Origin of the sequence: Pseudomonas paracarnis (genome assembly GCF_904063055.1) — a bacterium.
Taxonomy (GTDB): domain Bacteria; phylum Pseudomonadota; class Gammaproteobacteria; order Pseudomonadales; family Pseudomonadaceae; genus Aquipseudomonas; species Aquipseudomonas paracarnis.
In genome coordinates this window covers 1-57291 of record NZ_CAJFCN010000018.1, presented here as the reverse complement: position 1 = coordinate 57291, position 57291 = coordinate 1, and the positions used below count along the sequence as shown (strand labels likewise).

The following is a 57291-nucleotide window of genomic DNA, read 5'->3' as shown; positions in this document are numbered from 1 at the left end:
CTGCACTCGGTATTCGGCACCTGGTGCCTGTTGTTTTATCTTTTGGCGGCGCTGACCGGGCTGTATTGGTCCTACGACTGGTACAACCGTGGCGTGACCAAACTGCTGTCCGACGCGCCGCAGAACGAGCGCATGCGTAAGCGCGGCCCGGCTCCCGCAGGCCCGGCTCCGGTGGCCAACTATGACGCAATCTGGAGCAGCATCTACAGCAACGCCGGCCCCGACTTGAGCGCCTACAACATTCGGATGCCCGCGGTCGCCGGGCAACCGGCCACCGTGTATTACCTGCTCACTTCATCGCCCCATGACCGTGCGCTGAACCAGATCAACCTGGACCCGTCCACCGGCGAGGTCAAATCCCACGAGCGCTACGCCAGCAAAAGCCTCAAGGCGCAGTTGCTGACCAGTGTGTATGCGCTGCACACCGGCAGCTATTTCGGCCTGGTCGGGCGCATCGTCCTCACCGTCAGCTCACTGCTTATGCCGCTGTTTTTCATCACGGGCTGGCTGCTGTACCTGGACCGACGCCGCAAAAAGCGCCAGGTCCGCGATGCCCGCAAAGGTTTGACAGATAACCACAGCAATGCCCCGGCCTGGCTGATCGGCTTCGCCAGCCAGAGCGGCTTTGCCGAACAACTGGCCTGGCAAACGGCCGGGCAACTGCAGGCTGCGGGCCTGGCGGTGAAGGTGCAGCCCCTGGGCAGTGTCAGCCGCGACGACCTCAGCCAATCACAGAACGCGCTGTTTGTGGTCAGTACCTTTGGCGACGGCGAAGCCCCCGACAGCGCCCGAGGTTTCGAGCGCAGCGTGCTCGGCCATTCGCTGCCCCTCACAGGCTTGAACTACTCGGTGCTGGCCCTGGGTGACCGGCAGTACGAACATTTTTGCGGCTTTGCCCGGCGCCTGCATTTCTGGCTGACCAACCAGGGCGGCACCCCGCTGTTTGCCCCGGTGGAAGTCGACAGCGGCGACGCAGTGGCCCTGCACACCTGGCAACAGCAACTGGGCCAGCTCACCGGGCATGCGCCGGCAGCGGCCTGGCCGACGGCCCAGTACGAAAACTGGACCCTGAGCCAACGCACCCTGCTCAACCCCGACAGTGTCGGCTCGCCCGTCTACCTGCTGGGCCTCACATCCACGTCTGCACACAGCTGGCTGGCCGGCGACCTGGTGGAAGTCCTGCCGCGCAATTGCCCCTGGGCCATCGAACACTTCCTGGCCGGCCTGGGCTTGGTCGGCAGCGACGGTGTGGTGATCGACGGCGTGGCCCACACCCTTGATCAGGCCCTGGCCACGCGCCAACTGCCGGACAACCGCACGCACCTGGTCGGCCTGCACGCCCAGGCGTTGGTGGACGCGCTGGTCCCACTGGGCATGCGCGAATACTCCATCGCCTCGATTGCCAGCGACGGCGTGCTGGAGTTGATCGTGCGCCAGGAACGCCACCCCGACGGCAGCCTGGGGCTTGGCTCTGGCTGGCTGACTGAACACGCCGCCCTCGGCTCGGCCATCAGCCTGCGCCTGCGGCGCAACAGCGGCTTCCATTTGCCCGACGCGCCTGTGCCACTGATTCTGCTGGGCAACGGCACCGGCCTGGCGGGCCTGCGTAGCTTGCTCAAGGCGCGTATTGCCGGCGGCCAGCAGCGAAACTGGCTGCTGTTCGGCGAGCGCAATATCGCCCACGACTACCTGTGCCAGGACGAACTGCAAGGCTGGCTCGCCAGTGGAGACCTGGCCCTGCTGGACCTGGCATTTTCCCGCGATCAAGAGGAGAAGATCTACGTACAGGATCGCCTGCGCGAGTCAGCGGATGTGCTGCGCAAATGGCTGGCGGATGGCGCGGCGATTTATGTGTGTGGCAGCTTGCAGGGGATGGCGACGGGGGTGGATCAGGCACTGGCAGACATCTTGGGCAAGGAGGCGCTGGAGCGCCTGATCGAACAGGGCCGCTATCGTCGGGATGTCTACTGACCCCGCTAATTTGATCGTTCCCACGCTCCGCGTGGGAATGCCGCCCTGGACGCTCCGCGTCCGCTCTTAGCGGCGTGACGCGGAGCGTCACAGGATGCGTTCCCACGCAGAGCGTGGGAACGATCAGGCCGGTTGCAGTTTTTGCTCGAACACTGAAACCCCGTCCAAGTCCCGTAGCATCACCGTCAACTCCGCCGTCTGCCCATCTATCTGCACTTCACCAAAAAACTGAAAGCCCGCAAACGGCGAGGTATTCTGCGCCGGTGGCGCCTTCTGGAACACCACGTGCGGGCCAAAGGTTTTATCCAGTGGGTTGGGCCCGAAACTCCCAGCATTCAACGGCCCTGCCACAAACTCCCAGAACGGCTCGAAATCCTGGAACGTCGCACGGTCAGGGTGATAGTGATGCGCTGCACAGTAATGCACATCGGCCGTCAGCCACACGTGGTTGCGCACCTTATGCTCATGCAGGAACCCCAGCAGTTCGGCGATCTCCAGCTCACGCCCTTGCGCCGGGCCAGGGTCGCCATTGGCGATCGCTTCCCAACGCGCCACGCCGGGGCTGACTTCACCGTCGGGCACGCCCAGACCGATGGGCATGTCGGCGGCGACCACCTTCCACTGCGCTTGCGAGGCCTTGAGCCCGCGTTTGAGCCAGTCCAACTGTTCCCGCCCGAGGAAGGGTTTTTCCGCGCCCAGGTTGTCATCATTCGGCCCACGATAGCTGCGCATATCCAACACAAACACATCCAGCAGCGGCCCATAACTGAGCTTGCGATAAATGCGCCCGCCACCGTCGGCGCTCTGTCGGCGCATGGGTGAATATTCCAGCCAGGCCTGGCGGGCACGGCCCACCAAGGTATTGATGTCGCGGGTCTGGTAACGCTCATCCAACTGCTTGCTCGATGACCAGTTGTTGATCACCTCGTGATCGTCCCACTGCCAGATCTGCGGTACCTCGGCATTGAAGCGGCGCACGTTTTCATCCAGCAGGTTGTAGCGGTAATTACCGCGATATTCATCGAGGGTTTCCGCGACTTTGCTTTTGGCTTCAGTGGTAATGTTGCGCCAGATGCGCCCGCCTTCAGTGGTGAGCTGCGCGGGGACCGGGCCGTCGGCATAGATGGTGTCGCCGCTGTGGATAAAAAAGTCCGGCAGGCGCAGGCGCATGGCTTCATAGATGCGCATGCCACCGATGTCGGGGTTGATGCCGAAGCCTTGGCCGACAGTGTCGCCGCTCCACACAAAACGGATGTCACGCCGCTGTTGCGGCACGCTACGCAAGTGGCCGAACCAGGGTTCACTGGCAATGCCGGTCTGGGCGTCTTCGAAATGCACGCGATAGAAAATCGCCTGGTCGACCGGCAGCCCGGTGAGCTCGACACGGGCGGTAAAGTCGGTGCGGCTGTCGGCCAGGGGCGAGACGAATCGGCGCGGGTTGCTGAACACGCTGCGGGTATCCCACTCCACCACCATCTTCGCCGGGCGGTCACTGCGGCTCCAGATCATTGCGCGATCGCCCTGCAGGTCGCCCGATTGCACGCCGTCAGTGAGTTGGGGTCGGTCCTTCACCGAAGCGATCACCGCCGGCGCCAGGCCCGGCAACAACAGGCCAGCGCCCACGGCTTGCATCACACGGCGGCGACCGAGATCGAAGTGGCTCATGCAGGTGCCCTCTTGAGTATCAAAAGGGCCACTAAAGCATGATGGGATGAAGCGGATGTGACACCGATTAGCAGAACGGTCGAGTTCACCTGTGGGAGCTGGCTTGCCTGCGATGCAAACACCTCGGTGTATCAGGCAAACCCCGTCGAGGCTATCGCAGGCAAGCCAGCTCCCACATTTTCTGCCAGTGTCAGGCAGTCACGGCCAGTTCAGCCGCTTCCGGTCGCTTGAGCACGGCATACACCAAACCGGTCAACACACTGCCCGCCACAATCGCCAACAAGTACAACAACGCATGGTTCATCGCATTCGGAATCACCAGCACAAACAACCCGCCATGGGGCGCGGCGAGTTTGCAGCCGAAGTACATCGACAGCGCACCGGTCAACGCGCCACCGGCGATGCTGGCCGGAATGACGCGCAGCGGGTCTTTGGCGGCGAAGGGAATCGCGCCTTCAGAGATAAAGCACAGCCCCAGGATCATCGCCGCCTTGCCGGCCTCGCGCTCGGTCTGGGCGAACTTGCGCCGGGCCAGCAACGTGGCGATGCCCATGCCAATCGGCGGCACCATGCCGGCGGCCATGGTCGCGGCCATCGGCGCGCCGCTCGACGCGGCCAGCAGGCCAACCGAAAACGCATACGCCGCCTTGTTGATCGGCCCGCCCAAATCCACACACATCATGCCGCCGAGCAGAATGCCCAGCAGCACCGCGTTGGTGGTGCCCATGGTGCTGAGGAAATCCGTCAGGCCCGTGAGCAAGCGGGCGACCGGTGGGCCCACCAGGTAGATCATCACCAAGCCGGTAAACAGGCTCGCCAATAACGGGATGATCAGGATCGGCTTGAGCGCTTCCAGGCTCTGAGGCAGTTGCACCGTGCGGCTGATCAGCTTGACGCAATATCCGGCGACGAAACCGGCCAGGATGCCGCCGATAAACCCAGCCCCCAGCGTCCCCGCCAGCAGCCCGCCGATCATGCCGGGCGCAAGGCCAGGACGGTCGGCAATCGAGTAGGCGATGTAGCCCGCCAGCAGCGGCACCATCAACAGGAACGCCTGGTCACCCACGGATTTGAGCGCCGCCGCCAAGGTGCCGGGCTGCTCGAAAGCATGGATGCCGAAGACAAACGACAAGGCGATCAGCAAGCCCCCCGCCACCACCATCGGCAACATATACGACACGCCGGTGAGCAGGTGTTTGTAGACGCCGGTTTTCTCCGCCTTGGCCGGTGCACCGCCGGCCGCGCTTTCCACCGCGCCTTCGGCCAGGGCTTTGTTGAGGATGGCTTCGGATTGCTTGAGGGCAATGCCGGTGCCACAGCGGTAAATCTTCTTGCCGGCGAAACGCTCGGTGGCCACTTCGATATCCGCCGCGAGCAACACCACATCGGCATCGGCAATCGCTTGCGGGCTTAACGGCGTGCGGGCGCCTACCGAGCCTTGAGTTTCGACCTGCAGGTCATAACCCAGGCGCTGAGCAGTCTGCTGCAAGGCTTCGGCGGCCATGAACGTGTGGGCCACACCGGTGGGGCACGCGGTAATCGCGACGATACGCGGCGCAGCCTTGGCCGCCACCGGGGCGGCGTCGGCGACATACACCTGGGCTTCTTCGGCGCCCCGGCGCAGTACGCCTTCGACATCCGCCAACGCCTGGGCCGGCGTGCTCTGGAACACACGCTTGCCGACAAACCGCTGCATATCCACCGGGGTACTGCTGACCAACAGCACCCACTCGGCATCATCAATCGTCGCCTGGGACAACTGGCGCTCCGGACGCTGCACATCGACGACTTCAACACTGGTGTGCAAGCCCATGCGCTGGGCGGCGGCGTCCAACAAGCGGGCGCACAGCACACTGGTGACCATGCCGTTCGGGCAGGCGGTAACAATGGCTAACTTCATCACAAACCCTCTTATTGTTCTGTCAGCGTGCGTACTTCGACGCCGCTTTCGAGATGCGCCAACTGCGCGTCATCGCTGATGCCAAAACCGATCTGTGTCACCGCCATCGCGGCAATCGCCGTGGCCCGGCGCAGGGTGTGCTCCGGCGTGTCGCCACTGAGCAAACCGTGGAGCATCCCGGCCAGCAGCGAGTCGCCGGCACCCACGGTACTGGCCACTGCCACCTTGGGCGGCGTGGCGTGCAGCGCCGCACCCGGGCGGTACCAGGTCACACCTGCGGCCCCGTCGGAGACCACTACATGTTCGACGCCTTGCTGATGCAGGCGGCTGATGGCATCGGTGGCGTTACCCAAGGCCTCGGCCAACTCTTCGGTATTGGGTTTGACCAGCCACGGGCCAACCTCCAACCCCAGGCGCAGCGCTTCGCCGCTGGTGTCCAGGGCGATTTTCAAACCGAGGTCTTTCAACGCCTCCAGCAAACCTTTAAACCACTGCGGGCTGACGCCGCGCGGCAAGCTACCGGCCACCACGACCGCATCGAACTCCGGGCCAATGATCGCGACCATCTTGAGCAGCGCTTTTAGCGCCTCTTCAGTCACCAGCGGCCCCGGTGCATTGATGTCGGTGACACGCCCATCCTGTTCGGCAATCTTGATATTGCTCCGGGTTTCGCCGGGAACCCGGATGAAGGCATCGCCAAACCCACGGCGCTTGATCAGCGCATTGAAAGCCTGGGGGTTGGCACTGCCGAGGAACCCGCCCACGCTGACGTAATGGCCCAGGTCCGCCAGCACTTGCGCCACATTCACGCCTTTGCCGGCCGCGTGGGTGAGCATCGCTTCACTGCGATTGACCTCACCGGGTTGCAGGTGCGCCAGACGTACCGTGAGGTCCAACGCCGGGTTCAGCGTCAGGGTCAGAATATTTGCCATCTACACGGCCTCCACTAGGGCACGCACTTCGGCGGGCGAACCCACTGCCAGTGCTTGTTGCGCCAGGCCCTGGGCCTCGCTCAGACTGAATTCACGCACCCGCGCCTTCACTTCAGGAATGCTGCGGGCCGACACGCTCAACTCATCCACGCCCAGGCCGACCAGCACCGGCACCGCCAGCGGGTCCGCCGCCAACTCGCCGCACACACCTACCCATTTGCCGTGGGCATGGGCGGCGCGCACGGTGATGTCGATCAGTTGCAGGACTGCCGGATGCAAGCCATCGGCCTGGGCCGACAGGGTCGGGTGGCCGCGGTCGATGGCCAGGGTGTATTGGGTCAGGTCGTTGGTGCCGACGCTGAAGAAGTCGACTTCCTTGGCGAGGACCGGCGCCAACAACGCGGCTGAGGGCACTTCGATCATGATCCCCAGTTGCAGGTCCGCCACCGGGATCTCCAGGCGCAGGCGTTCGGTCATGTCCCGGGCGGCGCGCCACTCATCCACGCTGCCGACCATGGGGAACATGATGCGCAGCGGGCGGTTATCCGCAGCACGCAGCAGTGCCCGCAGTTGCGCTTCCATGATCTGCGGGCGTTGCAACGTCAGGCGAATGCCGCGCACACCCAGGAAGGGGTTTTCCTCTTCGGCGATCGGCCAATAGGGCAAAGGCTTGTCGCCGCCCACATCCAGGGTGCGCACCACCAACGGGCGACCATTGAGGCCGTCGAGTACGCGACGGTATTCGGCCTCCTGGGTGGCCTCGTCCGGCGCCTGGGGGTGGGCCATGAAAATCAGTTCGGTGCGCAGCAGGCCAATGCCTTCGGCGCCCTGCTCCACGGCACTGGCCACCCCGGCGCTTTCGCCAATGTTGGCGAACACTTCCACGGCGTGTCCGTCGCGGGTCAGCGCCGGTTCATGGCGTTGGGCCGAAGCGGCTTGCAAGCGCTGCTCGCGGCTGTCGCGCTCCACGGTGGCCCGTTGCAGGGTGGCGGCGTCGGGGTCCACATGCAGGCGGCCGCGCTGGCCATCGAGCAACAGCGGCGTGCCCGCGTTGAGCAATAACACCGCAGCGCCAGCGCCGACCAAGGCCGGAATGCCCAAAGCGCGGGCGACAATGGCGCTGTGAGCGGTGGCGCCGCCCCGGGCGGTGAGAATGCCGGCAACGCGGGCCGGGTCCAGGCGCGCCACGTCCGAAGGGCCGACTTCTTCCATCACCAGGATGTAGGGCTCGCTCGGTTCCTGCACGCTTTGGACGCCGCACAACTGGGCCAGCACGCGGCGGCCGATGTCGCGCAAGTCGGCAGCACGCTCGGCCAGCAAGGCATCCTGCAAGGCTTCCTGCTGTTTGGCGGCGGCTTCGATCACGCTCATCCAGGCGGCTTCGGCGCTTTCGCCTTGCTTGAGGCGGGTGTCGACCTCGTCGGTGAGTTCCGGGTCGTCGAGCATTTCCTGGTGCGTGATGAAAATCTCACGGATGGCCTTGGCCTGGCTACGCTCGATCAAGCCCTGGATATCCGTGCGCACCTCGCTCAAGGCCGTGTGCAGACGCTGGCGTTCGGCGGCGGCGGACTCACCGCGCAACGGGTAATCGAACACTTGCGGCACCTGGATATGGGCCGGGCCGATGGCGATACCCGGTGCGGCGGCAATGGCCTGGAGTTGGCTACCGCTCAGTGGCGCGCTGAGCACCGGTTCGATATCGACCTGTGCTGGCTGTGCGCTCACGGTGGGCAAGGGCTCGACCTCTTCGCCAAGGCCCTCTTGCACGGCGGCCAAGAGGGCGGGCAGTGCATCACCGGCCACCGTCGGCTCGGCCACAAACTCCAGCACCTGGCCACGACGTGCGCCGAGGCTGAGCAACTTGCTCAGGCTTTTGACCGACACGGCGCCCACCGCGCCATCGACGATGCGTACGCGGATATCGCCGTCAAAACTTTTCGCCAATTGCGCCAGGATCTTGGCCGGGCGCGCGTGCAGGCCGTGGGCGTTGGCCAGGGTAATACGGGCGCTGGGCCAGTCCGGCGGCAGTTCACCGCCCAGCACTTCCAGCACCGCGCGGCTGCTGGTGGCGCGCCCCAACTCCTGGCCGCGCCCTTCAATGAGCAAGGCACACAGGCGTTCAAGCAGGGTCTGGTGCGCTTCACCGAGGCTCGCCAGGCAGAACAGGCCGTGCAGGGGCTGGCCGAGGTAACGCATGGGTTTGTCCGGCGTCACAAAGGCCAGGCCCGGACGCTTGACCGTCTGCTCGCTGTGCAACCACCACAGGCCATCGCCCAGGGGCAGCGCGTCGACCTGCTGCAATACGGCTGCAAAGCCATTGCTCACGCAGTCGGCCTGGCGCAGCAGGCGCGCACCGCGCCACACCAACTCTTCAAAATCATCGGCCGACACGCCCAGGCTGATCATCTGCGCATCCAGCGCCAGTTCCTGGGGCGCGCCTTGCAACAGTTTCAACAGCGCTTCGGCGCTGCCGGCACGGCGCAACGCCTGGCCCAGGTCGGTTTCGCCGAGGGCACGGGTGAGCAGTTGCAACAGGCGCAGGTGTTCATCGGATTTAGCCGCGATGCCAATCGCCAGGTAAACGATCTGGCCATCGCCCCAGTCCACCCCTTCGGGGAACTGCAGCAGGCGCACACCAGTGGAAAACACCTGCTCGCGGGTTTCTGGCGTGCCGTGGGGTATAGCGATGCCTTGGCCGAGAAAGGTCGAGCCTTGGGCTTCACGGGCTTGCAGGCCACTGAGATAACCTTCGGCAACCAGGCCATCGGCCACCAGTTTGTCAGCGAGCAGGTGCAAGGCAGCAGATTTATCCACAGCCACCTGGCCCATGGATATCTGCTCTACAGTGAGCTCAAGCATGCCGTTCTCCTAGTTAGTGCGACGGGCGCACTAGGTATTGTTGTAGGTAAATAGGTTCAAAATTAACTGACTGAGCGGTCAATTGGCAGTGGTCACTCAGTGGCGAACATCGTAAAAATACGCTTGCTGAAACGTTTAATCTAGAATTTATGGCAGATTACGCGTTAATTGCGCAAGCTTGAAGGGCCACTCGGCGCTTGCTGTGGGACATTGGTCGAATGCTGGAATCGGTTACGATTGGACAAAATGTCGGGGCGAGCGCCAAAAAACAAGGAAATCCCGGTTTGAAACTCAGTGATATCGCACGTCTGGCCGGTGTGTCCGTTACCACCGCCAGCTATGTCATCAACGGCAAGGCCGAACAGCAGCGCATCAGCAACGCAACCGTTGAGCGTGTGCGTGCCGTGGTCCAAGCCCATGGCTTTACCCCCAACCCTCAAGCCGCCGGGCTGCGCAGTCGGCATACGCGAACCTTGGGGTTCATCCTGCCAGACCTGGAAAACCCCAGCTACGCACGCATCGCCAAACTGCTGGAACAAGGGGCACGGGCGCGGGGCTATCAGTTGCTGATCGCCAGCTCCGATGATGAAGCGGACAGCGAACGCCAACTGCTGCAACTGTTCCGGGCGCGGCGTTGCGATGCGTTGTTCGTCGCCAGTTGCCTGCCAGCCAGCGATGACAGCTATCGCGAGCTGCAGGCCAAGGGGCTGCCGGTGATTGCCATCGACCGGGAGATGGAGCCGAACCAGTTCTGCTCCGTGGTCAGCGACGACCACCAGGCCTGCAGGCAACTCACCAGCAGCCTGCTGCAACCGTTGCCCAAGCAGATCGCACTGATTGGCGCGCGGCCCGAGCTGAGCATCAGCCAGGCACGTACCGCCGGTTTCCGTGATGCGCTGCAAGGCTTTACGGGCGAAGTGATTATCGAACAGGGCGAAGCCTTCAGTCGTGACTGCGGCCGAGAGCTGATGGAGCAACTGCTGCAACGCCTGGGGCATTTGCCGGACGCGCTGGTAACCACCTCCTACGTACTGCTGCAAGGCGTGTTTGATGCGCTGCATGACTTCCCCCTCAAGTCACGTCCCCTGCGCCTGGGCACCTTCGGCGATACCCAGTTGCTGGATTTCCTCCCGCTGCCGGTCAACGCCATGGCCCAGCAACATCAATTGATTGCCGAGACCGCCCTGCGCCTGGCCCTGGCCGCCATTGAAGAAGAACAGTACCAACCCGGCGTGCATGCGATTGGCCGGACTTTCAAGCAGCGTATCCACGAGGCCTGAGTGTGGAGCTGATCGACACCCACACGCACCTGGACTTCGAGGACTTCGACCAGGATCGCTTGCACGTCCTTGCCCACAGCCGTGAACTCGGCGTGCGGCGCCTGGTGGTGCTGGGGGTGTACCAGAAAAATTGGCAGCGGCTGTGGGACTTGGTGCAACAGGACGAAGGCTTGTTCGCCGCCTTCGGCTTGCACCCGGTGTATCTCGATGAGCATCGCCCCGCCGACCTGCTGGAGTTGGGCGACTGGTTGACGCGCCTGCATGGCCACCGGCAACTGTGCGCCGTGGGCGAAATTGGCCTGGATTACTTTCTCGAACAGTTGGACCACCAGCGCCAGCAACAGTTATTTGAAGCCCAACTGAAACTCGCGGTGGATTTCCAACTGCCGGCCTTGCTCCACGTTCGCCGCAGCCACGCCGCCGTGATTGCCACCCTCAAGCGCATCCGCGTGCCCAGAGGCGGCATCATCCACGCGTTCGCTGGCAGCGCTGAAGAGGCGCGCGAGTACATCAAGCTGGGGTTCAAACTGGGCCTGGGTGGCGCTGCCACCTGGCCCCAGGCGCTGCGCATGCACCGGGTACTGGCGCAGTTGCCACTCGACGCCGTGGTGCTGGAAACCGATGCGCCGGATATGGCTCCGGCCATGTACCCCAACCAGCGCAATAGCCCGCAGCATCTGCCAGATATCTGCACGGCCCTGGCCGAGCGCATGGGTATCAGCCCTCTATCGCTCGCTGAGACGAGCACACGCAATGCGTGCGAGCTGTTCAACTGGTAGCGGACTGATCACCTGCAACTTCAAGATCATTGTCTGTCGATGCCGGGCATAGCGCACCACCAGCAAATGGATCAGCACGGCGACCAGCGAAACGTTCAGTTGCCCGATCACACTGAGCAGCCCCAACCATTCAGCGAACAAGGCCACCAGCAAGGTCGCGCATGTCAGCATGATCATGCTCGGCCGCACCAGCGCCCATTGGTCCAGGGCCCTGAACTGCCGCAACTGCTTGGCGCACCCCAACTGCAACCCCGAGTGGCAATACGTACAGTCAAAAGGCACATCAATGGCAATGGCATTCAGTTGCCAAGGCTTGAGTTCAAACGTCATGTCGCACTGGGCGCAATGCCCTTTGATACCGATTGCAGCGGCCATCGTCGTGTCTCCTCGTGACCGTGACGGATGAAATAAATTTTCACCTATTCACGCCGCGATAAAACACGCCCAGGCAAATCAAGACATCGGCCACAGGGTCGGTAGCTACATCCTTCAGAACCTCCCTACACCCGAAACGCACCAATCAATTGCTTCAACTCAACCACCTGGATTGCCAACTGCCGACTGGCCGCTTCCGTGTGCTGGGCGCCTTGCGCTGCATGCTCGCCAGCACGGTTGATTTCGACAATGTTCTGGTCGATGTCGTGGGCGACCGCCGTTTGCTGTTCCACGGCGGCGGCGATCTGCTGGTTCTGGTCGACGATCATCCCTACCGCTCCCAAGATATTTTCCAGGGCTTGCTGGACTTTTTCCGACTGCCCCACCGTGCCATTCGCCATCTCATGGCTGCTGCCCATGGCCTTCACCGCCGCGCCGACGCCGCTGTGCAAGCGGCTGATCATCTGCTCGATTTCCTCGGTTGAGTGCTGGGTGCGCCGAGCCAGAGTGCGCACTTCGTCGGCCACCACCGCAAACCCGCGCCCTTGGTCACCGGCGCGCGCGGCTTCGATGGCCGCGTTGAGCGCCAGCAGGTTGGTCTGCTCGGCAATGCTCTTGATCACTTCCAAAACGCTGCTGATGGACTGGCTGTCGGCTGCCAGCTGGTTGATCACCCGCACCGAATCGTCGATCTCCGCCGCCAGGCGTGCGATGCCGCCTTGCTGGGATTGCACCAGCGCACGCCCGCTGACCGTTTCATCATTGACGCTCTGGGCACTGCTGACCGCCGCCGCCGCGCTGCGCGCCACCTCTTGGGCGGTGGCGGACATCTGGTTCATCGCCGTCGCTACTTGTTCGATCTGGCTGCGCTGGCCGGACACCGCCTGGTTACTCTGTGCCGACACCGCCTGCACCTGGCCGGCCTGCAACTCCACCTGGCTGACCGTATGCCCAACGCGCTCGATCAGGTCATGAATCTTGGCCACGGTGCCATTGAACACCTGGCCCAGGTCGCCCAATTCGTCACGGCTTTGCGCAACGAAAGTGACGGTCATATCGCCCGCCGCCACTTTGTCCATCATCGCCCCCAGGCGGCGCAAGGTGGTGCGAGTGGAAACAAAGAAACCGGCATAGAGATAGAAAATCAGCGCAAACACCGTCGCCAGGGCCGTGACCAGCAACACCATGTGCAGACGGTTCTGCGCCAGGCGCTGCTGCAACTGCTGCCCGAGGAACGCCAGGGTGGCGTCATCCAATTGATAGGTCTTGGCCATTAGTTGGCTGACGCCGTCATAAAACCCCTGCCAAGGCGCGTCGAGGGTTTCGGCCATCACCACCTGTTCTTCGAAAAACTCACTGCCTTGCTTGAGGCTCGCCTGGCTGGCTTGCGCCGACACCTCGAGGGCGGCGTGCGCGGCCTTGCTGGCGCCCAGCGCGTCCTGCAGCTTCAGGCCATATTCACCATGGAGTTTTTCCAACTGCTGCAGCAGTTCGTCAAAACGGGTACTGGAGGACGAATTGATAAAGCCCTGCCCCAGGGAGTACGCGCCCATCGCACGGCCTTCACCCAAGGCCTGGGTGACCTGAGGGGTGACGGTGGTGACCAGGTCGCTGAGCTGGCGCAGATCACTTTGCGGATCACGGTTCAAGCCGGCCTGGCTGGCAATAATCTGGCTGAACATCTGGGCCTGGTTGAGTAACTTGCCGATCAACGCTGCTTTGTTGAGCAACGAGGTTTCCTGTTGCTGAGCCTTGAACGCAGCGATCAACTCATCGCGCTTACTGTCGAAGACGGCAACGTGCTCGGGCTGGGTCGCGATCGCGTGCAAGCCCTGCAAGCGCTCCACTACACTGGCTTCCAAGGCGCTGATCCTGGCCTCCAGGTCTGCCGCTTTGCCTGACTGGCCGAGGGTGGCGTTGATCTGTACCTGGTTGTTGAGGGTTTCCAACTCCCGACGCAACGCCAGGCTGCTGCCGAGCAGGTCAAGGCTTTGCAGTTCGACGCGGGTGCCCTGGTATTCGCGCCACGAGTCGCGCACCAGGTAATAGTTGGTCGCCAGCATCGGCAGCAGGAACAGCACGCTGATCAGGCTGAACTTCATGCCGAAGCTCAGGCGGTTCATCAGCGCGACGGCGGGATAAAGCAAGCTCTTCACAGGTGACCTCCCCTTCTTTTATTTTTATTGAGGCGCAGGGCGACGGCAGATAGCCACTATTTGGCGCTCTATCTGTATAGCTCAATTCGAAAGGGAGTTTTGTAACGTAAGGTTAACGGCGGGAGTGATGGATGCACCCCGCCGCTATTACTCAGGGCAACACCGTCCAGATGGCAAACCCGGCATACCACAGCACTGCCGCACGTAGCAGCAGCTCCCACAGGCGATCCAGGCTGTTGATGCCATCGGCCCCCACCACGGGGGGAGGAATTTCCGCGGCGGCCAGGCCGACTTTTTCCATCAGTTGGGCAGCGCTGATGTCCCAGCTCAGCAGTTCGTGGAGCATCACCCGGCTGACCCCGACGAAATTGCCCACCAAGGCAAAGCTGGCCGCCAGGAGGCGTACCGGCAACCAGTCAAACGCGTGGCGCAATTGCGTGGCGCGCTCGGCCACCAAGGGGTTCTGGCTGTTTTCGCTGGCCAGCGCCAACAGGCGGTACGCCAGGGCGGCCACCGGGCCCAGCAGGAAATACCAGAAAATCACCGCGAAAAAGCTTTGATACGCCTGCCACAGCAGGTAGCCCTGAACACGCTCCAGCAGTTGCTCGCCACTGTCGGCGCCAAGCTTGAGGTCGCGTTCGGCCACATGCTCGGCCGCTTGCAGGTCACCGCGCCGCCAGGCATCGCGAAACGGCCCCAGCCCGGCCAATAGATCGCCACGGCCCAGGCTGTAGATCACCACCAGCAAGTGCACCGGCAATGCCAACAGGCCATAGGCCACTGGCTCCAGGACCAGCAACAACAACGCCAGCAACGCCACCGGCAGCAGCACCAATACCAGCAGGATCAACCAGGGCCGCTTGCCCATGCGCGGGCTCGATTCCAGCTTGGCCAGCTCACGCAGCCATCCACCGTCACGCTGCAACCGCAGGCGCAAGGCCGAGAACTTCTCGATCCATACCGCCAGCACCAACACCAGGAAACTCATCGTTCGTGTCCTCCATCCTGCAGGGCGCTGCGAAAGCGCATCCAATCAAAAGCGGGGCCCGGGTCGGTCTTGCGACCCGGAGCGATGTCGCTGTGACCACAAATACGTTGATGGGTGATCGCGGGGTAAGCGGCCAACAGTTGGCGTGCCAGGTCGATCAACGCCGCATACTGGGCATCGGTGAACGGTAGGTCATCCGTACCTTCCAGCTCGATTCCCAGAGAAAAATCGTTGCAGATCTCGCGCCCCTCAAAGACGGAAATACCGGCATGCCAGGCCCGGTCACGGCACGAAACAAATTGCGTCACAGTGCCGTCACGTTCAATCAGAAAATGCGCAGACACCCGTAGGCTGGCAATCCCTTCAAAGTAGGGATGTTCTGAGATATCCAGGCGGTTCTGGAAAAACTCCTGCACCTTACCGGTGTTGAACTGCGCCGGAGGCAAACTGATGTTATGCACCACCAACAGCGAGATTTCGCCTTCAGGGCGCTCGTTGAAGTTGGGCGAAGGGCAATGACGAATGCCCTGGCACCAACCGCTGGCGGGGTCCAACTGCATACAGGCTCCTTGAATGAGACGAGGTGTGACCAGTATGCCGCGTTCCACCCTGCGGTTGCGATCACTTGCCGCGATTGAGTTGCCGCAGGTCGCCCACTACGGCGGCCAGTGCACGTTCGAACAGCGGGCCATCATTCAAGGTATGCAGGGCGCCCTGCTTGAACGCCAAGGCTAACTGGCCCGCGCTTTTCTCCAGCACCTTAAGACCCGCTCGGCTGACAAAAATATAGGTATCGGCGGGCGGCATGATTGCGGTCAATTTGCAGCGCAGGTTACCGGCTTCATTTTGCAGCAACGCTACCCAGTCACCGACTCGCAACTGCTGGGCCTTGAGCAGGTCGGGGTCATCAGGGGGCAGTGGTTCGTCGGCAGCCGGCGGGCCAGCCCACAGGGCAAAAGGCTCACGGACTTCAACCAGCGCCTCACTGTCGAGCGGCTCAACATGCATGGCCTGCAACCGCAGGAAGAACTCGCGGGTACTGAAAGGATCGAACGCCGCATCGGCCAACCCACTACGCAATGCCTTGAGCAGCCCGGGTAATTGCTCGAGCAAACGCCGGCCCGCTTCGGTGTCTTCACGCAGGCCGACGCTCCAGACCAATTCATCCAGGGTGCGCAGCGCCGTCTGCCACTGCAGCGAGTGTTCACCGTGCTTGAGAACGGCCACTAACAGCACCTGGCTCCAGGCCTGCTGTACAAATTGCAGCACCGATTGCGGCAAGGTTTCGCCCACGAGCCGTCGATTGAGCACGTGCGCCACACGCTGGCGCGCCACCTTGATATGCAGATGCTCTTGCTCGACGTCACGGGTATATCGCTCAAGGCGTTCGCTGCGCTTGCGCTCTTGGGCTATGAATTCGCTGAAGGTGGTGAGTAACTGGGAGAAAATCGTCGGGTCTTCGACGAACTCATTCAGCAAGCGCTGTACGAGTTGCTCGATACACAGGTAGAGGTTGTCCCGTGTGTGGTCATGGAGCGAACTCCAGCCGATGACGGCGCTCGCGATATCATTGAGCAAGCGCCGCGCGGGATGCTCCGCGCAACTGAACAGACTTTTGTCCAGCACCGCCACTTTCAGCAGCGGGATCTGCAAGCGAGCGATCAGCGCCTTGAAAGCGTCCGGCACACTGCTGTCATCGAGCATGAACTCGAACAGCATGGCGACCAGATTGATCACATCTTCGTCTGCTTCTTCTAACATCCGCGACTTGCCACTTTTGACACTGACCCGGGTGAGCAGCTGTTCCAGCTGGTTGCGCAGGTCGAAATCGTCCTCGCACTCCGGCTCCGGTACATATTGCTGCAGATGCGACAGCAGACGCAGCAGATCGCGGCTGACAACGGGTTGCGGTTCGGCGCTGGCTTCAAGGGTCGGGGCCACGCTGCCACGCACGGCTACCAGCAACTTCTGCAAGGCACTGAACGCTTGCTGGCCGCTTTTATCCAGCGGCGGGTCGGCCATCGCCTGGCCGGTGCAATGCTGGTGCTCCCGGGCCGCACGTCCGCCGGCTCGACGGGATGGGAGCGCCTTGAGTTCCGGCAATACGCCAGTGGCGATCAGTAATTGGTTGGCCTCGCCGTACAACAAGTCTGCGTCACTGAGCACGTATTTCTCAAATAGCTTGAGCATGACCAGCTTGACGCGGATTTCCACACCCAGGCTGCGCCCTGCTTGCAGGAAAAACTCGCACAACCGCGCCGGGCCCAATGGGTTTTCAGGATCGTCCAGGCGCCTGCCGAGCAATGCACTTACGCGCGCGTTCAACTGCCCCAGCGCCAAACCATCACGGTGATGCACACGACCGAGCATCGCCTCCAGGGCCACGGCTTTTTCCACGTCATCGGCGCCGGTGCCGGGGACCTCCTCATAAGACACCACCGGCACCAGGTGTGCCCCGCTGCACCGGGCCTGGCCAAGGTTGGCGAACGCCACGAACAGCTGCTCCATGAACACGCGCTCGAAGTTCTTGCGCTTGAGGCGCAGGTCGCGCATGGCCTCGAAAAAAATATGATGGTCGACGGTGCTACGGGCCTTTTCGGCCATTTCGAACAGGGTGTCGTCGGCGTTATCGAACAGTTCCTGCAAGCCTTGCTGCAGCTGTTGCGCAGCCTTGTCACGCACCTGCAGCAACACCACCGGCAGGCGCGCGAGCGGCGATGGCGTGGCCTGCGCCCTGTTGATAGGCACCACCTTCCCGTCATTGTGCATCCTGGCCTCCTGAAACGGCGGTTTTGAGAGGTGGAGAGACGGAGCGCAGGCCCGGCAGGCACTGCAAATACCCGATCACCACCAAGACGTCAAAGCTATGACGCCAATTGCAAGGCGCGAGATTATCTTGCAAACGAGGGCAGTTGCGCCAGCACACTCTGACTTTGTGCGGTAAATGAGTGGCGAGCCTGGGTTAGAACGCACGCTGGCCCTATAATCGAGGCACTTTGTTTGTGGAGCCTGTTATGCCGAACCTCCGTCTTGCCGACCTCACCGCCGAAATCGAAGCCAACGTGCGCCGCGCACTGCTGGAAGACATCGGCAGTGGTGACATCACCGCACAGTTGATCCCGGCCGAACGGCTGGCCAAGGCCACGATCATTACCCGTGAGGCGGCTGTTATCGCCGGCACGGCGTGGGTGGACGCAGTGTTTCGTCAACTGGACCCTCGGGTTGCCGTGCACTGGCAGGTGGCTGATGGTGAACGGGTGAGCCCCAACCAGGCGTTGTTCCACCTTGAGGGCCCTGCCCGCTCGCTGCTCAGTGGTGAACGTTGCGCGTTGAATTTTCTGCAATTGCTGTCAGGGGTTGCCACCCGTGCGCAATTTTTGGCGGACTTTGTCGCCAGCACCCAGGTCAAGCTGCTGGATACCCGCAAGACATTGCCCGGCCTGCGTTTGGCGCAGAAGTATGCGGTGACCTGCGGCGGTTGCCACAACCACCGCATCGGGCTGTATGACGCATTCCTGATCAAGGAAAACCACATCGCCGCCTGCGGTGGTATTGCCCAAGCAATCACCGCCGCCCACAAGATCGCGCCGGGCAAGCCCGTGGAAATCGAAGTGGAAAACCTGGAGGAGTTGCGTGAAGCCCTGTCGGCGGGTGCCGACATCATCATGCTGGATGAACTGAGCCTGGACGACATGCGCGAAGCCGTGCGCCTGAACGCCGGCAAGGCCAAACTGGAAGCCAGCGGCGGGATCAATGAAACCACCTTGCTGCCTATCGCTGAAACCGGCGTGGACTACATCTCCATCGGTGCGATGACCAAGGATGTGAAGGCGGTGGACCTGTCGATGCGCCTCAGTATATGAAAGATGCCGTAACTGTAGGAGCGAGCAAGCTCGCTCCTACAGGCTGCTTTTAAACTACAAGATTATTCATCTCGCAGTACTCTTCCCAATCGACACCCAGCACCTCGGCCGCCTCTTTGTGCAAGGCCAACCGCGCAGCTTCGAACTCTTGTGGTGTCGAGGTGTACTTGAGGGTCAGCTCCCAAGGCTGGTAGCCCTGACTCTCGGCCTCATCTTCGAATGCCCACTGAATCTGGTCGCGCTGATCGTCGGCACTCAGGTCCTTGATCTCTTCTTTAAGCTGCGGCGTGTCCTCAAGGTAGTGCTTGAGTGCTTGTTCGTGCCGAGCGGCCTGGGTCATTTCGGTCGTGGTCATATTGTTCTCTTAGATCGAGGAATGGGAATGCATCTGGGTCTTCAAGGTTGCGCAGTTACAAAAGAGCGGGCGCAAATGCCCGGCTCACCTGGCCTTCAGAACCATTCTGGGATCATCTGAAAACATTGCCGTTGAAACAGTGGTGCCTGTGGTGCCCGAGACAGGAATCGAACCTGCGACCTTCGCGTTACGAGTGCGCTGCTCTACCGGCTGAGCTACACGGGCGGTGGGCTAAAGCTAGCACTGCATTGGGCATGCAGCAACTTGCTCGCTCACCGCCCGGCGACTGTCACGCGCCGTTGGCGCCGCAGCCCTTGGCAGCGTACTGCGGCTCTACCGTGGTGGCACAGCTCCAGCCGGTGGTGGCGCTGCGGGTCAAGGTGATGGTCTTGCCGAGCACGGGCGCGGGCGCATCGAGGATTTCACAACGCAGGGTGCCTGCGCCCGAGGCCACATCGCCTGTCACCTCGATCGCGCAGTTGGCGGTAGGGCTGGTGCCCCCGATGAGGGAAAGGGTCGGCGTGGTGCCCTGGTTGATGACGTCCTCATAGCCGGCCTTTAACGCGCTGATTTCAGCCAACCCCGCGGTGAACTTGGCCTTGGCCTGGTGCTTGGTGTACATGGGCAGGCCAATGGTGGCCAAAATGCCGATGATTGCCACGACGATCAATAACTCGATCAAGGTAAAACCTTTTTGACGCATCTCTTTCACTCTCCAGAATAGAACCATGACAAGGCACGTCCTGCGCCCCGTAGTGTGCAACGGCGCCAGTGTACTCATCCCAACGCAGTCCATCGCCTGCAAGACGCACAATCTGACATTTTATCGCCTAGCGCCAGCCTGCCCGAATCCGCCGCCTGACTAAGCTATAAATTCTTCACGACCTGGGTGCGTCAACCTCACATGAACGACACGTCGACAATTTATGCCTGGGAAGGCATCAACCGCAAAGGGCGCCGGGTGTCCGGGCAAATCGCCGGCCATAACCTTGCGCTGATCAAGCTACAACTGCGCCAGCAAGGGATCTGCCCTGAGCGTGTGCGCAAGAAATCTTATGGTTTACACATCTTCAAGACGCGAATAACGCCTGCAGATATCGCCCTGTTCACTCGCCAGTTGGCCACCTTGCTCAAAGCCGGCATCCCGCTGCTGCAAGCCTTCGACATCATCAGCGAAGGCGTCGAAAACCCACAGCTGCGCGAACTGGTCAAGGCGTTGAAACAGCATATTGCCAGCGGCCACCCGTTGGCCGCTGCCCTGCGTCAATATCCCCGCCATTTCGATGAGCTGTACTGCAATCTGGTGGCGGCTGGCGAAATGGCCGGCGCCCTGGAAACCCTGCTGGAGCGTGTGGCGATTCATTTGGAAAAAAGCCAACGGCTCAAAACCAGGATCAAGAAAGCCATGACCTACCCTATCGCGGTACTGGTAATTGCCACAGGGGTGAGCACAGTGCTGTTGATCCATGTGGTGCCGCAATTCCAGAACTTGTTCGCCGGGGTCAACGGCCAATTGCCGGGGTTTACCCTGGGGGTCATCGCGCTGTCGGAACTGCTGCAACAGGCGTGGTGGATGCTGGGGCTGGGTGTGGGCGCGGCGCTGGTTGTGGGGCGCCACGCCTACCGTACTTACCCGGGGTTTCGCCATTGGTGGGCAGCAGGTTTGTTGAAAGTGCCCATGGCAGGCAAACTGCTGCACAAATCTGCGGTCGCCCGCTACGCTCGTACACTTTCCACCACCTTTGCGGCGGGCGTCCCTCTGGTACAGGCATTGGGTTCGGTGGCCGGCGCCGTCGGCAATGGCCCCTTCAAACAGGCAATCGAACGTATGCGCCACGATGTATCCACAGGCATGCAGTTGAATCAATCGATGCATAACAGCGGCCTGTTCCCAGGCATGGCGATCCAGATGACCGCAATCGGGGAAGAGTCCGGCACCCTGGACCGCATGCTGGAAAAAGTCGCGAACCACTACGAGTCAGACGTGGATACCTTGGTCGACAACCTCACCAGCCTGATGGAGCCGCTGATCATGGTCGTATTGGGAGGGATTGTCGGCGCGCTGGTAGTGGCCATGTACCTGCCGGTGTTCCAATTGGGGACGGCATTTTGAGCCTGCTGCTGAGCGAACATCCCTGGGCGTTTGTTGGCCTGGCGCTGGTGTTGGGCCTGATCGTCGGTAGCTTCCTCAATGTGCTGGCGTGGCGCCTGCCCAAAATGCTCGAGCGGGAATGGCGTGCCCAGGCCCATGAGATTCTCGACTTGCCAGCCGAGCCCGGTGGGCCGGCCTATAACCTGATGCGTCCGAACTCCTGCTGCCCGCGCTGCAATCAACCGATTCGGCCTTGGGAAAATATCCCGGTGCTCAGCTACCTGTTGCTCCGGGGGCATTGTGCCCACTGCCGTGAGCCCATCGGCCTGCGTTACCCCCTCACCGAACTCGCGTGCGCGCTGATCTCAACCGCTGTCGCCTGGCACTTCGGCTTCGGCTGGCAAGCCGGCGCGGTGATGCTGTTGAGTTGGGGCTTGCTGGGCATGAGCCTGATTGATCTGGACCACCAACTGCTGCCGGATGTGCTGGTGCTGCCGCTGCTATGGCTGGGGCTGATCCTCAACAGTGCTGACCTGTTGACGCCACTGCCCGATGCAGTGTGGGGCGCGGTTATCGGCTACATGAGCTTGTGGTGCCTGTTCTGGCTGTTCAAGCTGGCCACCGGCAGAGACGGCATGGGCCATGGCGACTTCAAGTTATTGGCCTTGCTGGGAGCCTGGGGCGGCTGGCAGATTCTGCCGATGACCCTGCTGATGGCCTCGCTGCTGGGCGTGCTTGCCGGGCTGATCCTGCTGCGTTTGCGTAAGGCCCAGGTGTCAGCGCCGATGCCGTTTGGCCCCTGCCTGGCAATTGCCGGCTGGATTGCATTGCTCTGGGGTGGTCAAATAACCGACTTCTATTTGCAGTCTGTCGGTTTCAGATGACCACTTCTGTTGCAACACCCTGGATTCTTGGGCTCACGGGCGGCATTGGCAGCGGCAAAAGTGCTGCGGCCGAGCACTTTATCAAGCTGGGCATCGACCTGGTGGATGCCGATCACGCCGCGCGCTGGGTGGTCGAGCCTGGCCGCCCGGCCCTGGCACGCATCGCCGAACACTTCGGCAGCGACGTGCTGCAAGCCGACGGCCAACTGGACCGTGCCGCGCTGCGCAAACTGATCTTTGAGGTCCCGCAAGAGCGCCTGTGGCTGGAAGCCTTGCTGCACCCGCTGATCGCCGAGGAAATTCGCAGCCACCTGGCACGCGCCCAATCGCCCTACGCGATCCTGGTGTCGCCGCTGCTGATCGAGTCCGGGCAGTACAGCATGACCCAGCGCATCCTGGTGATCGACGTGCCGCAATCACTGCAGATTCAGCGTACCCTGCAGCGCGACGGCATCAGCGAACAACAGGTGCAGGCGATTCTCAAGGCCCAGTCCAGCCGCGAAGACCGCCTGAACCATGCCGATGACGTGCTGGTCAACGATAAGGACCTCGCCTGGCTGCACGGCGAGGTCGAGCGACTGCACCACTTTTACCTTACTTTGCGTGGAGGCCGATCATGAGCCAACCCCTGACCGTCGACTGCCCAACCTGCGGTGCACCCGTGGAATGGAAAGCGACCAACCTCAACCGACCGTTCTGCTCGGACCGTTGCAAGCTTATAGACCTGGGCGCCTGGGCCGCTGAAGAACACAAGATTCCCGTGGCCCCTGACGCCGAAGATGAACTGTTTTCCGAAGACCTGCTGCCACGCCACTAAGGGCGCATAAAGGCATATTCCTGCTGGTCGTCGAGGTTCTCTGCAAGGTATTGCAACTCGTCGGCCAGGTCTTCAAAACTGCGTACACCCTTGCTTTGCTGCACGACCGCACTGAGCATGGCCCGCAAGGTCAAGCCGGGGTCAAAACCGATTTCCTGCGCTGCATCCTGGCTTCTGCGCAACTCCTGCCGTGCCCACTCGTACACACTCATTGTCCGTGCTCCTGAAAATTTTGCAGAGCATGGACCCGCGCCGCGGCCTGGCATTTGACCTGGATCAACGCCGCGAATCGTCGTCCTTCCACGGCGCCGAGAGGTAGCGAGTGCGGTTGAACGTCTCCAGCCATTCCGGGCAAAACACCACCAGCGCGCTGATGACCATGCCGTTGATAAAGGCTTCGGGAAAGATGATCAGCCACAGGTAACCGACAAAATCTTCCAACCACTCAGGCATCGCAAAAAGACCGTCGAACCACAACAAGCCCAAGCCGGCCAACAGGCATAGCAATGCCGAGAGGGCGGCAGCAAAAAAGCCCGAACAGAAGATATACACAAAGGGGTTTCGCGGCTGCGCCCGCTCTACAAACAGCGCGCAGCCTTCGGTGACCAGCACCGGCAGCACGATCAGCAGCAGGCCATTGACGCCAAGCGCGGCCAGGTCCTGGCGCCCCAACAGCATCAAGCCAAGCTGGGCGGCAAAGCCACCGACGATTGCCAGCGGCCAATCCAGCAGCAAGGTCACGGCGGTCATGCCGATAAAGTGGTAGGACACGCCGGTATCGAAATCCCGTCGCACCAGCCACAGCATGAACAGCGCGAACACCGTGCCGAACAGCAAATGCTGGCGCCGACGGTCGGCAAACAACTCCACCCATGGCGAGCGCAGCATCGCCCACATCAACACGGGCGCATACACCAGCCAGCCGAGGCCGAGCGTCTGGGGTGCCAGAACCGCTGCACTGATCACGGATGCTCTGCCTTTACCAAAAACCTCATCACACACCTCGTCCCTGGGCCTGCTCCACATCAGCATTCTACACCCGCGTTTTTAAGGCAAGACTTCCTGTGGTCATCATTTGAACGCTAAGCTGCGACTATGGATGACTCAGATTATTTGCGCCTGCTCACCGTAGCAGCCGAACAAGCCAATGCGTTTCTGTCCAATGCCCGCAAGTGGGAGCGTGAGCGTTGGGTCTGCCAGCGCCTGCTGCAAGGCTTGAACGTGCCCTACCGCGTCGAAGAGTTTCACGCTGCGGGCCAGGAGCCGCCCGACGTGTTGTTTCGCGACGCCAGCTTCGAGGTCTTTTTTGTGCTGGACGAGGGCCGTCGCCTGAACGACGAGTGGCGCGATGAGTTGCTGCGCAGGCGCAGTGCTTTCTCCTTGAGCCAACTGGTACGGCGCGAAGCCAAGCCACGGCGCATTCCCGCCCATGAATTCCTGCTGCGCCTGGCCCCCACACTGCGTAAAAAAGCCCACAACTACAAAGAACGCGGCATGGACCTGGGGGAGTTGGACCTCATTGCGTTTACCAGCCTCAAACGCGAAGTGCTGGACCTCAACAGCCATTTTCCGCCGCCGACCGAATACCTGCGCCAAGGCTGGCGCTCGCTGTCACTGGTGGGGCCAACCTTTGCCAGGGTGCTGTTTGCACATCCCGACGCGCCGGACTTCTTGCGCAACAACCTGGGCCGCAGCATAGTGTTTGATGTCGGCATCAGCCTTTGATGCCCCTGGCTGTAACGTGGCGCCCCTTTGCAACGTCTACCTGACGAGGCCTTTATGACCAGCCGCCTGAAACCCGATGACCAAGAGCGTGTCGAAGAGTACCTGCGACTTACCCAGCACAGAGTCGAGCGCAAGCCTTTCCGGCCGTGGCTGCTCCTCTGCGTGGTGCTGGTCGTGGTAATCGGGCTCGGTGCGCTGAGCCGCCTATTGAGTTACCTGACGCTATGAGCCGCCTGGCGCTCGCGAGGGTAACTGCTCCGATTTCTTTTAGCCTTGCGAGATATCCCCATGACCCATCGTATTATTATCGTCGGCGGCGGTGCCGGCGGCCTGGAGTTGGCTACCCGCCTGGGTAAGACTCTGGGCAAGCGTGGCAAGGCCAGCATCACGCTGGTCGACACCAACCTGACCCACATCTGGAAGCCGTTACTGCACGAAGTGGCGGCCGGCTCACTGAACTCCTCTGAAGACGAACTCAACTATGTTGCCCAGGCGAAATGGAACCACTTCGAGTTCCAGCTAGGGCGCATGAGCGGGCTTGACCGTGAGCAGAAAAAAATCCAGCTGGCCGCAACCCTCGACGAAGAAGGCCGCGAACTGGTGCCTGCCCGCGTGCTGGGCTATGACAGCCTGGTGATTGCGGTAGGCAGCACTACCAACGACTTCGGCACTGAGGGCGCAGCGCAACATTGCCTGTTCCTCGATACCCGCAAGCAGGCCGAGCGCTTCCATCAGCAACTGCTCAACCACTACCTGCGCGCCCATGCCGGACAGACCGACGCCGTTGAACAGATCAGCGTCGCCATCGTGGGCGCCGGTGCCACCGGGGTCGAGCTGGCCGCCGAGCTGCATAACGCCGCCCATGAACTGGCTGCCTATGGCCTTGACCGTATCAAGCCAGAAAACATGCACATCACCCTGATCGAAGCCGGCCCGCGGGTATTACCTGCACTGCCGGAGCGGATCGGTGGGCCAGTGCACAAGACCCTGGAGAAACTAGGGGTGACGGTACTGACCAACTCGGCGGTCAGTGAAGTAACTGCCGACGCCTTGATCACCAGCAGCGGCCAGGTGATTCCGGCCAGCCTCAAGGTCTGGGCGGCCGGTATCCGCGCCCCCGGTTTCCTCAAGGACATCGACGGCCTGGAAACCAACCGCATCAACCAGCTGCAAGTCCTGCAAACCCTGCAAACAACCCGCGACGAAAATATCTTCGCCTTTGGTGATTGCGCCGCCTGCCCGCAGCCGGGCACCGACCGCAATGTACCGCCACGGGCCCAAGCGGCTCACCAACAGGCCTCATTGCTCGCCAAGTCGCTGAAGCTACGAATCGAAGGCAAGGAGCTGCCGACCTACACGTACACCGACTACGGCTCGCTGATCTCGCTGTCGCGCTTTTCCGCGGTGGGTAACCTGATGGGCAATCTGACGGGCAGTGTGATGCTGGAAGGCTGGCTGGCGCGGATGTTCTACGTGTCGCTGTACCGCATGCACCAGATGGCGCTATATGGGTTCTTCCGCACGGCGATGCTGATGCTGGGCAGCAAGATCGGCCGCGGCACCGAGCCACGCCTTAAATTGCACTAACAACCTGGTCTCGAAGGAGGCCTGGCAAATGTGGGAGCGGGCTTGCTCGCGAATACGGTGGTTCAGTCACAGATGTACTGACTGACACAGCGCATTCGCGAGCAAGCCCGCTCTCACTTTATTTTGCGGTGAGTTCAGAATTTACGAGCACAAAAAAAATCCCCGTATCTTTCGATACGGGGATTTTTAATATGGTCGGGGTAGGGGGATTCGAACTCCCGACATCCTGCTCCCAAAGCAGGCGCGCTACCGGACTGCGCTATACCCCGGTAATAAAAAGGCGACCTTTCAGTCGCCTTCTCCGATCAGCGCTTTTGGCCTCTGATCTTAAGATTCGATTCCAGCGTTAACTGGTCTCAAAAATGGTGGGTCGTGTGGGATTCGAACCTACGACCAATTGGTTAAAAGCCAACTGCTCTACCAACTGAGCTAACGACCCAAATATGGTCGGGGTAGGGGGATTCGAACTCCCGACATCCTGCTCCCAAAGCAGGCGCGCTACCGGACTGCGCTATACCCCGGTTTGAAATTGGCTCCGTGACCAGGACTCGAACCTGGGACCCAATGATTAACAGTCATTTGCTCTACCGACTGAGCTATCACGGAACTACATATTTCAAAGTTACTGCTGTGTTGCTTCCTCTTCGACCCTGTCCGTATCGCTACGTTAGCGTCTCTGAGGCGCGCTATTCTACAATCTTAAAAACCCCTGTCAACCCTTTAAATTGCTTTTAAGACAATGATTTGCGCTTCTTTCTGATTTCTTCTTGGGGAGAAGAAACCCGTGGGCTGACGTTGCTGCGGGGCGCACTTTACAAGCCTTTGCCTTACAGTTCAACGCCCTATCGAAAAAAAAGGCCCCGCAATGCGGGGCCTTCTCTGGTTGCGCCAAGCGCAGGCCTTAATGGAAGACGATTTCGTCGTCTTTCACCGTCGCCGTGACGCGGGTGCCAGGCATAAAGCTGCCCGACAGGATCAGCTGCGCCAGTGGGTTCTCGATCCAGCGCTGGATCGCACGTTTGAGTGGCCGTGCGCCATACACTGGGTCGTAACCGACCGCGATCAGCTTGTCCAACGCTTCGCTGCTCAACTCCAGGTCCAACTCGCGCTCAGCCAGACGGCTACGCAGGCGGCCCAACTGAATTTCGGTAATGCCCGCGATCTGATCCCGCGCCAGAGGCTCGAAGATCACCACTTCGTCGACCCGGTTGATGAATTCCGGACGGAAGTGCGTGGTCAACGCATCCATCACCGCCGCACGCTGGGCTTCACGATCACCCACCAATTCCTGGATCTGAGCCGAGCCCAGGTTGGAGGTCATCACGATCACCGTATTGCGGAAGTCCACCGTGCGCCCGTGGCTGTCCGTCAAGCGACCATCTTCCAGCACCTGCAGCAAGATGTTGAACACATCCGGGTGCGCCTTCTCGACCTCATCCAGCAGGATCACCGAGTAAGGCTTGCGCCGTACGGCTTCGGTCAGATAACCGCCCTCTTCGTACCCCACATAGCCTGGTGGCGCACCGATCAGACGAGCCACCGAGTGTTTCTCCATGAATTCGGACATATCGATCCGCACCATGGCCTCTTCAGTATCAAAGAGGAACTCGGCCAGGGCCTTGCACAACTCGGTCTTACCCACACCGGTTGGGCCGAGGAACATGAACGAGCCGCTTGGACGGTTCGGGTCGGACAAACCTGCCCGGGAACGCCGTACCGCGTTGGACACCGCCACCACTGCCTCTTCCTGGCCGATGACGCGCTGATGCAACAGGCTTTCCATCTTCAGCAACTTGTCGCGCTCGCCTTCGAGCATCTTCGACACGGGAATACCGGTCCACTTGGAGACCACTTCGGCAATTTCTTCCTCGGTCACCTTGCTGCGCAGCAACTGGTTCTCAGGCTTGCCGTGCTGGTCAACCATCTGCAGGCTGCGCTCCAGGTCCGGGATCACCCCGTACTGCAACTCGGCCATGCGGTTCAGGTCGCCTTTACGGCGCGCCGCTTCCAGTTCCTGACGGGACTGCTCGATCTTTTGCTGGATCTGCGCCGAACCCTGTACTTCGGCTTTTTCCGAGGTCCAGATTTCTTCGAGGTCCGAATACTCGCGTTCCAGGCGAACAATTTCTTCCTGGAGTTTTTCCAGACGCTTCTTGGCCGCTTCGTCTTCTTCTTTCTTCAGCGCCTGGGATTCGACTTTCAGTTGAATCAGGCGCCGATCCAGGCGATCAAGCACTTCCGGCTTGGAATCGATCTCCATACGGATGCGGCTGGCCGCTTCGTCGATCAGGTCGATAGCCTTGTCCGGCAACTGACGATCAGTGATATAGCGATGGCTCAACTTGGCCGCCGCGATGATCGCACCGTCGGTAATAGCCACCTTATGGTGGACCTCATAGCGCTCTTTCAGGCCCCGCAGGATCGCGATGGTGTCTTCTTCGCTGGGTTCTTCCACCAGAACTTTCTGGAAGCGACGCTCAAGGGCTGCGTCCTTTTCGATGTACTGACGGTATTCGTTAAGCGTAGTTGCACCGACGCAGTGCAACTCACCCCGCGCCAAGGCGGGCTTGAGCATATTGCCGGCGTCCATGGAGCCTTCGCCCTTACCGGCGCCGACCATGGTGTGCAATTCGTCGATAAACAGAATGATCTGCCCTTCCTGCTTCGACAATTCGTTAAGCAAGGATTTCAAACGCTCTTCGAACTCACCCCGGAACTTGGCTCCGGCAATCAGCGAGCCCATATCCAGAGACAGCAGGCGCTTGCCTTTGAGGCCGTCCGGCACTTCACCATTAATGATGCGCTGAGCCAGGCCCTCGGCAATCGCGGTTTTACCCACGCCAGGTTCACCGATCAACACCGGGTTGTTCTTGGTGCGACGTTGCAATACCTGAATGGTGCGACGGATTTCGTCGTCACGGCCAATCACCGGGTCCAGCTTGCCTTCTTCGGCACGCTTGGTCAGGTCGACGGTGTATTTGTCCAGGGCCTGGCGCGACTCCTCGTGGTTGGGGTCGTTCACCGCTTCGCCGCCACGCAGGTTGTTGATGGCGTTTTCCAGGGCCTTTTTGCTCACGCCCTGGCCCAGCAACAACTTGCCGAGCTTGCTGTTGTCGTCCATGGCGGCGAGCAACACCAATTCACTGGAGATGAACTGGTCACCTTTCTGCTGGGCCAGGCGGTCGGCCTGGTTGAGCAGGCGCGCCAGATCCTGGGACATATTCACGTCCCCGGTGGGATTCTGGATTTTCGGCAGTTGGTCGAGCTCTTTGCTCAACTCCTTGCGCAGGCTGTTGACGTCAAAGCCCACCTGCATCAGCAAGGGTTTGATAGAGCCACCCTGCTGTTCCAGGAGTGCCTGCATCAAGTGTGCAGGTTCGATGGCCGGGTGGTCGAGGCCCACTGCCAAAGATTGAGAGTCGGACAATGCCAACTGTAATTTGCTGGTTAAACGATCAATACGCATTAGTCACCTTCCTTTTGAGCAGGCCGGAGCTATGAACAAACACATCCTGAATGAAGAAACCTGCCAGATACCCTTATAGATGGGGTGGATTCTGGGCGTTTCAAGCGGCGGACGGTTGATACAGATCAGGACAGTCTAGCGTTCAAGCCAGATAAGGGAGGCGAATCGGCCCGTATGTGGGCTTCGGCGATAAGAAAAGAAACGCGGGTCGGTCACAGTGCACAAACCGCCACCATACACAGCGCTAACACCGCGCGCGGCCAGACGCAGGCGCGCCAGCTGGTAAATGTCGGCCATGTACTTACCAGGGTTGTGGCTGGGAACAAAGGCTTCAGCGGTGGCCGGCAGTTGCTGCATGAACACCTCACGCACTTCCGGGCCGACCTCAAAGGCTTGTGGGCCTATGGCAGGGCCGAGCCAGACCAGAACGTCTTCGGGTGCGCTATCCAGGCTTTCGAAAGCGGCCTCCAGCACGCCGGCCGCCAAACCACGCCAACCGGCATGGGCTGCGGCAACCCGGGTGCCCGCTCGATCACAGAACAGCGCAGGCAGGCAATCAGCGGTCATGGCTGTGCAGGCGATGCCAGCGGTGCTGGTCCAACTACCGTCAGCCTCGACAGTACGGCCCGGATCGGCCTCAACCACGCGAGTACCATGGACTTGACGCAACCAGGCAGGCTGGATATCGAAGGCCTCACTCAGGCGACGGCGATTCTCAAGGACGGCCTCGAGGCTGTCCTCGACATGATCGCCCAGGTTGAGGCTGTCGAACGGCGCCAGGCTGACGCCGCCCGCACGGGTGGTGACGCAGGCTTTTACCCGAGCCGGCGCGGGCCAGTCAGGTATCAGCCAGTCACTCATCCGACAAACGCCTCGCGATCTTGCTTGAGCAGCGACAGCAGCCAGACCAGATCGTCTGGCAGTGGCGATTCCCAGCTCATGCGCTTACCGCTCGTCGGATGATCCAGTTCCAGGAAGCGCGCATGCAGTGCCTGGCGCGGGAACGTCTTGAGCGACTCAACCATGGTCTGGCTGGCCGCCGGCGGAATACGGAAGCGGCCACCGTAGGCCGGGTCGCCGACCAACGGGAAGTTGATGTGCGCCATGTGCACGCGAATCTGGTGGGTACGCCCGGTTTCCAGCTTGACCCGCACATGGGTGTGGGAACGGAAACGCTCCAGCACACGGTAGTGGCTGACGGCCTGCTTGCCACCTTCCATCACCGCCATACGCTGGCGCTGCTGGCCGTGACGACCAATGGGTGCGTTGATTTTGCCACCGGCCACAACGACGCCGATCACAATGCACTCATAGATGCGGCTGACGCTCCGGCTCTGCAATTGCGTAACCAGTTGCGTCTGCGCCTGAATGGTCTTGGCCACCACCATAAGGCCGGTGGTGTCCTTGTCCAGACGGTGAACAATGCCGCAGCGCGGCACATTGATGATGTCCGGCACGTGGTGCAACAGGGCATTGAGCAAGGTGCCATCAGTGTGCCCGGCGGCCGGGTGAACCACCAGGCCTGCGGGTTTGTTGATGACCAGGATGTCGTCGTCTTCATAGACGATATCCAGCTCGATGTCCTGGGCAACCCATTCTCCCTGGGCTTCCTGCTCGGCAGTCAGCTCAAGAATCGCACCGCCATGGACTATGTCTCGCGGGCGGATAACCGCTCCATCCACAGTCAGGCGGCCGTCTTTGATCCAGGCGGAAAGGCGCGAGCGCGAGTGCTCAGCGAATAATTGTGCGGCGACTTGATCGAGGCGTTGGCCGCCCAATTCGGACGGCACCTCTGCGCGAAGTTCAATTTTATCGGACATGCTCAGACTAGGCGTGGCGTAGCCTTTGGTTTCGGCTGCGCGCTTGTGGTTAAATACGGCGTCTTTTGCCCCGAGGCTTTCAACGGGGCGCTCATCATAACAGGACGGCCCCGCCCAAGACAGCGGCCGTCATAGGGACGCAAGCCGCCATGCAAGTGAAACACCTGCTGCTGATCGCCATCCTCGCCATGACTGCTGCTTGCTCGTCAACAAAGGACGTCGTCGACGAAAACCTGAGCGAAGTCGAGCTGTACCAGCAAGCTCAGACAGACTTGGACAATAATAGCTTCACCAGCGCCACAGCGAAGCTGAAGGCATTGGAGTCGCGTTACCCGTTCGGCCGCTATGCCGACCAGGCCCAGCTTGAGCTGATCTACGCCAACTACAAGAACGCCGAGCCGGAAGCTGCCAAGTCCGCTGCCGAGCGTTTCATCCGCCTGCACCCGCAGCACCCGAACGTGGACTACGCCTACTACATGAAGGGCCTGACCTCGTTCGACCAGGATGTTGGCCTGCTGGCGCGCTTCCTGCCGCTGGACATGACCAAGCGCGACCCGGGTGCTGCGCGCGACTCCTATAACGAGTTCGCCCAGCTGACCAGCCGCTACCCCAACAGCCGCTACGCGCCGGACGCCAAGCAGCGCATGATCTACTTGCGCAACCTGCTGGCTTCGTACGAGATCCACGTGGCCCACTACTACCTGACCCGTCAGGCTTATGTGGCCGCCGCCAACCGTGGCCGCTACGTGGTGGAAAACTTCCAGGAAACCCCGTCCGTGGGTGACGGCCTGGCCGTGATGACCGAGGCTTACCAGCGTCTGCACCTGGACACACTGGCGACGACCAGCCTGGAAACCCTGAAGCTCAACTACCCCGACCACCCTAGCCTGAAAGATGGCCAGTTCGTGCCTCAGGTTGCCGAAGCGGACAACCGTTCGTGGCTGAGCAAGTACACCCTGGGCCTGATCGAGTCCCGTCCACCACTGCCGCCGGGTGAAACTCGCGCCAACCAGGACGTGATCAAGATGTACCAGGACGCCAAGGACGCTATTCCTTCGGATCTCAAGCCGCACGACGAGAACGGTGACGTGATCGAAGAAGAAGAGCCGCAAGCCCTGGGCAACAACCAGGACCGCTCGTGGTTCAGCTACATGACCTTCGGTGTGTTCGACTGATTGTTCGACGCAACGCAAAAGGGAGCTCTGAAGGAGCTCCCTTTTTTATGAGCGAGTATTTATTGCCCTGTGCGCCCGTGACCACCTTGGCTAAACTGGCGCATTCCTTGTCGAGAAACTGCCCATCATGCTTCGTCTACTGTTCTGGATTGCCGTCATTGCTGCCGCGGTATGGTTCTGGCGCAAATTCAAAAAAAATGCCTCCCATCAGCAACGGCCTGCCGAACCGGATGCGGCCCTGATGGTGCGTTGCGCCCACTGTGGCGTGCACCTGCCGCAGGACCGCGCACTGAGTTCACGCCAGGAATGGTACTGCACCCAGGCGCATCTGGAACAAGGGCCAAAGTCTATTCAGCGTTGAGGCGACCTGCGGGGGCGTAAGGCGCTGGATCGATGATCGGAGCCCGCGCCAGCAGCAAGTCGGTGAACAACTGGCAAGATGCCGGTGCGAGTACCAGACCATTGCGGTAATGCCCGCAATTGAGCCACAACCCCTTGAAGCCAGGGACCTCACCGATAAACGGTATACCTTCGGGGGAGCCAGGCCGTAAACCGGCCCAATGCCCGACCACCTCGGCGTCCGCCAAGGCGGGAATCAGTTCCAGCGCAGACGCCTTGAGGCTTTCCAGCGCGGTGTCGGTTGGCGTCTTGTCGAATCCTTCATGCTCCAACGTGCTGCCGATCAGGATGTGCCCATCCCGCCGGGGAATCGCATAACGCCCCTTGGCCAGGACCATGCTGGATAAAAAGTCGGACGCGCATTTGTACAGGATCATTTGGCCTTTGACCGGCTCCACGGGTAGCCCCAAGCCCAGCGTACCCAACAATTGTCCGCTCCAGGCGCCGGCCGCGAGCACCACCTGATCCCCCAAAACCTGGCCCGTAGCGGTATTCACACCCACCACCCTGCCGTCGCCGAGCACAAAACCCGACACATCGCATTGCTCGCAAATCGTCACGTTCGGCAACGCCAGCAGGGCCGCCTTCAGTGATTTGACCAGGCGCGGGTTGCGTACGTTGGCCACATCGGCCATGTAGATCGCCTGAGAATAGCCACCCCCCAACACCGGCACCGCGTCATGGGCCGCAGATACGTCCACCTTGCTCAACGGTCTCCCTTCACGGGCAGCCCAGGCCAGTGCTTGCGCTTCGTCATCCAGGTCGAGCCAATACAACCCCGTGGTATGTACCTCTGGATCGACGCCGGTCGCTGCAAACAGCCGTTGCGCCAGTTGCGGGTAAAAATCCTGGGACCAATGGGCCAAGGCAGTGACCGCCTGGCTATAGCGCCACGGGTACAACGGCGAGACAATCCCACCGCCCGCCCAGGAAGACTCTTGCCCAAGCCCACCGCGCTCCAGCAGCGTGACCGCCTGGCCCTCACTGGCGAGGTTGTACGCCGTCAACAGCCCGATTACTCCGCCGCCGACAATCACCACTTGCTGTTGCTTAGCCATCATTTGATCCAGCCGATAAACAGGGAAAGGCGCGCCCGGCGCCCACGCTTCAAGTACGCTCATCCTTGCCCCCAGCAGACCTTGGGCGACATTTCAGGCCCTGCTCCCGGGTTGCCGCGCATACCGGTGCTGGTCAAGCTGAATGCTGCGCATGCGTCGTTCGCCATGACCGAGTCCGCAGCGGGAGTGGCGAGCAGGTCAAAATCCTGAGGGTTGAGGACGGCACTGATTCTATAATGATCATTGCCCGCGCTGACGTCGCCTGCATCAATAAAAGTGCCATTCCTCGTATAAGAACGCTCCAGGTGCTGGGCCTGTTCGCTCAACAACGCGACGATCTGCGCCCGATACACCTTCTTCACCTGGCTGAGGTACCCGGGATACGCAATCCCGGCCAGCAACGCGATGATCGCCACGACGATCAGTAACTCAATCAGGGTAAAACCCTGGCTCTCCTTGCCCATCCGATTGCTCCTTATTGAAGTTGCCGCCATAAGACCCGTCGAAACTTGACGCGGCCGCCCTCCTCCACCCGTGCATAGACCGTCTCCAGCACCGTGCGCGTTTGCCCCGCAAGCCCGACCGAGGTGACACGAAAAAGTGTGCCTACGGTTTGGGAGGGTAAATGAGCAAGCCCTGCACCTTCCCCAAGAGATTGAATGCCATAAAACCCATCCTTCAAGGCGAGCCAGGTGACCGCCGAGACCGGGTTCGTCCCGGCCGCCGTCAAGGAAGACGCTTCAGCAGGCGGCGCACAACGGATGATCGAGTGGCAGACAGGCATCGCCTGGCCAACCTTTTGCACGGTCGACTCCCCCAATCTCAGGCCGCTTTCGGCAGATTGAAGCGATTGATTGCGATGCCACAGGCTGCTCGCGACTTTTTGCTGGGAGACCGCAGCCTGTATTGATGACAGTCCCACCTGCGACAGCACCAACAGGAACACCAGACTGATCAGCAGCACCATCCCGGTCTGCCGTACATGAATGCCGCCATGCATGATCATTGCCCCTACCCCAGCCGATTTCGCAGTGCCGCCACGACACTGTAGGTCTGGTCCTTCACCCGCCCAGCGGGGTCTTGAAGGGTCATGAGGATGCGCACGCTACGTATCAGCGACTCATCGGCGGGATGGCTGTCATAGCGCTCCACAACTGTTGATGCCGAGGTGGCTGCCATGCCGAAGCTGACGTCGAATGCCCTTACGTTATCCATCAATACCGCCCTGGCCGGCGCCGCCGGGGTACTGATCTTCAACTGGCCCGATTCGTAGGTGTAGGTAAGTTGGCGTATGCCAAAACGAAGTTGGCCGGGCTCGGCGCCGGGTGGCGTGCCTGCATAAGCCCTGGCCGCCTCCTTGCAGTCGGACAACACTGTCCAGTCAGGCCTGCCGACGCCATCGCCGACATTCGCGGTCACCAGCGTCAGTGACTTCGCACTCCCTGCCGCTTCCCAGCTTATCGGCCGATCAAAGGCAACCGGAGCATTGTCGATAGCCGCCACGGCCAAACACCCCAGCATGCCCGCCTGGCGAATATCCTGGGTGATCTTGCTCAGCACAAAGCGCGCATCATCCTGCAGCACCATGGCGGCCTGCTGGCTGGCATGGGTCAATCGCGAGCTGATCAGTATCTGGCTTGCCCCCAGTATCATGACCAACCCGATGGCGAGCGCCAGCAACACTTCCACCAGGCTGAAACCTCGCCCAAGACGCTTCATTGCGGCACTCCCTGTTCATTGCTGATGCGACTGGTCAGGGTGAAGGTTTCCCGCGCCCCAGGGCGATTTGCTGCCCGAGCATCCGCCCAACTGATGCTGATGGTGACCTCGTGCCCGTTCACCACCACTGATCCTTTGGCATCCTCGCCGGCAAAACCCATGATATTGGCTTCGAAATCGTGCAGGTCCAGGTCACGTACGCTGGCGGTGGCAGTGCTGGGTGGCCCCAGCTCCGCCCGGCCCCATGTGTAATCGGCGCCAGCATTGCTGCGAATGCGGTCGAGCATGTCGTAGGCAATAAAACTGGCTTGGCTGGTCATCCTGGCGCTGTTGGTGTACTTGAGCGCGTTGAGTTGCAGCACCGCAGCGCCCATCAGGCCGATCGCCAAAATCAACAGCGCGACCAGCACCTCGACCAGTGTCATGCCGGATTGGCGCAAGTGCGCAACGCGCAGGAATCGGTTCTGGCAGGCAGGCATTTCCGTCGTCATCCATGTCGAAGGCCGGAGAAAAAAGCAGGCAAGGCCTGCTGTGCGACCCAAGACTAGCGTCGGTTTTCGAGCGGCGCTGCTCCCGGAACAAAGGGAAATACTTTGGACATAATGGCCATCATCCAGCGCCAAGGACCAAGCGCTATACCTAGAAAACCCACTCGTGCCCATGGAGGGAACGCACATGAAACAAAAAGGATTCACCCTGATTGAAATGCTGCTGGGGCTGATCGTCACCAGTTTTCTCGCGCAACTGGCCGTACCCGGTTTCAAGGGCTTGCTTGAATCGCAACAACGACAAAACGCGGCCCAAGCACTCGCCTCCGGGCTGCGCTACGCACGCACCGAGGCCATCGCGCGCAACCGGGCGGTGGTCATTCATGCAAAGGACGAGGACTGGAGCCTGGGATGGCGCGTGATACTGGATGTGAGTGGGCGCGGCCACCTGGATGACGACAATCCAGTATTGCTGGAGCGCGAGGGCAATGGGCGCGTGTCGGTGGCCGGGAATGGCCCGGTTACGAGCCAGGTGCGCTTCAGCGGCCTGGGGGAGCCGGTGTTTGCCGGCGGGGGATTTCGTGCCGGCACCGTACATGTGTGTGACAAGGACCAGGCACAGAGCCTGTATCAGATCGTGCTGGCCCCCAGCGGGCGCATCAGCCTGCGCAGTGACAAGACCGAACAGGCATTATGCCGAGGCTATTCCAGCACCCTGGCCGTCAGAGCAGCGAGCGGACCCGCAGTTCCTTGGGCATGGAGAACGTGATGTTTTCTTCACGGCCCGCCAGCTCGTCGGCGCCGGTGGCACCCCAGGCTTGCAACTGTTGGATCACACCGCGCACCAGTACTTCCGGAGCGGAGGCGCCCGCCGTGATGCCGATACGCTCGACACCGTCGAACCAGCTGCGCTGCATATCTTCGGCGCCGTCGATCAGGTACGCCGGTGTGGCCATGCGCTCGGCCAGCTCGCGCAGGCGGTTGGAGTTGGAACTGTTAGGGCTGCCGACCACCAGCACTACATCGCATTCGTCCGCCAGTTGCTTGACCGCATCCTGGCGGTTTTGCGTGGCGTAGCAGATGTCATCCTTGCGGGGGCCGCCAATAGCAGGAAACCGCGTGCGCAGGGCGTCGATGACGCGGCTGGTATCGTCCATGGACAAGGTGGTCTGGGTGACGAAAGCCAGACGATCAGGGTTGTGTACCTGCAAGTTGGCAACGTCTTTTTCGTCTTCCACCAGGTAGATGGCGCCGCCGTTGCTGGCGTCGTACTGGCCCATGGTGCCTTCGACCTCCGGGTGACCGGCATGGCCGATCAGGATGCATTCGCGACCGTCGCGGCTATAACGGGCCACCTCGATGTGCACCTTGGTCACCAGCGGGCAGGTGGCATCGAACACTTTAAGGCCACGGCCAGCCGCTTCGGTACGCACGGCCTGGGACACGCCATGGGCACTGAAGATGACGATAACGTCGTCGGGTACCTGATCGAGTTCTTCGACAAAGATCGCACCGCGTGCGCGCAGGTCTTCGACCACGAACTTGTTATGCACGACTTCGTGGCGCACATAAATCGGCGGCCCGAAGACCTCCAGGGCGCGGTTGACGATTTCGATCGCCCGGTCCACGCCAGCGCAGAAGCCACGGGGGTTGGCGAGTTTGATTTGCATGCTGTGCCTCGTGCCTTGCAGGCCAAGAAATTGGATCAACTCAGCTCTATAGAATAAGCATCTGTGGGAGCGGGCTTGCCCGCGATGCAAACGACTCGATGTATCAGATACACCTAGGTGATGCTATCGCAGGCAAGCCAGCTCCCACACAAGCCAGCCCCACAGGAACCGGTTTCGTCAGTTAGAGCGCTTTAACGTCGATGATTTCAACATCAAACGTCAAGGTTTTACCGGCCAACGGATGGTTGAAATCGATGGTCACTTGCGCATCATCGAAGGCTTTAACCACACCGGGCAATTCGGTATTGGCCGCATCATTGAAGATCACCAGCAAACCTTCCGACAGGTCCATACCTTCGAACTGCGAACGCGGGATGATCTGCACGTTTTGCGGGTTGGGTTGGCCGAAAGCGTTTTCCGGCAGGATCTGCAGGTTGCGCTTGTCGCCCGCCTTGAACCCGAACAATGCCGCTTCAAAACCAGGCAGCAGGTTACCGTCGCCAACCTTGAAGGTCGCCGGGGCTTTGTCGAAGGTGCTGTCGACCGTGTCGCCATTTTCCAGGCGCAATGCGAAATGCAAAGTGACTTCCGTGTTCTGGCCGATGCGTTGCTCAGCCAATACCTGATCAGTCATTGACGGTTTCTCCGGTTTTCTTGCTCTTGAACATATCCAGCGCCAGCATGATTGCACCAACGGTGATGGCGCTGTCGGCAAAGTTGAACGCCGGGAAGTAGTGGCGGTTCTGCCAATGCACCAGGATGAAGTCGATCACATGGCCCAGGGCGATGCGGTCATACAGGTTACCCAGCGCGCCGCCCAAAACCAGGGCCAGCGCGATAGCCAGCCAGGTGTCGTCGCGGCCCAGGCGCTTGAGCCACACCACCAGCACGGCACTGACCACCACGGCGATCAGCGCGAACAGCCAGCGCTGCCAGCCACCGCCATCAGCGAGGAAGCTGAAGGCGGCACCCGTGTTATAGGCCAGGGTCCAGCTGAAGTAATCCGGGATCACCACGATTTGCTGGAACATTTCCAGGGAGCCCTCGAAGTGAGCCTTGCTGACCTGGTCAATGACCAGTACCAGCAGGCTCAGTACGAGCCAGCCCAGACGTCCGAAACGACTGGCTGTATTAGGCATAGTGACGAACCTCGCCTTCACCGCTGATGTTGTCGACACAACGACCACAGATTTCCGGGTGCTCAGGGTTCACGCCGACATCTTCACGGCAGTGCCAGCAACGGGCGCATTTAGGGAAGGCCGACTTCACCACCTTGAGCTTCAGGCCCGGCACCTCGGTGACCACGGCATCTGCCGGGGCCTGGGCGAAAGGTGCCAGGCTCGCGGTGGAGGTGATCAGTACGAAGCGCAGTTCGTTGCTCAGCTTGGCCAGGTCGGCAGTCAGGCCGTCCTCGGCAAACAAGGTGACTTCGGCTTGCAGGTTGCCGCCCACGGCCTTGGCCGCACGCTGAACTTCCAGCTCCTTGTTCACCGCAACCTTGACAGCCATGACGCCTTCCCAGTACTCGCGGCCCAGTTCGAAGTCGGCCGGCAGTTCGGTCAGGCCTTCGTACCAGGTGTTGAGCATGACCGACTCGTTACGCTCGCCCGGCAGGTATTCCCACAGCTCGTCGGCGGTGAACGCCAGGATCGGCGCGATCCAGCGCACCAGCGCTTCGCTGATGTGGTACAGCGCGGTCTGCGCCGAACGGCGAGCCTTGCTGTTGGCGCCGGTGGTGTACTGGCGGTCCTTGATGATATCGAGGTAGAAACCGCCCAACTCCTGCACGCAGAAGTTGTGGATCTTGGAGTAGACGTTCCAGAAGCGGTATTCGCCGTAGTGTTCCTGCAACTCGCGCTGCAACAACAGGGTACGGTCCACGGCCCAACGGTCCAGCGCGAGCATGTCTTCGGCCGGCAGCAGGTCGGTGGCCGGGTTGAAACCGGTCAGGTTCGACAGCATGAAGCGCGCGGTATTGCGGATACGACGGTAGGCGTCGGCGCTGCGGGCCAGGATCTGGTCCGACACGGCGATTTCACCCGAATAATCGGTGGAAGCCACCCACAGACGCATGATGTCGGCGCCCAACGTATCGTTGATCTTTTTCGGTTCGATCACGTTCTTCAGCGATTTGGACATCTTGCGGCCCGTCTCGTCGACGGTGAAGCCGTGGGTCAGCAGCTCGCGGTACGGCGCGTGGTTGTCGATGGCGCAACCGGTCAGCAGCGACGAGTGGAACCAGCCACGGTGCTGGTCCGAACCTTCCAGGTACAGGTCGGCACGCGGGCCGGTCTCGTGGCCCATAGGGTGCGAACCGCGCAGCACGTGCCAGTGAGTGGTGCCCGAATCGAACCACACGTCGAGGGTGTCGCTGATCTTGTCGTACAGCGGCGCTTCATCGCCCAACAGCTCGGCGGCGTCCAGCTTGAACCAGGCTTCGATGCCTTCCTGTTCAACGCGCTGGGCCACGACTTCCATCAGCTCGACGGTGCGCGGGTGCAGCTCACCGCTTTCCTTGTTCAGGAAAAACGGGATCGGCACGCCCCAGTTACGCTGGCGGGAGATGCACCAGTCAGGACGGTTGGCGATCATCGAGTGCAGGCGCGCCTGGCCCCAGGCCGGGACGAACTTGGTGTCTTCGATGGCTTTGAGCGAGCGTACACGCAGGGTGTCGCCGCTGGTCGGCTCTTTGTCCATGCCGATAAACCACTGCGCCGTAGCGCGGTAGATCAGCGGGGTCTTGTGACGCCAGCAATGCATGTAGCTGTGCTGGATGGTGGCGGTTTGCATCAACGCACCGACTTCACGCAGCTTTTCGATGATCGGCTGGTCAGCCTTGAAGATGAACTGGCCACCGAAGAACTCGAGCGAAGACACGTAGACGCCATTGCTCTGCACCGGGTTGATGATGTCATCGTTGACCATGCCGTACTTCTTGCAGATCACGAAGTCGTCCACCCCATAGGCAGGCGAGCAGTGGACAATGCCGGTACCCGAACCCAACTCGACGTAGTCAGCCAGGTACACCGGCGACAGACGGTCATAGAACGGGTGACGGAAGTTGATCAGCTCCAGCGCAGAACCAGTGGTGGTGGCGATCACCGAACCTTTTAGTTCGTAACGCGCCAGGCACGACTCGACCATTTCTTCGGCCAGCACCAACAGGCGATCACCGACGTCCACCAGGGCGTAGGTGAATTCCGGGTGCACGTTCAGCGCCTGGTTGGCCGGGATGGTCCACGGGGTAGTGGTCCAGATCACGATGGCCGCTGGCTTGCTCAGGCTTGCCAGGCCAAAGGCCTCGGCCAGCTTGGCGTCGTCGGCGATCGGGAAGGCCACGTCGATGGTCGAGGACTTCTTGTCTTCGTACTCCACTTCCGCTTCGGCCAGGGCCGAACCGCAGTCGAAGCACCAGTTCACGGGTTTGAGGCCCTTGAACACGAAACCGCCCTTGACGATTTCAGCCAAGGCGCGGATTTCACCGGCCTCGTTCTTGAAGTTCATGGTCTTGTAGGGGTTGTCCCACTCGCCCAGCACGCCCAGGCGGATGAATTCGGACTTCTGGCCTTCGATCTGCTCAGTGGCGTAGGCACGGCACAGTTCGCGGGTCTTGTCCGCGCCCAGGTTCTTGCCGTAGGTCACTTCAACTTTATGCTCGATCGGCAGGCCATGGCAGTCCCAGCCCGGAACGTAGGGCGCGTCAAAGCCCGACAGGGTTTTGGAGCGCAGGATCATGTCCTTGAGAATCTTGTTCAGCGCATGACCGATATGAATCGTGCCGTTGGCATAAGGAGGGCCGTCGTGCAGGACGAATTTCGGACGATCCTTGCCAATTTCGCGCAACTTTCCGTACAGGCCAATACTGTCCCAGCGCTGCAAGATCTGCGGTTCGCGCTGTGGCAGGCCGGCCTTCATTGGGAAGGCGGTGTCCGGAAGGTTTAGCGTGGCTTTATAGTCGGTCATTTAAGGCTCTTCGGTTAGCGATGGGCGCTAGGTGCGGCTAGTGCACGGGCGGCGGCGACATCCGCATTGATCGCCGTTTTCAACGCCTCCAGGGAGGCGAAACGCTGCTCTTCACGCAGCTTCTGGTGGAAAACCACCGTCAAACGCCGGTCGTATAAATCACCGGCAAAATCCAAAAGGTGAACTTCCAGGTGGGCCTTGCCATCACCTGCAACCGTGGGCCTGACGCCTATATTGGCGACTCCTGGCCACGATTGGCCGTCGATGTCGACGCTTACCAGGTAAACCCCGGTCAGCGGCACACGACGGCGCTTGAGTTGCACGTTGGCGGTTGGCGTGCCCAATTGGCGCGCCAGCTTCTGGCCGTGCAATACCCGTCCGGCAATGCGGAACGGGCGACCGAGCAAACGCTCGGCCAGGTCGAAGTCGGCGGCGGCCAGGGCGTTACGCACCTGGGTGCTGCTCACGCGCAGGCCGTCCAGTTCGACGGTTTGCGCGGCTTCGACAGTGAAACCCTGATTGACGCCGGCATGTTGCAGGAAATCGAAATCCCCGACCCGGTCACAACCGAAATGGAAGTCGTCGCCGACCTCCAGGTGCTGTACACCCAAGCCGTCCACCAGGATGCGGTCGACGAACTCGGCGGCGCTGAGGCTGCGCAAACGCTGGTTGAATGCCAGGCAGAGGACACGGTCCACGCCCTCCTCCGCCAACAGTTGCAGCTTGTCCCGCAAGCGCGCCAAGCGGGCCGGCGCGGTTTCGGGGGTAAAGAACTCCCGCGGTTGTGGCTCAAAAATCACCACGCAGCTGGGCACGCCCAACTCGACCGCACGCTCGCGCAGCCGAGCCAGGATAGCCTGGTGGCCACGGTGAACACCGTCAAAGTTGCCAATAGTGGCGACGCAGCCCCGATGCTCGGGGCGCAGGTTGTGGAGACCTCGAACCAGCTGCATAACGCGCTTCTTGCTCATAAAGTGGTCGATTATAACCACACCCAGCCCCGGACGACAGGCAACTGCGCAGGCCAAATGGGTCGAATCGATAAAACAACCGTTTTATCGCGGCAAAGTCTCTATCCCAACGACTTGCGATTGAAATCACGCAGGCGGAAACCCTGCAACAGCAACATCCCGAAGTACACCGCCACGCCCGCGACCACCAATACACCCAGGCGCATGAAGCGCTCCAGCATATTACCTTGGGACCAGGCCGGCATGAGGTGCATCAGGGCAAAGAGCACAACCGACATCGCGGCGACCGCCACCAGCAGCTTGAGCGCAAACACGCCCCAGCCGGGCTGTGGTTGGTACATCTGCTGTTTACGCAATTGGTAAAACAGCAGGCCTGCGTTTATACATGCCCCCGCGCTGATCGCCAAAGCCAGGCCGGCGTGGGCCAGCGGGCCGATAAACACCAGGTTGAGCAGTTGAGTAACCACCAGGGTGAAAATCGCGATTTTCACCGGGGTACGGATGTTTTGCTGAGCGTAGAAGCCGGGCGCCAGCACTTTGATCACGATAATGCCGAGCAGACCGACGGAGTAGGCGACCAGCGCATGCTGGGTCATCAAGGCGTCATGGGCGTCGAACTGCCCGTATTGAAACAGCGAGACCGTCAACGGTTCGGCGAGGATGCCCAGGGCCAGGGCGCACGGCAACACCAGCAGAAAGCATAGGCGCAGGCCCCAATCGAGTATGCGTGAGTATTCCTGGCGATCCTTGCTGGCGTAGGTACGCGCCAGGGTCGGCAGCAGGATGGTGCCCAACGCCACGCCCAGCACACCGGATGGCAATTCCATCAGGCGGTCGGCGTAGTACATCCACGACACCGAGCCGGATACCAGCAACGAGGCGAACGCGGTGTTGATGATCAGGGAAATCTGACTGACCGACACCCCGAGGATCGCCGGCAGCATGTTGCGCATCACGCGCCAGACGCCGGAATCCTTGAGGTTCAAGCGCGGCAGTACAAGCATGCCGATTTTTTTCAGGTGCGGCAGCTGGTACAGCAACTGTGCCAGGCCGCCGGCCAGGACCGCCCAGCCCAGGGCCATGACGGGCGGATCGAAATACGGCGTAAGGAACAACGCAAAAATAATCATGCTGACGTTCAGCAAGGTCGGCACAAAGGCCGGTACCGAGAAACGATTCCAGGTATTGAGGATCGCCCCGGCGAGCGAAGACAGGGAAATCAGCAATATATAAGGAAAGGTCACCCGCAGCAGATCAGTGGTCAGCGCGAACTTTTCCGGCGTATTGGCAAAACCGGGCGCCGTGGCCCAGATCACCCAGGGCGCGGCGAGCATCCCGACGATGGTTACCAGCATCAGCACCAGCGTCAGCAAACCTGAGACGTAGGCGATAAACGTACGGGTCGCCTCCTCGCCATGCTGGGTCTTGTACTCGGCCAGAATCGGCACGAACGCCTGGGAAAACGCGCCTTCGGCAAAGATCCGCCGCAACAGGTTGGGCAGTTTAAAGGCAATAAAGAACGCATCCGTGGCCATGCTGGCGCCAAAGATGCGGGCCAGCAGGGTGTCACGCACGAACCCCAACACCCTGGAAATCATCGTGATAGAGCTGACCGCAGCCAACGATTTGAGCAGATTCATTGAAAGAGTTTGCGCCTATAGATAAAGAGCAGGCGAACTACGCGCCCACTTATGCGATACTGCGCGCCTGCAACAGCACAGAGCCAAAGCTCGCGAGTTTACAGGTCAAGCGCCGGAAATAAATCACCCGCCTCTTCAGATCGACCACTCAGCAGTTCGCATCAGCCGCCCTTGACAACCCGTCAAGTCATCGGCATGATTCGCGGCCTATTTTGTTTGCTATTTCCTAAAAAGTCTTTCGAGGAGCTCGACGGTGGCCAACACACCTTCCGCCAAAAAACGTGCAAAACAGGCTGAGAAGCGTCGCAGCCACAACGCCAGCCTGCGTTCCATGGTTCGCACCTACATCAAGAATGTAGTCAAAGCCATCGACACCAAAGACGCTGAAAAAGCTCAAGCAGCTTACGTTCTGGCTGTGCCTGTTATCGACCGTATGGCCGATAAAGGCATCATCCACAAGAACAAGGCCGCTCGCCATAAGAGCCGCCTGAATGGCCACATCAAGGCTCTGAGCGTTCCTGCTGCAGCCTAAGTGGTAACAACTGCCACGTAGCCCAGGTTGCGTAACAGTTAAGAAATGCCCCGTACCGAAAGGTCCGGGGCATTTTTGTTTGCCCCCTGAAAACTGTAGGAGCGAGCTTGCTCGCGAAGATCGTTAACGATGACGCGGGAAGCCTGGCGCCCGAGGGGTTCTCAGGTTTTTCGCGAGCACGCTCGCGCCTACAGAAAGTTGACCGGGAATATTCTCAAGGCAAAAAAACGCCCCGAACCAGTCGGGGCGTTTTTGATACCGATTGATCAAACCACAATCAATGGTGATGACCGCCTTCACCGTGGACGTGGCCGTGAGCCACTTCTTCCTGGGAAGCGTCGCGGATGGCCACGATCTTCACTTGGAAGTTCAGGCGCTGGCCAGCCAGAGGGTGGTTGCCGTCAACGGTAACGTCGTCGCCGTCCAGGTCGCGGATGGTGACGATCTGCATTTGGCCGTCCGGCGCGGAAGCGTGGAACTGCATGCCCACTTCCAGCTCATCAACACCTTCGAACATGCTGCGGCTCAAGGTGCTGACCAGTTCGGCGGAGTATTCGCCGTAGGCATCTTCAGGTTCTACGGCGACGGTCAGTTCGTCACCGACGTTCTTGCCTTCCAGAGCCTTTTCCAGGCCCGGGATGATGTTACCTGCGCCTTGCAGGTAAACCAGCGGCGCGCCGCCGGCGGAGCTGTCGATGACCTCACCAGCGTCGTTGGTCAGGGTATAGTCGATGGAGACAGCCTTGTTAGCGGCGATCGTCATGGGGCGAGACCTTTTGCATAAGAATGAAGAACGGACAAGTCTAAACAAGGATTTGCCCGAAAGCGAACGGAACCCGGACGGACGGGGCCGATCAACGGTCACGATCACAGGTTTTCATCAGGACGACGATGGCCACTGGGTGGCCGAGCTGTCCTGCGGCCACACCCAGCACCTGCGCCACCAACCGCCCTGGCAGTCGCGCGCCTGGGTGCTCGACCCCGCGCAACGCCTTGAAAAAATAGGCCAGGCCTTTGCGTGCGGCTGGTGTGCGCAAGGGCACGAATAACGATAACCTTGGCGCCTGATTCGCGGTAGGCACTCACCCATAGAGCGCCACCCAAGCCATGCACCTCCAGAGAATTCGCATGCAGACTTTTTTTATCGCGCCCACCGATTTTGGTGTGGGTCTGACCTCCATCAGCCTTGGGCTGGTGCGCACCCTGGAACGGGCCGGCCTGAAAGTCGGTTTTTTCAAACCCATCGCCCAGCCACACCCTGGCGATACCGGGCCGGAACGCTCCACCGAGCTGGTGGCGCGCACCCACGGCCTGAAACCGCCGCAGCCCCTGGGCCTGGCTCACGTGGAGCGCATGCTCGGCGACGGCCAGCTCGATGAGCTGCTCGAAGAGATCATCACCCTTTACCAACAGGCAGCCGTAGGCAAAGACGTGCTGATCGTCGAAGGCATGGTGCCGACCCGCAGCGCCAGCTACGCGGCACGGGTCAACCTGCACCTGGCCAAGAGCCTGGACGCCGAAGTGATCCTGGTCTCGGCGCCAGAAAATGAAGTGCTCACCGAGCTTTCCGGCCGTGTGGAATTGCAGGCCCAACTGTTTGGCGGTCCCAAAGACCCGAAAGTGCTGGGCGTAATCCTCAACAAGGTACGCACCGACGAAAGCATGGAAGCCTTCTCGGCGCGCCTCAAAGAGCATTCGCCGCTGTTGCGCAGCGGCGATTTCCGGCTGCTCGGCTGCATCCCCTACCAACCCGAGCTGAATGCCCCGCGCACCCGCGACGTGGCCGACCTGATGGGCGCGCAGATCCTCAATGCCGGCGACTACGAAAGCCGGCGCATGACCAAGATCATCATTTGCGCACGCACCATGCGTAACACCGTCGAGCTGCTCAAACCCGGCGTGTTGGTGGTGACCCCGGGAGATCGCGATGACATCATCCTCGCCGTCAGCCTGGCCGCCATCAATGGCGTGCCGCTGGCCGGGCTGCTGCTGACCAGCGACACCCTGCCCGACCCACGCATCATGGATCTGTGCCGGGGCGCCTTCCAGGCGGGGTTGCCGGTGTTGTCGGTGAGCACCGGCTCCTATGACACCGCCAACCAGCTCAATAGCCTCAACAAGGAAATCCCTATCGATGACCGCGAGCGTGCGGAAATCATCACCGACTTCGTCGCCAGCCACCTCGATGCGCGCTGGCTGCACCAGCGTTGCGGCACGCCGCGGGAGATGCGCCTGTCGCCGGCGGTGTTCCGTTACCAGTTGATCCAACGCGCCCAGGCCGCCAACAAACGCATCGTGTTGCCCGAAGGCAGCGAGCCGCTGACCGTACAGGCCGCCGCAATCTGCCAGGCCCGCGGCATTGCCCGTTGCGTGCTGCTGGCCAAGCCTGCGGATGTGGAGGCAGTCGCCCGCGCCCAGGGTATCGACCTGCCCGAAGGCCTGGAGATTCTCGACCCCGACCTGATTCGCCAACGCTACGTGGAGCCAATGGTCGCCTTGCGCAAGAGCAAAAGCCTCAACGCGCCCATGGCCGAGCAACAACTGGAAGACACCGTGGTGATCGCCACCATGATGCTCGCTCTCGACGAAGTGGATGGCCTGGTCTCCGGCGTTATTCACTCCACCGCCAATACCATTCGCCCTGCCCTGCAACTGATCAAGACCGCGCCGGGCTGCACCTTGGTGTCGTCGGTGTTCTTTATGCTGTTCCCCGAGCAGGTACTGGTGTACGGCGACTGCGTGATGAACCCGCACCCAAGCGCTGCGGAACTGGCGGAAATCGCCCTGCAAAGCGCCGACTCGGCGGCCGCGTTCGGCATCACGCCACGGGTGGCGATGATCAGCTATTCCAGCGGTGACTCGGCCAGCGGCGAGGAGGTGGAAAAAGTCCGCGAAGCCACCCTGCTCGCCCACGAACAACAAAGCTCGCTGCTGATCGACGGCCCGTTGCAATACGACGCCGCCGCCAACGAAAACGTCGCCCGACAACTGGCGCCCAACAGCCAGGTGGCAGGCAAGGCCACCGTCTTTGTATTCCCGGACCTGAACACCGGCAACACCACCCACAAAGCCGTACAACGCAGCGCCGATTGCGTGAGCCTGGGGCCGATGCTCCAGGGCCTGCGCAAACCGGTCAATGACCTGCCACGAGGCGCCCAGGTGGACGACATCGTGTACACCATCGCCCTGACGGCGATCCAAGCCGCCAACCGACCCATGGATATCTAAATGCTGGATTTTCTACCTGCCGCCGTGCGCGGGGTGATCGCTTCGCTGTTGCTGGCGCTGAACACGATCCTGCTGTGTTCGTTCCTGTTTATCGTGGCGCTGTTCAAGGCGCTGCCGTTCGCCAAGCGCCTGAGCGAATGGCTGATGAACCACACCCATGAAGCCTGGGTCACCAACAACAAGGGTTGGATGAACCTGGTGCGCCGTACGCGCTGGCACCTGACTGGCCTTGAGGGCCTGGACTACCAGCACTCGTACCTGGTGACCAGCAACCATCAGAGCTGGGTCGACATCATGGTGTTGCAGTACGTGCTCAATCGGCGCATTCGCCCCCTGAAGTTCTTCCTCAAGCAAGAGCTGATCTGGGTACCGGTGATTGGTCTGGCGTGGTGGGCGCTGGGCTTTCCCTTCATGAAGCGCTACAGCAAGGCTTATTTGGAGAAGCACCCGGAGAAGAAAGGCAAAGACCTGGAAACCACGCGCAAGACCTGTGCGAAGTTTCGCGACAACCCCGTGGGGATTTTCAACTTTGCCGAAGGCACACGCTTTACGCCGGGCAAGCATGCGCAGCAGCAGTCACCGTTTCGCTACCTGCTTAAACCCAAGGCGGGCGGCATTGCGTTTGTACTGGACGCCATGGGCGAGCAGCTCAAATCACTGATCAATGTGACCATTCACTACCCCGCCGGGCGCCCAGGTTATTGGGATTTGCTGTGCGGTAATGTGAAGGACGTGGTGGTGCACTTTGAAGAGGTGCAGATACCGGCCGAATTCATCGGCAAGAATTATGAGCAGGATGGGGAATATCGACTGGCGTTCCAGGGCTGGATCAACCAGTTGTGGCAAGACAAGGATGCATTGTTGGAACAGCTGCACAAAGACTTTCCGGCCAGCCGCTGATCAACATGTGGATGCAATTTAATGTGGGGGCTGGCTTGCCTGCGATAGCGGTGGATCAGCTAAGGATCAATAAACTGACAGTCTGCTATCGCAGGCAAGCCAGCTCCCACATTGACCGAGTCCATATTTGAGAATATGTAAAAAGCCCGCCACCGGGTAATCGGTGGCGGGCTTTTTTGTGCGGCAATTAAAGCTTAGATCGCGCCGCGCTGACGCAACAGTTCCAGCACTTGCTTGACGCTGTCTTCCAGCGACAACGCCTGGGTGTCGATCACAAGGTCGGCATTCAGCGGCACGTCATACGGGAAGGATTCGCCAGGGATGTTATCCCCACCGGCCGCGTACAAACCTTGCGGGTCACGCTCGGCGCACACCAACGGCGATGCCTGCACGTAGACGGTCAGCAGTCGGTCCGCACCAATCAGCGCCTTGGCCTGTTCACGGCCTTCGGCATCCGGCGCAACGAAGGCTGCCAGAGTCAACAGGCCGGCTTCATTGAACTGACGCGCCACATGAGCGGCACGACGCCAGTTCTCGGTACGCCCGGCACGGTCCTGCGGCAACCCTTTGTTCAGGTCGTGACGCAGGTTCTGGCCGTCCAGTACGAACACCGCACGGCCCATGTCGAACAGCTTGCGCTCGACCGCATAGGCCAGAGTGCTCTTGCCTGCGCCCGACAAGCCGCTGAACAACACCGTGGCCGGCTGCTGGCCGAAACGCAGGGCGCGCTCTTCGGTGGCGACATGCGCCAGGCTGCCGTGCTGCGCAGCGCCGCCATGACCCACCGGGGGCGCGATGATCATGCCCGCGGCGACCGTGCCGTTGGTCAAACGATCGATCACGATGAACGCGCCGGTGGTGCGGTTGCTGTCGTAACCGTCCAGGGCGATGGCGGCGTCCAGGCTGACCTTGACCCGGCCAATTTCGTTGAGCTGCAGCGAACTCGCCGGGCCTTCGGCCAGGGTGTTTACGTCCACGCGGTGCACGATGCTGGTGATGGAACCCGGCACGTAGCTGGTGGCGCGCTTGATGTCGTATTTCTTGCCTGGCAGCATCGGTTCTTCAGCCATCCACACCAGCATGGCGTCGAAGGCGTCGGTCACTTGCGGCACGTTGTCGGCATGCACCAACAGGTCGCCACGGGAGATGTCGATCTCATCTTCCATGGTCAAGGTCACGGCCTGGCCTGGGCCTGCGTGTTCCAGCTCACCTTCAAAGGTGACGATGGATTTGACGCGGCTGCTCTTGCCCGACGGCAATACCACCACTTCGTCGCCCTTGTGCACGATGCCGCTCGCCAGGGTGCCGGCAAACCCACGGAAGTTCAGGTTCGGGCGGTTGACGTATTGCACCGGGAAACGCAGGTCGGTGTAGTTGCGGTCGTTGGCGATCTCGACAGTCTCCAAGATCTCCATCAGCGACTGGCCGGTGTACCAGGGCGAACGCTCGCTCTTGTTCACCACGTTGTCGCCCTTGAGCGCCGACATCGGCACGAAGGCCAGGGTGCTCGGCTTGAATGCGATACCTTCGGCGAACTTCAGGTAATCGGCCTTGATCGACTCGAATACGCTTTGGTCAAAGCCGTTGATGTCCATCTTGTTGATGGCCACCACGATGTGTTTGATGCCCAGCAACGAGGCGATGTAGCTGTGACGACGGGTCTGGGTCTGCACGCCGTAGCGGGCGTCGATCAGGATGATCGCCAGGTCACAGGTAGACGCACCGGTGGCCATGTTGCGGGTGTACTGCTCATGGCCGGGGGTATCGGCGATGATGAATTTGCGCTTGGCGGTGGAGAAATAGCGGTAGGCAACATCGATGGTGATGCCCTGCTCACGCTCGGCCTGCAGGCCATCGACCAGCAACGCCAGGTCGATATCGTCACCGGTGGTGCCGGACTTCTTCGAGTCGCGGGTAATGGCTTCCAGGTGATCTTCGTAGATCATCTTGGAGTCGTGCAGCAGGCGCCCGATCAGGGTGCTCTTGCCGTCATCGACGTTGCCGCAGGTCAGGAAGCGCAACATCTCTTTGCGCTCGTGCTGGCCCAGGTAGGCGAGGATGTCCTCGCTGATCAAATCAGATTGATGCGACATGACAGCCCCTTAGAAATAGCCTTGACGTTTTTTATCTTCCATCGAGCCTGCACCATCGTGGTCGATGACACGGCCCTGGCGCTCGGAAGTTCGCGTCAGGAGCATTTCCTGAATGATGTCCGTCAGCGTCTCGGCTTCGGACTCCACCGCACCCGTCAACGGGTAGCAGCCAAGGGTGCGGAAACGTACTTTCTTTTTGACGATACGGGCTTTGTCTTCGTCGGACAGGTGCTCGAGGATGCGGTCGTCGTCGATCATGATCAACGTGCCGTTCTTCTCGATCACCTCGCGCTCGGCGGCGAAGTACAGCGGCACGATCGGAATGCCTTCCAGGTAGATGTACTGCCAGATGTCAAGCTCGGTCCAGTTGGACAGCGGGAACACGCGGATCGACTCGCCCTTGTTGACGTTGCCGTTGTAGACGTTCCACAGCTCCGGGCGTTGGTTCTTCGGGTCCCAACGGTGCTTGCTGTCGCGGAACGAGTACACGCGCTCTTTGGCACGGGATTTCTCTTCATCGCGACGGGCACCGCCGAATGCTGCGTCGAAACCATGCTTGTCCAGCGCCTGCTTGAGGCCCTCGGTCTTCATGATATCGGTGTGCTTGGCACTGCCGTGGGTGAACGGGTTGATGTTCTGCGCCACGCCATCGGGGTTGATGTGGGTGATGAGGTCCAGCCCCAATTCCTCGACCATCTTGTCGCGGAACTTGTACATCTCCTGGAATTTCCAGCGAGTGTCGACGTGCATCACCGGAAATGGCAGTTTGCCCGGGAAGAAGGCCTTGCGTGCCAGGTGCAGCATCACGGCGGAGTCTTTACCGATCGAGTAGAGCATCACCGGGTTATCGAACTCGGCGGCGACCTCGCGGATGATGTGGATGCTTTCCGCCTCCAGCTGTTTCAGATGCGTCAGTTTGTCGACCATGGTTACTCACGGAAAAACGATCTTGTGGACGGCCAGCGGGCCGTGTTCGAGCGAGGCATGCTAGCACAGCAACTTCTTCTATTTAGGGAGCCAGCTAGACCGAAACGATATATGAATATGCCGCCGAGTTTGGCGCCCAACTCGCTCAATGTGGGAGCTGGCTTGCCTGCGATACAGGCGCCGTGCTCCTTCAGGCTGACCGAGGTGATGCCATCGCAGGCAAGCCAGCGCCCACGGTGTTCATGCTGTGCTTTAGATCGGATTGGGGCAGTCGATGAACAGATGCTCCAGGGCAAAGCGCCGCGCCAGATAGTCGCCTAGCGCCTGCACGCCATAGCGTTCGGTGGCGTGATGGCCGGCGGCGATGAAGCTGATGTCGTTTTCCCGGGCGCTGTGGAAGGTCTGTTCGGACGCTTCACCGCTCAGGTACAAATCGACACCCGCGGCAATCGCCTGGTCGATGTAGCCCTGGCCGCCACCGGTACACCAGCCGACGCGGCGAATCATCTCGCTGCCTTCGATCAGCAGCGGTTCGCGGCCCATCACGTCCTGCACGCGGCGGGCGAAGTCGCGGGGTGACAAGGGCTCGGCCAGGGAGCCGACCAGGCCGACGATTTTTGGGTTGCCGGGGTCCAGCGGGCCTTCGACGGTGATGTCCAGGTGGCGAGCCAGTTGCACGTTGTTGCCGACATCGGCGTGCAGGTCCAGGGGCAAGTGGTAGGCCAGCAGGCTGATGTCATGCTTGAGCAGTGTTTTGAGGCGGCGCTGCTTCATGCCGGTGATGCATGGGTTTTCGCCCTTCCAGAAGTAACCGTGGTGCACCAGCACCAGGTCGGCCTTGGCTTCGACAGCGGCGTCCAGCAGGGCTTGGCTGGCGGTCACGCCGCTGACGATGCGCATCACTTGGGGCCGGCCCTCGACCTGCAGGCCATTGGGGCAGTAATCGGCAATTTTGGCGCTGCCGAGGTAGCGGTCGGCTTCCTCGACGAGGGTAGTAAGGGGCACGGCCATAAAAGACTCCTAAATATCCCGTTCGCAGGCGTCACAGCCTCGTATAATGCGCGACATTATGGGCGCTCTCCCGCCCCCTGCAACCTGTCAGGACTTACTTGATGCTCAAGGCACTGCGTTTTTTTGGATGGCCATTGTTGGCTGGCGTGCTGATCGCGATGCTGATTATCCAGCGTTATCCCCAGTGGGTGGGCCTGCCCACACTGGATGTGAACCTGCAACAGGCGCCGCAGACCAACACAGTGGTGCAAGGGCCGGTGACCTATGCCGATGCCGTGGTCATCGCCGCTCCGGCGGTGGTCAACCTGTACACCACCAAGGTCATCAACAAACCTGCGCATCCGTTGTTTGAAGACCCGCAATTTCGCCGCTACTTCGGTGACAACGGCCCCAAGCAGCGCCGCATGGAATCCAGCCTCGGCTCCGGCGTAATCATGAGCCCCGAAGGCTACATCCTCACCAACAACCACGTGACCACGGGCGCCGACCAGATCGTGGTGGCCCTGCGTGACGGCCGCGAAACCCTGGCCCGTGTGGTGGGCAGCGACCCGGAAACGGATCTGGCGGTACTCAAGATTGATCTGAAGAACCTGCCGGCCATCACCCTCGGCCGCTCCGACGGTTTGCGCGTGGGCGATGTGGCGCTGGCCATCGGCAACCCGTTCGGAGTGGGGCAAACGGTGACCATGGGCATCATCAGCGCCACCGGGCGTAACCAGTTGGGCCTTAACAGCTACGAAGATTTCATCCAGACCGACGCGGCGATCAACCCCGGCAACTCGGGCGGTGCGCTGGTGGACGCCAATGGCAACCTGACTGGCATCAACACCGCGATTTTTTCCAAGTCTGGCGGTTCACAGGGCATTGGTTTTGCCATCCCGGTAAAGCTGGCGATGGAAGTGATGAAGTCGATCATTGAGCACGGCCAGGTGATTCGCGGCTGGCTGGGCATTGAAGTACAGCCTTTGACCAAGGAACTGGCCGAGTCATTTGGCCTGACCGGGCGTCCAGGCATCGTGGTAGCGGGGATCTTCCGCGACGGCCCGGCGCAGAAAGCCGGCCTGCAACTGGGCGATGTGATCCTCAGCATCGACGGCGCGCCGGCGGGTGATGGCCGCAAGTCCATGAACCAGGTGGCGCGGATCAAGCCGACCGACAAGGTGGCGATCCTGGTGATGCGCAACGGCAAGGAGATCAAACTGTCGGCGGAAATCGGCCTGCGCCCACCACCGGCGACCGCGCCAGTCAAAGAAGAGCAATAACCGTCGCGACCCAAGCGCCCGTTCGCGGGCGCTTGTAAGGCCATATTTCTTAGCGATTCATTCTCATTAGGCATGTTATATTGTTTCAATATCGCTATTGGAACGCTCTATCATGTCGTCTCGAAAGTTTGTGCCCTTGGCCGGCCTGGCCCTGGGTTTGCTGCTCGACCCTGCCTACGCCGAAGAAAACACCCTGGAACTGGACACCATCAGCGTCACTTCCGACGCCTATGAATCCGCTACCGGTCCGGTCGACGGCTACCGTGCCACCCGCTCTGCCAGTGCGACCAAGACCGACACGGCCTTGCGCGACATCCCGCAGTCGATCAGCGTGATTCCGGCCACGGTACTCAAAGACCTGGGCAGTACCAGCGTTGAACGCGCCCTGGAATTCGCCGGCGGTGTGTCCAAGCAAAACAACTTCGGCGGCCTGACTCTCTACGAATACAGCGTGCGCGGCTTCACCACATCCGAGTTCTACCAGGATGGTTTCAGCGCCAACCGTGGTTACCCCAGCACCCCGGACGCGGCGAATATCGAGCGCATTGAAGTGCTCAAAGGCCCCGCCGCCAGCCTTTATGGGCGTGGCGATCCCGGCGGCACGGTGAATATCGTCACCAAGAAACCTCAGCCCGAGGCCTTCACCACGCTGCAAACCAGCGCCGGCAGTTGGGACCGCTACCGCACGGCGCTGGATGTGAATACGCCGCTGGACAGCGAGGGGCGCGTGCTGACGCGAGTGAACCTGGCCGTTGAAGACAACCACAGCTTTCGCGATCACGTCGACGCCAAGCGTGTGTTTGTTGCGCCCTCCTTCAGCTGGCAACTGGACCCGGACACCACCCTGCTGGTGGAAAGTGAGTTCGTGCGCCACAGCTCCACCTTCGACCGAGGCATCGTCGCCAATACCGGCATGTCCCATTCCACCTTCCTCGGCGAGCCCAACGACGGCAATATCCGCAACCACAACAACCGCATTCAGGCGGCGTTGGAACACCACCTCAACGACGCCTGGAAACTGCGCCTGGCCAGCCATTACAAGCAAGGCAGCCTGTGGGGCGATGCTTCGGAAAGCCGAGCGTTGAACGCAGACGGCCACAGCGTCAATCGCCGCTACCGTGAACGCTCCACCGGTTGGCATGACAGCATCACCCAGCTGGAACTGCGCGGGGTGTTCGATATCGGCAGTTGGCAACATGAGCTGTTGATCGGCACCGAATACGAGGATTACCGCAAGAAAGAGCGTGTGACGACGATCGCTGGCGACTATCCCATCGACATCTACAAACCGGTGTACGGCCAGCCCAAACCCAACGGCATACGCTCCGGCACTGACTTCTTCGAACAGACCAAAAGCCACGCACTGAACCTGCAAGACCAGATCATCTTCACCGACCGCCTGCGCGGCATGATCGGTGCGCGCTTCGAACACTTCGAACAAAGCACCGACGACTTCACCCGCAACCACGCCAAGAGCCGCCAAACCCACGACGCCTTCACTCAACGCGCCGGCCTGCTCTACCAGCTCACGCCAGAAGTCGGCGTGTTTGCCAACGCCTCCACCTCGTTCAAGCCCAATGGCGGTCTGGATGCCGGTGGCAAGTCCTTCAAGCCCGAAGAAGGCGTGGGTTATGAGGTGGGCATCAAGAGCGAGCTGTTTGACGACCGCCTCAGCGCCACCCTGGCGGCCTTTCATATCGAAAAGGAAAACGTGCTGACCCTGGACCCGGCGACCAACCTCAACCGCGCCATGGGCAAGGCCCGCAGCCAGGGCTTCGACCTGCAAGTAACCGGGCAAGTGACCGACGCAGTCCGCGTGATCGGCGCCTTGGCCTACATCGACGCTGAAGTGACCAAGGGCGACAAAATCATCCCCACGGGCAGCCGCATTCTCGGCGTGGCCAAGCGCAGCGGCAGTGTGTTGGGTGTGTATGAATTCCAGGACGGCGCATTGCGTGGCTCAGACCTGGGCGCAGCGTTCACCTATGTAGGTGACCGCTCAGGCGAAGCCGGCACAGGCTTCGAACTGCCCGCCTACCACACCGTGGATTTGCTGGCCCATTACAAGGCCACGCAGAACGTGACGGTGGGGCTGAACCTCAACAACCTGTTCAATGAAAAGTACTACGAGCGGTCCTACAGCAACTATTGGGTCAACCCCGGCGAGCCGCGCAACTTCACGGTTAGCCTGACCCTTAATCTGTAGATACAGTCAAAATGTGTGGCTTGCCTGCGATGACCATAGGTAATCACGATGCGAAGCGAGCCGCTCTTGATCTTGATCTGCTTGTGATCTTGATCTCAGGCGCCCCGTTAAACCACGCTGGCCGAACGCAGGCTTGAATTCGTGGGTAACCCGGCAGGACGCCGGGTTAGCCGCCCCGCGCCATGGATGGCGCGTGGCGGCGGCCCACGGATTCAAGCCTGTGTTCGGGCACACCGAGCCTAGGCGAGGTGCCGAGTGGTGGGGCAAGAGCCCTTTGGTTACTTTGGGGCTCTTTTCCAAAGTGACCCGCTGTAAAAGCCAGCCCTTTCAAGGTCTTCTGTAAAATCCCCTGAAATTCATTCAGGGGGTACCTAAACGATGTGGGCGGAAGTTCTAGCGCGTTTCGAAAAAAAAGCACCTGCCAGTGTCATGGCCAAACTGGCGCTGCAGCAGGCTATTGCCCCCGAGTGGATTGATCAGGTTTTCGAAGAACACCGGCAACGGCAGTATTCTCGTGAGCTATTGTTCTCGACCA

General features: G+C 60.8%; 51 protein-coding genes and 5 tRNA genes (1 of these 56 only partly in view). 20 read left to right on the top strand and 36 right to left on the bottom strand.

The features are described 5' to 3' along the window. Positions 1 to 1971: the 3' portion of a PepSY domain-containing protein gene (locus JMV15_RS25510; RefSeq protein ID WP_038448889.1), read on the top strand. 555 nt of this gene lie to the left of the window's left edge; only the last 1971 of its 2526 coding nucleotides appear in the window; its start codon lies beyond the left edge, outside the window; it ends in the stop codon at positions 1969 to 1971. Positions 1972 to 2094: 123 nt separating this feature from the next. On the opposite strand, the gene JMV15_RS25505 is transcribed toward JMV15_RS25510, so the two are convergent. The 4 genes from JMV15_RS25505 to ptsP all read right to left on the bottom strand — a co-directional run bounded on the left by JMV15_RS25505 (position 2095) and on the right by ptsP (position 9327). Next, positions 2095 to 3636 carry an alkaline phosphatase D family protein gene (locus JMV15_RS25505; protein ID WP_014716886.1) on the bottom strand — a complete coding sequence of 514 codons (1542 nt, stop codon included), beginning with the start codon at positions 3634 to 3636 and terminating at the stop codon, positions 2095 to 2097. A gap of 190 nt (positions 3637 to 3826) precedes the next feature. Further along, complete coding sequence (locus tag JMV15_RS25500; protein ID WP_014716885.1) at positions 3827 to 5536, bottom strand: PTS fructose-like transporter subunit IIB; 1710 nt, start codon at positions 5534 to 5536, stop codon at positions 3827 to 3829. An 11-nt stretch (positions 5537 to 5547) separates the two neighbouring features. After that, positions 5548 to 6468, bottom strand: coding sequence for a 1-phosphofructokinase (gene pfkB / locus JMV15_RS25495; protein ID WP_014716884.1), 921 nt, complete (start codon positions 6466 to 6468; stop codon positions 5548 to 5550). Beyond that, positions 6469 to 9327, bottom strand: a complete 2859-nt coding sequence (ptsP, locus tag JMV15_RS25490) for a phosphoenolpyruvate--protein phosphotransferase (RefSeq protein ID WP_038448882.1) — start codon at positions 9325 to 9327, stop codon at positions 6469 to 6471. A gap of 284 nt (positions 9328 to 9611) precedes the next feature. Here ptsP and cra point away from each other — a divergent pair, with 284 nt between their 5' ends. Continuing rightward, on the top strand, positions 9612 to 10607 hold the full coding sequence (cra, locus tag JMV15_RS25485) for a catabolite repressor/activator (protein WP_014716882.1): 996 nt from the start codon (positions 9612 to 9614) through the stop codon (positions 10605 to 10607). A 2-nt stretch (positions 10608 to 10609) separates the two neighbouring features. Next, positions 10610 to 11386: a TatD family hydrolase gene (locus JMV15_RS25480; RefSeq protein ID WP_038448880.1), complete on the top strand. Its 777-nt coding sequence runs from the start codon at positions 10610 to 10612 to the stop codon at positions 11384 to 11386. On the opposite strand, the gene JMV15_RS25475 is transcribed toward JMV15_RS25480, so the two are convergent. From JMV15_RS25475 to JMV15_RS25455, 5 genes are all read right to left on the bottom strand, one after another. Next, positions 11333 to 11761: a hypothetical protein gene (locus tag JMV15_RS25475; protein WP_019816973.1), complete on the bottom strand. Its 429-nt coding sequence runs from the start codon at positions 11759 to 11761 to the stop codon at positions 11333 to 11335. The two genes, JMV15_RS25480 and JMV15_RS25475, sit on opposite strands and share 54 nt — an antisense overlap. Positions 11762 to 11886: 125 nt before the next feature. Next, positions 11887 to 12591, bottom strand: a complete 705-nt coding sequence (locus JMV15_RS28810; protein WP_370694795.1) for a methyl-accepting chemotaxis protein — start codon at positions 12589 to 12591, stop codon at positions 11887 to 11889. Positions 12592 to 14068: 1477 nt separating this feature from the next. Then, positions 14069 to 14905 (bottom strand): regulatory signaling modulator protein AmpE, encoded by an 837-nt coding sequence (gene ampE, locus JMV15_RS25465; RefSeq protein WP_014716879.1) that lies wholly within the window; start codon positions 14903 to 14905, stop codon positions 14069 to 14071. Further along, entirely contained in the window at positions 14902 to 15465 is a 564-nt protein-coding gene (gene ampD, locus JMV15_RS25460; protein ID WP_014716878.1) for a 1,6-anhydro-N-acetylmuramyl-L-alanine amidase AmpD, read from the bottom strand. The genes ampE and ampD overlap by 4 nt, the downstream gene beginning before the upstream one ends. Positions 15466 to 15526: 61 nt before the next feature. Then, positions 15527 to 17674 (bottom strand): DUF1631 domain-containing protein, encoded by a 2148-nt coding sequence (locus JMV15_RS25455; RefSeq protein WP_038448876.1) that lies wholly within the window; start codon positions 17672 to 17674, stop codon positions 15527 to 15529. A 245-nt stretch (positions 17675 to 17919) separates the two neighbouring features. Here JMV15_RS25455 and nadC point away from each other — a divergent pair, with 245 nt between their 5' ends. Further along, entirely contained in the window at positions 17920 to 18768 is an 849-nt protein-coding gene (gene nadC, locus JMV15_RS25450) for a carboxylating nicotinate-nucleotide diphosphorylase (protein ID WP_014716876.1), read from the top strand. A gap of 49 nt (positions 18769 to 18817) precedes the next feature. On the opposite strand, the gene JMV15_RS25445 is transcribed toward nadC, so the two are convergent. From JMV15_RS25445 to JMV15_RS25435, 3 genes are all read right to left on the bottom strand, one after another. Next, positions 18818 to 19123 carry a DUF6388 family protein gene (locus JMV15_RS25445; protein WP_014716875.1) on the bottom strand — a complete coding sequence of 102 codons (306 nt, stop codon included), beginning with the start codon at positions 19121 to 19123 and terminating at the stop codon, positions 18818 to 18820. A gap of 149 nt (positions 19124 to 19272) precedes the next feature. Continuing rightward, a tRNA-Thr gene (locus tag JMV15_RS25440) sits at positions 19273 to 19348 on the bottom strand. A gap of 64 nt (positions 19349 to 19412) precedes the next feature. Next, entirely contained in the window at positions 19413 to 19826 is a 414-nt protein-coding gene (locus tag JMV15_RS25435) for a pilin (RefSeq protein WP_014716874.1), read from the bottom strand. Positions 19827 to 20027: 201 nt separating this feature from the next. Here JMV15_RS25435 and JMV15_RS25430 point away from each other — a divergent pair, with 201 nt between their 5' ends. The 4 genes from JMV15_RS25430 to yacG are packed head-to-tail and all read left to right on the top strand — an operon-like array spanning position 20028 to position 22916. Next, a complete protein-coding gene (locus tag JMV15_RS25430) occupies positions 20028 to 21236 on the top strand; it encodes a type II secretion system F family protein (protein WP_032903994.1) in 1209 nt (402 codons plus the stop codon). Beyond that, complete coding sequence (locus JMV15_RS25425) at positions 21233 to 22099, top strand: prepilin peptidase (protein ID WP_020301293.1); 867 nt, start codon at positions 21233 to 21235, stop codon at positions 22097 to 22099. Before JMV15_RS25430 ends, JMV15_RS25425 begins: the two co-directional genes overlap by 4 nt. After that, the gene (gene coaE, locus JMV15_RS25420) at positions 22096 to 22719 is read left to right on the top strand and encodes a dephospho-CoA kinase (protein ID WP_032903992.1); all 624 of its coding nucleotides are present in this window, start codon (positions 22096 to 22098) and stop codon (positions 22717 to 22719) included. The genes JMV15_RS25425 and coaE overlap by 4 nt, the downstream gene beginning before the upstream one ends. After that, complete coding sequence (gene yacG / locus JMV15_RS25415; protein ID WP_038448871.1) at positions 22716 to 22916, top strand: DNA gyrase inhibitor YacG; 201 nt, start codon at positions 22716 to 22718, stop codon at positions 22914 to 22916. Before coaE ends, yacG begins: the two co-directional genes overlap by 4 nt. On the opposite strand, the gene JMV15_RS25410 is transcribed toward yacG, so the two are convergent. Beyond that, a complete protein-coding gene (locus JMV15_RS25410; protein ID WP_003171680.1) occupies positions 22913 to 23128 on the bottom strand; it encodes a hypothetical protein in 216 nt (71 codons plus the stop codon). The two genes, yacG and JMV15_RS25410, sit on opposite strands and share 4 nt — an antisense overlap. A gap of 64 nt (positions 23129 to 23192) precedes the next feature. After that, positions 23193 to 23882 (bottom strand): energy-coupling factor ABC transporter permease, encoded by a 690-nt coding sequence (locus JMV15_RS25405; RefSeq protein ID WP_038448869.1) that lies wholly within the window; start codon positions 23880 to 23882, stop codon positions 23193 to 23195. Positions 23883 to 24011: 129 nt separating this feature from the next. Here JMV15_RS25405 and JMV15_RS25400 point away from each other — a divergent pair, with 129 nt between their 5' ends. The 3 genes from JMV15_RS25400 to JMV15_RS25390 are packed head-to-tail and all read left to right on the top strand — an operon-like array spanning position 24012 to position 26228. Then, positions 24012 to 24641 carry a DUF1780 domain-containing protein gene (locus JMV15_RS25400; RefSeq protein WP_003188431.1) on the top strand — a complete coding sequence of 210 codons (630 nt, stop codon included), beginning with the start codon at positions 24012 to 24014 and terminating at the stop codon, positions 24639 to 24641. A 54-nt stretch (positions 24642 to 24695) separates the two neighbouring features. Continuing rightward, positions 24696 to 24869: a DUF3094 family protein gene (locus JMV15_RS25395; RefSeq protein ID WP_014716869.1), complete on the top strand. Its 174-nt coding sequence runs from the start codon at positions 24696 to 24698 to the stop codon at positions 24867 to 24869. A 60-nt stretch (positions 24870 to 24929) separates the two neighbouring features. Beyond that, the gene (locus JMV15_RS25390; RefSeq protein ID WP_032903990.1) at positions 24930 to 26228 is read left to right on the top strand and encodes an NAD(P)/FAD-dependent oxidoreductase; all 1299 of its coding nucleotides are present in this window, start codon (positions 24930 to 24932) and stop codon (positions 26226 to 26228) included. A gap of 192 nt (positions 26229 to 26420) precedes the next feature. Here JMV15_RS25390 and JMV15_RS25385 read toward each other — a convergent pair. From JMV15_RS25385 to rluD, 7 genes are all read right to left on the bottom strand, one after another. Continuing rightward, positions 26421 to 26497, bottom strand: a tRNA-Pro gene (locus JMV15_RS25385). Between the two features lie 94 nt (positions 26498 to 26591). Continuing rightward, positions 26592 to 26667: transfer RNA gene (locus JMV15_RS25380), tRNA-Lys, on the bottom strand. 5 nt (positions 26668 to 26672) lie between these two features. Continuing rightward, positions 26673 to 26749: transfer RNA gene (locus JMV15_RS25375), tRNA-Pro, on the bottom strand. A gap of 9 nt (positions 26750 to 26758) precedes the next feature. Continuing rightward, positions 26759 to 26834 (bottom strand) — tRNA-Asn (locus JMV15_RS25370). A gap of 295 nt (positions 26835 to 27129) precedes the next feature. Beyond that, entirely contained in the window at positions 27130 to 29694 is a 2565-nt protein-coding gene (gene clpB / locus JMV15_RS25365) for an ATP-dependent chaperone ClpB (protein ID WP_014716867.1), read from the bottom strand. Positions 29695 to 29829: 135 nt separating this feature from the next. After that, positions 29830 to 30555, bottom strand: coding sequence for a peptidoglycan editing factor PgeF (gene pgeF / locus JMV15_RS25360; protein WP_038448837.1), 726 nt, complete (start codon positions 30553 to 30555; stop codon positions 29830 to 29832). Then, positions 30552 to 31514 carry a 23S rRNA pseudouridine(1911/1915/1917) synthase RluD gene (gene rluD, locus JMV15_RS25355; protein WP_201491954.1) on the bottom strand — a complete coding sequence of 321 codons (963 nt, stop codon included), beginning with the start codon at positions 31512 to 31514 and terminating at the stop codon, positions 30552 to 30554. The genes pgeF and rluD overlap by 4 nt, the downstream gene beginning before the upstream one ends. Before the next feature lie 149 nt (positions 31515 to 31663). On the opposite strand from rluD, the gene JMV15_RS25350 reads away from it, so the two are divergent. Both JMV15_RS25350 and JMV15_RS25345 read left to right on the top strand, forming a co-directional pair. Beyond that, positions 31664 to 32689 (top strand): outer membrane protein assembly factor BamD, encoded by a 1026-nt coding sequence (locus JMV15_RS25350; RefSeq protein ID WP_003188421.1) that lies wholly within the window; start codon positions 31664 to 31666, stop codon positions 32687 to 32689. A 127-nt stretch (positions 32690 to 32816) separates the two neighbouring features. Then, a complete protein-coding gene (locus JMV15_RS25345; protein ID WP_014716865.1) occupies positions 32817 to 33050 on the top strand; it encodes a PP0621 family protein in 234 nt (77 codons plus the stop codon). Here the strand turns inward: JMV15_RS25345 and thiO are convergent. From thiO to pilV, 5 genes are read right to left on the bottom strand one after another with little or no spacing between them, the layout of a single operon-like run. Then, on the bottom strand, positions 33037 to 34146 hold the full coding sequence (gene thiO, locus JMV15_RS25340) for a glycine oxidase ThiO (protein WP_014716864.1): 1110 nt from the start codon (positions 34144 to 34146) through the stop codon (positions 33037 to 33039). The genes JMV15_RS25345 and thiO overlap by 14 nt on opposite strands. A 59-nt stretch (positions 34147 to 34205) precedes the next feature. Then, positions 34206 to 34610 carry a type IV pilin protein gene (locus tag JMV15_RS25335; RefSeq protein WP_020302966.1) on the bottom strand — a complete coding sequence of 135 codons (405 nt, stop codon included), beginning with the start codon at positions 34608 to 34610 and terminating at the stop codon, positions 34206 to 34208. 11 nt (positions 34611 to 34621) lie between these two features. Then, positions 34622 to 35152, bottom strand: coding sequence for a pilus assembly PilX family protein (locus JMV15_RS25330; RefSeq protein WP_020302965.1), 531 nt, complete (start codon positions 35150 to 35152; stop codon positions 34622 to 34624). 5 nt (positions 35153 to 35157) lie between these two features. Further along, positions 35158 to 35865, bottom strand: a complete 708-nt coding sequence (locus JMV15_RS25325) for a PilW family protein (protein ID WP_014716862.1) — start codon at positions 35863 to 35865, stop codon at positions 35158 to 35160. Continuing rightward, complete coding sequence (gene pilV, locus JMV15_RS25320) at positions 35862 to 36344, bottom strand: type IV pilus modification protein PilV (protein ID WP_201491953.1); 483 nt, start codon at positions 36342 to 36344, stop codon at positions 35862 to 35864. Before pilV ends, JMV15_RS25325 begins: the two co-directional genes overlap by 4 nt. A 196-nt stretch (positions 36345 to 36540) precedes the next feature. On the opposite strand from pilV, the gene JMV15_RS25315 reads away from it, so the two are divergent. Further along, on the top strand, positions 36541 to 37122 hold the full coding sequence (locus tag JMV15_RS25315) for a GspH/FimT family pseudopilin (protein ID WP_019817501.1): 582 nt from the start codon (positions 36541 to 36543) through the stop codon (positions 37120 to 37122). On the opposite strand, the gene ispH is transcribed toward JMV15_RS25315, so the two are convergent. From ispH to murJ, 6 genes are all read right to left on the bottom strand, one after another. Next, positions 37076 to 38023 carry a 4-hydroxy-3-methylbut-2-enyl diphosphate reductase gene (ispH, locus tag JMV15_RS25310; protein WP_003188409.1) on the bottom strand — a complete coding sequence of 316 codons (948 nt, stop codon included), beginning with the start codon at positions 38021 to 38023 and terminating at the stop codon, positions 37076 to 37078. The two genes, JMV15_RS25315 and ispH, sit on opposite strands and share 47 nt — an antisense overlap. A 181-nt stretch (positions 38024 to 38204) precedes the next feature. After that, positions 38205 to 38642: an FKBP-type peptidyl-prolyl cis-trans isomerase gene (locus JMV15_RS25305; protein ID WP_169855857.1), complete on the bottom strand. Its 438-nt coding sequence runs from the start codon at positions 38640 to 38642 to the stop codon at positions 38205 to 38207. A 7-nt stretch (positions 38643 to 38649) separates the two neighbouring features. Beyond that, positions 38650 to 39162, bottom strand: a complete 513-nt coding sequence (gene lspA, locus JMV15_RS25300; RefSeq protein ID WP_014716859.1) for a signal peptidase II — start codon at positions 39160 to 39162, stop codon at positions 38650 to 38652. Then, on the bottom strand, positions 39155 to 41986 hold the full coding sequence (gene ileS / locus JMV15_RS25295; RefSeq protein WP_038448832.1) for an isoleucine--tRNA ligase: 2832 nt from the start codon (positions 41984 to 41986) through the stop codon (positions 39155 to 39157). The genes lspA and ileS overlap by 8 nt, the downstream gene beginning before the upstream one ends. Positions 41987 to 42000: 14 nt before the next feature. Then, entirely contained in the window at positions 42001 to 42939 is a 939-nt protein-coding gene (gene ribF, locus JMV15_RS25290; protein WP_003188404.1) for a bifunctional riboflavin kinase/FAD synthetase, read from the bottom strand. Positions 42940 to 43058: 119 nt separating this feature from the next. Beyond that, entirely contained in the window at positions 43059 to 44597 is a 1539-nt protein-coding gene (murJ, locus tag JMV15_RS25285) for a murein biosynthesis integral membrane protein MurJ (RefSeq protein ID WP_038448824.1), read from the bottom strand. A gap of 253 nt (positions 44598 to 44850) precedes the next feature. Between murJ and rpsT the strand changes: the two genes are divergently transcribed. Next, positions 44851 to 45129 (top strand): 30S ribosomal protein S20, encoded by a 279-nt coding sequence (gene rpsT, locus JMV15_RS25280; protein ID WP_003188401.1) that lies wholly within the window; start codon positions 44851 to 44853, stop codon positions 45127 to 45129. A gap of 277 nt (positions 45130 to 45406) precedes the next feature. On the opposite strand, the gene JMV15_RS25275 is transcribed toward rpsT, so the two are convergent. Next, positions 45407 to 45892, bottom strand: a complete 486-nt coding sequence (locus JMV15_RS25275; protein WP_003188398.1) for an FKBP-type peptidyl-prolyl cis-trans isomerase — start codon at positions 45890 to 45892, stop codon at positions 45407 to 45409. Between JMV15_RS25275 and JMV15_RS25270 the strand changes: the two genes are divergently transcribed. The 3 genes from JMV15_RS25270 to JMV15_RS25260 all read left to right on the top strand — a co-directional run bounded on the left by JMV15_RS25270 (position 45891) and on the right by JMV15_RS25260 (position 49257). Then, positions 45891 to 46178, top strand: a complete 288-nt coding sequence (locus JMV15_RS25270) for a DUF3565 domain-containing protein (RefSeq protein ID WP_102666761.1) — start codon at positions 45891 to 45893, stop codon at positions 46176 to 46178. The two genes, JMV15_RS25275 and JMV15_RS25270, sit on opposite strands and share 2 nt — an antisense overlap. A gap of 79 nt (positions 46179 to 46257) precedes the next feature. Then, a complete protein-coding gene (gene pta, locus JMV15_RS25265; protein WP_003188396.1) occupies positions 46258 to 48357 on the top strand; it encodes a phosphate acetyltransferase in 2100 nt (699 codons plus the stop codon). Beyond that, the gene (locus JMV15_RS25260) at positions 48358 to 49257 is read left to right on the top strand and encodes an acyltransferase (protein WP_014716856.1); all 900 of its coding nucleotides are present in this window, start codon (positions 48358 to 48360) and stop codon (positions 49255 to 49257) included. 194 nt (positions 49258 to 49451) lie between these two features. Here the strand turns inward: JMV15_RS25260 and cysN are convergent, their stop codons facing one another. From cysN to JMV15_RS25245, 3 genes are all read right to left on the bottom strand, one after another. Continuing rightward, the gene (cysN, locus tag JMV15_RS25255) at positions 49452 to 51350 is read right to left on the bottom strand and encodes a sulfate adenylyltransferase subunit CysN (RefSeq protein WP_003188392.1); all 1899 of its coding nucleotides are present in this window, start codon (positions 51348 to 51350) and stop codon (positions 49452 to 49454) included. Between the two features lie 9 nt (positions 51351 to 51359). Next, positions 51360 to 52277: a sulfate adenylyltransferase subunit CysD gene (gene cysD, locus JMV15_RS25250; RefSeq protein WP_016971196.1), complete on the bottom strand. Its 918-nt coding sequence runs from the start codon at positions 52275 to 52277 to the stop codon at positions 51360 to 51362. Between the two features lie 252 nt (positions 52278 to 52529). Further along, positions 52530 to 53288: a Nif3-like dinuclear metal center hexameric protein gene (locus JMV15_RS25245; RefSeq protein ID WP_020302961.1), complete on the bottom strand. Its 759-nt coding sequence runs from the start codon at positions 53286 to 53288 to the stop codon at positions 52530 to 52532. Between the two features lie 101 nt (positions 53289 to 53389). On the opposite strand from JMV15_RS25245, the gene algW reads away from it, so the two are divergent. Together algW and JMV15_RS25235 are read left to right on the top strand one after the other, a co-directional pair. Then, entirely contained in the window at positions 53390 to 54550 is a 1161-nt protein-coding gene (algW, locus tag JMV15_RS25240) for a Do family serine endopeptidase AlgW (protein WP_003188388.1), read from the top strand. A 112-nt stretch (positions 54551 to 54662) separates the two neighbouring features. After that, a complete protein-coding gene (locus JMV15_RS25235) occupies positions 54663 to 56756 on the top strand; it encodes a TonB-dependent siderophore receptor (protein WP_020302960.1) in 2094 nt (697 codons plus the stop codon). The last annotated feature ends 535 nt before the right edge of the window (positions 56757 to 57291 follow it).

Bases quoted from the DNA above. Each gene is read 5' to 3' on its own strand.
- JMV15_RS25505 (WP_014716886.1), bottom strand. From the start codon at position 3,636: ATGAGCCACTTCGATCTCGGTCGCCGCCGTGTGATGCAAGCCGTGGGC.
- JMV15_RS25500 (WP_014716885.1), bottom strand. From the start codon at position 5,536: ATGAAGTTAGCCATTGTTACCGCCTGCCCGAACGGCATGGTCACCAGT.
- pfkB (WP_014716884.1), bottom strand. From the start codon at position 6,468: ATGGCAAATATTCTGACCCTGACGCTGAACCCGGCGTTGGACCTCACG.
- ptsP (WP_038448882.1), bottom strand. From the start codon at position 9,327: ATGCTTGAGCTCACTGTAGAGCAGATATCCATGGGCCAGGTGGCTGTG.
- JMV15_RS25475 (WP_019816973.1), bottom strand. From the start codon at position 11,761: ATGGCCGCTGCAATCGGTATCAAAGGGCATTGCGCCCAGTGCGACATG.
- JMV15_RS28810 (WP_370694795.1), bottom strand. From the start codon at position 12,591: ATGTCCGCCACCGCCCAAGAGGTGGCGCGCAGCGCGGCGGCGGCGGTC.
- ampE (WP_014716879.1), bottom strand. From the start codon at position 14,905: ATGAGTTTCCTGGTGTTGGTGCTGGCGGTATGGATCGAGAAGTTCTCG.
- ampD (WP_014716878.1), bottom strand. From the start codon at position 15,465: ATGCAGTTGGACCCCGCCAGCGGTTGGTGCCAGGGCATTCGTCATTGC.
- JMV15_RS25455 (WP_038448876.1), bottom strand. From the start codon at position 17,674: ATGCACAATGACGGGAAGGTGGTGCCTATCAACAGGGCGCAGGCCACG.
- nadC (WP_014716876.1), top strand. From the start codon at position 17,920: ATGCCGAACCTCCGTCTTGCCGACCTCACCGCCGAAATCGAAGCCAAC.
- JMV15_RS25445 (WP_014716875.1), bottom strand. From the start codon at position 19,123: ATGACCACGACCGAAATGACCCAGGCCGCTCGGCACGAACAAGCACTC.
- JMV15_RS25435 (WP_014716874.1), bottom strand. From the start codon at position 19,826: ATGCGTCAAAAAGGTTTTACCTTGATCGAGTTATTGATCGTCGTGGCA.
- JMV15_RS25430 (WP_032903994.1), top strand. From the start codon at position 20,028: ATGAACGACACGTCGACAATTTATGCCTGGGAAGGCATCAACCGCAAA.
- coaE (WP_032903992.1), top strand. From the start codon at position 22,096: ATGACCACTTCTGTTGCAACACCCTGGATTCTTGGGCTCACGGGCGGC.
- yacG (WP_038448871.1), top strand. From the start codon at position 22,716: ATGAGCCAACCCCTGACCGTCGACTGCCCAACCTGCGGTGCACCCGTG.
- JMV15_RS25410 (WP_003171680.1), bottom strand. From the start codon at position 23,128: ATGAGTGTGTACGAGTGGGCACGGCAGGAGTTGCGCAGAAGCCAGGAT.
- JMV15_RS25400 (WP_003188431.1), top strand. From the start codon at position 24,012: ATGGATGACTCAGATTATTTGCGCCTGCTCACCGTAGCAGCCGAACAA.
- JMV15_RS25395 (WP_014716869.1), top strand. From the start codon at position 24,696: ATGACCAGCCGCCTGAAACCCGATGACCAAGAGCGTGTCGAAGAGTAC.
- JMV15_RS25390 (WP_032903990.1), top strand. From the start codon at position 24,930: ATGACCCATCGTATTATTATCGTCGGCGGCGGTGCCGGCGGCCTGGAG.
- clpB (WP_014716867.1), bottom strand. From the start codon at position 29,694: ATGCGTATTGATCGTTTAACCAGCAAATTACAGTTGGCATTGTCCGAC.
- pgeF (WP_038448837.1), bottom strand. From the start codon at position 30,555: ATGAGTGACTGGCTGATACCTGACTGGCCCGCGCCGGCTCGGGTAAAA.
- rluD (WP_201491954.1), bottom strand. From the start codon at position 31,514: ATGTCCGATAAAATTGAACTTCGCGCAGAGGTGCCGTCCGAATTGGGC.
- JMV15_RS25350 (WP_003188421.1), top strand. From the start codon at position 31,664: ATGCAAGTGAAACACCTGCTGCTGATCGCCATCCTCGCCATGACTGCT.
- JMV15_RS25345 (WP_014716865.1), top strand. From the start codon at position 32,817: ATGCTTCGTCTACTGTTCTGGATTGCCGTCATTGCTGCCGCGGTATGG.
- thiO (WP_014716864.1), bottom strand. From the start codon at position 34,146: ATGGCTAAGCAACAGCAAGTGGTGATTGTCGGCGGCGGAGTAATCGGG.
- JMV15_RS25335 (WP_020302966.1), bottom strand. From the start codon at position 34,610: ATGGGCAAGGAGAGCCAGGGTTTTACCCTGATTGAGTTACTGATCGTC.
- JMV15_RS25330 (WP_020302965.1), bottom strand. From the start codon at position 35,152: ATGATCATGCATGGCGGCATTCATGTACGGCAGACCGGGATGGTGCTG.
- JMV15_RS25325 (WP_014716862.1), bottom strand. From the start codon at position 35,865: ATGAAGCGTCTTGGGCGAGGTTTCAGCCTGGTGGAAGTGTTGCTGGCG.
- pilV (WP_201491953.1), bottom strand. From the start codon at position 36,344: ATGCCTGCCTGCCAGAACCGATTCCTGCGCGTTGCGCACTTGCGCCAA.
- JMV15_RS25315 (WP_019817501.1), top strand. From the start codon at position 36,541: ATGAAACAAAAAGGATTCACCCTGATTGAAATGCTGCTGGGGCTGATC.
- ispH (WP_003188409.1), bottom strand. From the start codon at position 38,023: ATGCAAATCAAACTCGCCAACCCCCGTGGCTTCTGCGCTGGCGTGGAC.
- lspA (WP_014716859.1), bottom strand. From the start codon at position 39,162: ATGCCTAATACAGCCAGTCGTTTCGGACGTCTGGGCTGGCTCGTACTG.
- ileS (WP_038448832.1), bottom strand. From the start codon at position 41,986: ATGACCGACTATAAAGCCACGCTAAACCTTCCGGACACCGCCTTCCCA.
- ribF (WP_003188404.1), bottom strand. From the start codon at position 42,939: ATGCAGCTGGTTCGAGGTCTCCACAACCTGCGCCCCGAGCATCGGGGC.
- murJ (WP_038448824.1), bottom strand. From the start codon at position 44,597: ATGAATCTGCTCAAATCGTTGGCTGCGGTCAGCTCTATCACGATGATT.
- JMV15_RS25270 (WP_102666761.1), top strand. From the start codon at position 45,891: ATGGGGCGAGACCTTTTGCATAAGAATGAAGAACGGACAAGTCTAAAC.
- JMV15_RS25275 (WP_003188398.1), bottom strand. From the start codon at position 45,892: ATGACGATCGCCGCTAACAAGGCTGTCTCCATCGACTATACCCTGACC.
- pta (WP_003188396.1), top strand. From the start codon at position 46,258: ATGCAGACTTTTTTTATCGCGCCCACCGATTTTGGTGTGGGTCTGACC.
- JMV15_RS25260 (WP_014716856.1), top strand. From the start codon at position 48,358: ATGCTGGATTTTCTACCTGCCGCCGTGCGCGGGGTGATCGCTTCGCTG.
- cysN (WP_003188392.1), bottom strand. From the start codon at position 51,350: ATGTCGCATCAATCTGATTTGATCAGCGAGGACATCCTCGCCTACCTG.
- cysD (WP_016971196.1), bottom strand. From the start codon at position 52,277: ATGGTCGACAAACTGACGCATCTGAAACAGCTGGAGGCGGAAAGCATC.
- JMV15_RS25245 (WP_020302961.1), bottom strand. From the start codon at position 53,288: ATGGCCGTGCCCCTTACTACCCTCGTCGAGGAAGCCGACCGCTACCTC.
- algW (WP_003188388.1), top strand. From the start codon at position 53,390: ATGCTCAAGGCACTGCGTTTTTTTGGATGGCCATTGTTGGCTGGCGTG.
- JMV15_RS25235 (WP_020302960.1), top strand. From the start codon at position 54,663: ATGTCGTCTCGAAAGTTTGTGCCCTTGGCCGGCCTGGCCCTGGGTTTG.